This is a genomic window from Rosenbergiella metrosideri (assembly GCF_022602565.1).
Lineage (GTDB): Bacteria > Pseudomonadota > Gammaproteobacteria > Enterobacterales > Enterobacteriaceae > Rosenbergiella > Rosenbergiella metrosideri.
Genome location: NZ_JALBCV010000005.1, coordinates 115344 through 173014, shown reverse-complemented (window position 1 = coordinate 173014; position 57671 = coordinate 115344). Strand labels below are relative to the sequence as shown.

Below are 57671 nucleotides of genomic sequence, written 5' to 3'. Positions count from 1 at the left end.
CAAACGGTAATAAATTGAATGTCATAGAAATTATTTTATAACGTTCCTTATGACCAGATATCACACTGGATATGCCGTATGTATCAAAAACATAAAGGTTTTCACCCTCTACCTCATAATTACTATACAGATATATATTATCTGGTCTGATTTTTCTAAACACATCTCTCCATTCAAGTGTTACCAAGGACCACCAAAAAAAGTAACAAGCCTCCTCATCATTCTTTATCCATGCAATAACACTTTCCGGGAAAATATTATTTTCAAGATCACTGATTATTTTATCTATCTTAGACAATGACATATTTCTTTTATCAGAGAAAACATCACTAACAATAAAATCAATTAATTTATATTTTATATTTGCCACCCTCGGGAAGGTGGAGTTTGCCAATGTGTTATTACGTGAAATAAATATCCGCTGAAGCAACGACAATGAAAAACCTGTGAGGTATTCCTTTATAACTGCCACATCGCCATCAGAAAGCGCCAAAGCAGCATTAATTTTAATCCTTTCTCTCACATTATCACTTTCATCACTCATATCAACACCCTCATATAAAATATCCTTAGAGTAACTAAAACCCAGTTTTCTGTGTAGACTTTTAGAGTAAAAAAAGCTGATTTATCGTGGATTAAATGAGGAAAAAACGTTCCTAATTAACTTCATAAACCCCATTGGACACTGGCGTAAAATGAAAATTTCAAGAGCATTACATGTACTTTCATATGAAGTTAACTCCAGAGTAATTTTACTATTTCAAAAGAAAACATTTAAGGTACATACACCGTTTGTACTAGAGAATTAAATGAGGCTCGTTGTCGGATTGGTAATATATGTAGCTTACCCTACTCCTCTTTTAGTTAAATCTAATACTAGAGATACCATCTGCAGAGTCTCTCTGTAATAAGACATGAGTTAACCTCTACAGCATGAAATATCACTTCACTGTATTCATCATCTTAACAACCATTTCCTGTGTATTTATTTACGGCTTCAGTAATTGATGTGAACCATAATTACTGGAGGTCCTAACAATGAATTACACCGTTAACCCTTTCTGGCAACAGCGTATTGCTGACACATTCACAAACGCCCTAGGTGCCTATCCGCGAGTATTAATGCTACGGGTTGACCTGCGACTACCTAATACGCCAGCCGCTACAGATGCGGCTGTGATCTCACGCTTTATTGATTCCCTGAAAGTAAAGATCTCAGCGTACCTGTTACGTAAACACCGTGAGGGTAATCGAAAACGGATGACCGACCTACGTTATATCTGGGCAAGGGAATACGGGGAGCTTAACGGTAAAAAACATTACCATGTCGTGTTATTACTCAATCGTGAAGTCTGGTGTTCTGCCGGTAACTATAATGATTCAACGTCTCTGGCAGGATTAATTAAACAGGCATGGTGTAGCGCTCTGCGTGTGGATAATGGCGAGTACGCAACACTGGCACATTTTCCACAAAATCCTGCGTGCTGGATTGACTTGGGGAATAACGAGCAACTACAGGAGGCATTAGTACGGGCTTCATATCTTGCAAAAAATCATACCAAAGTCACCTGTGATGGAGAGCGTAACTTTGGATGCAGTCAGCACTAAATTCTTAGCTGGGTTTCATCCAGCCTATAGAGGCAGATAAATCGCTCAGGTATTTTTTTACTGGCAATCCCTATCCTCTGAAGGAGTACCGATGAGTAATAGAACTCAACTACGTCGGACTCCTCCCATCATTTACTTTCAGAGGGAGAGACTCCATGTCCACTAATAATCCTATCCTTAATACTGAAGACCCGCTTATCGATATGACCTTTATCACCACGTACACCGGCATGACGGACAAATGGTTCTACAAACTGATTAGCGACGGTCTGTTTCCCAAGCCCATAAAGCTGGGTCGCAGTTCCCGCTGGTTCAAAAGTGAAGTGGAAAACTGGATGCGGCAGCGTATTGCATATTCCCGTGGTGTCTGAGCAGAATGGAAACAATACCGTACTAAACGACAGAACATTCCAGAGCGCTGGGAGTGTCCCCATTGTCAGCGACAGTATTGTGGTACCAGGCCCTGCCCCGTTTGTTTTCACATCCCTGTTGTATCTGCACAACCATAATCCTAGTGGTCTGCAGAGACTGAATACCACGAATCATTTTCCGATAACGCATAACTGATCCGCCATTCATCCCCTGCCACGATGTACGCCAAATTTTTCATGGCCCTTGACGATAATGGCCGCCTCACCGGTACGAGTACCACACAGATTTCCTCTTACGACCGCTATACCTGCCACATCTGCGGCAGTACGCTGCGATACCATCCGGAATACGACACGGTTCGCCCGTGGTTTGAACACACTGTGGAAGAACTCACGAAGAACGGTCAGCAGCACTGCCCGTATGTCAAACCAGATCGGAAAGAGAAACTACTGATACGGCAATTGCAATCTTATGTACCGGATGCCTACCCGCTGGTTTTCCAGTCTGACTGGCACTGCAATGATTGCAACAGAGATTACCACGGTGAATGTTACTGTCTGGCCTGCCAAACCGGTGAATACAGCCCGGCACTCTCTGATACTGAAAACTGGACAGAGGGGGTAACGGCATGCGCGTACTGAAATGTTACCTGGCAAATGACCGCGAAGGCCACTTTGTGGCGGCCAGCGAGGCCATGAACGCTCCAGGGCAGGTATGGCGCTGTGCCTCCTGTGGCTGTCGTCTGGTGTTACATGCCGGCTCTGTCGGTGACCCTGCCTAGTTTGAACACGATGCGCAAACCGTGGCGCGGCATGTGCTGATGAACTGTGCCCACTTGGACCCGGAAGTGAAAGCCGAGACTCGTCACAGAAAGTTACGCAGCATCATCAACGGGCTGGATGCAACGGTGATAACACTGTCCTGGTACTGTGTGTGGTGCGGTAATCATTACCAAGGCACGAAGTACTGTTACCGGTGCCAGACCGGTATCTACAGCATCGAGGAAGCAAACTGGCAGAATAATTACACCTGAATTGCCCTGCCTGTTGAGGAGATGCCAAACTACAGCTTCACTTGATCTGTCACATGAGCAACCATGATTTTAAAAAGCGAATGGTGCACGAAAGTAGCAATGCTTTGGCAAGATTAAGTTGCAACATTTCTAAATCCTTTTCGCAATTCACCTGGACGGCAGCGCTCAGATCAGGCTAGGCAGTGAATTACCGGGACATACGTTGCTTAATTACTCCGAAAAACATCTCCCAAAGATGCTCTGACATCCCTTCGTTCGTCAGCAGCTCTTCTCGTGAGTTACCACTGCGAAATCCTCCCATCAAAGCACGGAAACCAAGTGTTTGTCTGCGGAGCTACAGCGTGCACACTCTGCTGCGGCTTTTTCGTTTCCAAATTGGCAATGGCTCGGGAGACAGCATCGACGACCTGAACATAGCCTTCATCGTGGCTGGAAAATCGGGTAATCGGCTTACCATCGATTGTCGCCGCCATAATGCTGCCGAATGGCAACTGATGCCAAGCGAAATCTCTTAAGATTACCGGAATAACCGCCGCCTCACCCCGATTGTGCCGCTCAAGCGCATTAGACATTTCAACCTGATAGCAGTAATCAGAATTGATGAAATCACTACTGATCAATAGCAAGATAATATCTGCTTGGGAAAAGTACAGATCTATCTGGTGTTCAAACTCTTGACCTGGAACGATACGGCGATCGTGCCATGTAGTAATTTTACCCATACCGTTAGCGGCGGCTAGTGCCCGAAGAGTGGCATTTGAAAAGCCATATAGGAATATAAAGTACTAAGCGAATCATTACCTGGCGGAAATTTCTCTACAGAAGTGCATTAGCTTTTATACAGGCTTGTACGGGCTTATCGGGAGCTGCCGTCTGAACGGTATCGATCCAGAGCGTTATTTTCGTCACGTGCTGTCGGTGATCGCAGACTGGCCAGTCAATCGCGTCGGTGAGTTACTGCCGTGGCGCGCCACCCTACCCGGGGAGTAATCTCCGGATTATCCTGTCAATACGGTGCTGGCTGGACACTTACCTTTCTTGTGCCGATCAATAACATTATCTTACTGAAGGTTAAGTTGATAAATATAGAGCCCGACTACTGATGATTCGGGTTCTATATTTCACCTATAAGCTATATCGTTCCAAATTAGTCTTTTTCGATTAAGGGCAGTGGTGGTAGTCCTAGTTCTTCGAGGAACGCGTTATGAGTGAAAGTTGCACTCTTAATACTTTCTTCTAATGACACTAGCTTACTGTGGATATCTTTCAGATCTATTCTTTTTTCTGCCTGCGCTGTACTGACATAACGTGAGATATTCAGATTGAAGCCGTTTTTCTCAATCTCTTCCATAGACACACGACGAGAATATCGCTCTTCTTCCTTTCGGAATTGGTAGGTATCGATAATTTTTTCTATATCACCCAACTCTCCATTAGGCATTTCATCAGTTCTTCGAAGGTAATTCTGACGTTTTCCTTTCCCGGAGTGTTCTGCGGCGTTGATAAACAATACATCGTCTGACTTCTTACAGCGTTTGAGCACCAGAATGCAAACAGGGATGCCGGTTGAGAAGAACAGATTGGCAGGAAGGCCAATGATGGTATCTATATGCCCATCTTTTAACAACTTGGTACGTATCCGTTCTTCTGCACCGCCACGGAATAAAACACCGTGCGGGAGAATAATCGCCATAACCCCGTCCTCGCTGAGGAAGTGAAAGCCGTGCAAAAGAAAGGCGAAATCAGCGGCTGATTTAGGTGCAAGACCATAGTTCTTGAAGCGGAAATCTTCACCTAATGCCTCGGTTGGCTCCCAACGCAAACTGAAAGGTGGGTTAGCGACGATGGCGTCGAACTGCATTTTCTTCGCAGGATTCATCTCATTAAGAATATCCCAGTCATTCTCTAACGTATCACCGTGATGAATTTCAAACTCAGTATCTTTTACTCCATGCAACAGCATGTTCATGCGCGCAAGGTTATAGGTAGTGATATTTTTCTCTTGGCCAAATATTTTACCTATAGAACCCCCTTCATCACTTAACCTGTTTCGTACATTTAATAGCAACGAGCCTGAGCCACAGGCAAAATCCATTACTTGTTTAATTTTTTTCTTTGGGCCTGTCGTCGGGTCTTGACTATCTAATGTGACGATTTCTGACAAGATAGTAGAAACTTGTTGAGGTGTATAAAACTCACCAGCTTTTTTTCCTGAACCTGCTGCAAACTGGCCAATCAAATATTCATAAGCATCACCCAGATCGTCCCTGGCATTGCTAAAACCAGAAATACCTTCGGCAATCTTTTGGATAATGGCACAAAGCTTGGCATTACGATCTGCAGGCTTTTTGCCTAGCTTTTCAGAGTGTAGGTTGATTTCCGAGAACAAGCCCTGAAATGTGCTGTTGAATGACTTCTCTTCAATATATTTGAACCCCTTCCATAGTGTATCCAGCAAATCCGCATGCTGGGTACGTGCCATTTCGGCCACACTGCTCCACAGAAACTCAGGCTCAATAACATAATGGGTTTTAAGACGCATCTGTTTTTCAAAATCGGCAACATCAGCTTGGTTGTTCTGATACCAGATTGCTAGTGGTGCGCGACGATCATAATTGCCCGGTTCGGGGTAATCACTGCCCAATTCCTTCTTAGCGGCTTGCTCGTAGTTATCAGACAGATAACGCAAGAATAGAAAGGACAGCATGTAGTCGCGAAAGTCATCAGCATTCATCGCGCCGCGTAATTGATCAGCGATATCCCAGAGGGTTTTACCTAGCTGATTAAATTGTTCTTTGGTCATTCTGTTGTCTCTTCCTGCTCTTCTGGAAACAATTCGGGGTTAAATCCATAGTCTTTCATGAAATTATTTAATATATTCTTAAAGTGACGTTTGTTTTCTTCAATCATCTCTTGTGGCTCAAAATGAGAATAGCCGCCATGATTCAACAACTGAATAATACGATGATGTAGTACACCATCATGATCATCCTTGTCGCGTTTTACAAAATCAGACAGGCCGTTAAAACCATGGAAGCTCGCGGAACGTTCAAGGATGTTACGCAAGATGCTGAAGTGATAAGTGTAAAGCTCATTACGCTTAGCTGCTTTTGCCAACCTCTTTAAAGACGCCACATGATGAAAAAACGGAGTATCTGACGTGTCTTTCAGGGAATACTTCACTCGTCCTTCATGGCTGCAAAGCATGTATCTCAATCCACTTTTTAACTCATTACATATCACATTGAAAAACAGTGCGTGGTGCGAAGAAATAACCGTTTTAATTCCGTTGTTGCTCAATTTTAATAATTGAGCCAAGTGATTTGCCACTTGAATTGCATTATTATCATCGAGGGAAGATATTGGGTCATCAATGTAAATATACTGAACCCAGGCATATGGCGATCCCTCCTCTTTATCGAGCACAAGCTGAACAATGGCAAGGAAGAAGCACCAAACAAAGAGATTTTCTTCGCCTCGTGAAATCTTAATGTTTTCGACCAACTCCGTTTTGCCATCAACCAAAGTTTCACGCTCGAACGATACATATGTTATAGATTGTTTATAAACCGTATCCCCCTCTGTAATTTCGATTTCTTTTTCTTTGATTTTGAAATCAAAATCCGCATAGGATTGCAATAGAGGACGAATTCTATTATCCATCTCTAATGCGAACAGCCCCTCAAAAAATCGTGAGTGAGTATTTAATCGAAGTTCTCTACTTACATCAGCTTCTAGGTCATTATCCCAATTGAACAGATCTTCAGTAAACGCATTAAAGTAAAGGGTATCCCGTTCATCGCTGTTTTTTCCTTGCTTTTTAAACTCCATTGATAGCCGAGTTTTTCCTGTACCGTTATAGGCAAATAAGAGAACATACTTTTTAGTGTCTAGTATTTCCCGAAGATAAGCTGCGACCTCGCTTATCTCTTGAAAAGTAGCCAAGTTTTTTGCCATCACACCACCTCATCCATGACGGGGAAGAGCTTTTGCATCAAACCATTTTTGTGGGCCCTGAGAGCTCCAACTCTTAGAGTTTGAGAGGCAAGTAGCTCATCGATAGAACAGAGAAAATTAGCGATCCTATATTGTTCGTCGGGGGCCGGAAGCGAAGCGATATAGGCCATCACCGCTTCACGATTAACCTTAGGTATCTTGCCTCGATCAGAGTGTTTTTTCGCGTGATCCAAAAACTTCTTGGATAGAAGTATATAATTAAGAAAAACCAGAAGAAGTTCATCAGTCGCTGGGCGAATCGGATAAATATCAGCGCTACAAATGCCTTTGAAATTCGGTCTCGCGACTTTATTCAGTGCAGGTCGGATCTTCGAGTAAAGGATGTAACTTTCATCGAAAGCATACTTTCCACTAATAAGATTAAGGTCTTTTGCTGTGCTGACTTTTAAGATTTTCCCAGAGTCGCTTTCAATATTCTCGCCGCCGATATGAGGCATGTCGCAGTATGGTGACTTTGTGGGGTCAACCTGGCCAGACGCAATTTCTATAACTCGTTCGAACGGTTTCTTCACCCACTCCCCCTTATCCTGAAACTCAGGAAATCGGAGCTTGGGTACAGTTTCACCTTCGACAGGAAAGAGTTGTTGCATCAAACCTTTTTTATGGTCTTTGAGGGATTTGAGCTTTTGAGTATGTAGCGCGATCAGCTCATCAATAGAGGCAAGGCAATCGGCGATTTTTTGTTGTTCCAACTCAGATGGATTTGGAACAGGCATGGCCATAAACTCACCACTAGTAATACTCATACGGTCATGACGAGCGCCACTATTTGATACAATTTGCAAATAGGCATACCATTTAGACGACTTGAAAAACTGCTCGAAGAAATCATTTGTCTTGCTATTAAACCTAAAGACAGTGTACAGCGGAGACATTACCCCTTTGCCAACCTTATTCTTCGAGATTGGCCCTACTGGTGCCGTGGATGATATCCTCGGGTTATAGACGTAATCGCCTTTATCAACGATGTAGTAGCTTTCAAGATTCCCTTTAACAGCAATATCCTTGTCGAAATAATCTCGCTGGTCTACGACTCCATCAACCGCAGAATTAGTCAGTACACGAGTGATTTTTTCTCCCTTGTTCTTACTTGTTGACCTTTTTGCCACGGCATTCAATCGCACACACGGCCAGTTAGGCTCCTTCTCAAAATCAGGAAACCGTAGCTCAGGAACCAAATCTTTCTTTTGCTTACTCATACGCATCTAATCCCGAAATTTCACGCCCCTCGGCCTGTTTTTGTAAGTAAGGTACCAAATCGTCCATCAAGGCCAGCTCTGCCACGCGACGCGCTTTCCAACCCAACTCCAAGGGGGCAAGTAGGTCTGTTAATTGTTCGCCATCAAAAATCATGCGTTCTAAAATGCTGTCCACAAACATCTGAAGCGATTGCGGTTGCAAGCTATGTTTCTCAGCAATTTGCGTTAAAACCTGCACAGCTTTCTGCGCTTTAAATGTTTGATAACCTTCGCGGATTTGCTTTTCATTAAGTGCTTCACCCGCCTTGAGGCTATTGATGTAGGCAATAATATCTTCACGCTCTTCCATCAAGTTAGCATTGGCGCTGATCAGGTCGATCAGCTCTTGGCGCGTCATCTTTTGCTTGCCAGTTTTTTGCGTGGATTTGGCAATCAGCCCCATGATGTAGTCATAATCAATAATGCTGGAAGCAAAAAGCACTAGATCAAACTCAAGCTGCTCCACCGATTCTTCAATGTCATCACTTTTACCTTGTTTACGCTTTAGCTCCATAGCCGTGTCGAGGTAAATCGCTTTAAAGCCCCGCAGGGTATCCATCGGCAGTTTTTGTTCGATAGCGGCTTTGCTTTCTTCGTCCAGATCAGTGTATTGCTCTAGCTGGGTTTTCAGCTTCTGCACTTCTTTAAAGTGGTTGATAAACTCGGCCTTGGCCGTATCGCCTTTCAGGTTGTGCACCTCAGATGGCTCACAGCTTAAGCCTTTGGACTCCATAAAGGTTTGCAATTCGTCCACTTTTTTCTGGAATGCCTCAACCACTTTGGGCGCGGGATCGACCAGCCAGATTTCTCGGGCTTTATCTTTCGCCCCGCCAGAAAATAACTCAATTGCTGCGTTTACCTCGCTTTCCTGATAGCGGAAGTCCAGAACGTTGCCCCAGGGTTTTGTATCGTTCAGAACACGATTTGTGCGCGAGAATGCCTGGATAAGGCCATGATGCTTCAGGTTTTTATCCACATACAGAGTATTGAGGTATTTTGAATCAAAACCGGTTAATAGCATGTCCACCACAATGGTGATGTCGATTTTGTTTTTACGAGGGTAATCAGCATTGCTATACTTTTGGTCTTTAATGCGCTGCTGCACATCCTGATAGTAAAGGTCGAATTCGTTAATGGTGTGATTAGTGCCGTATTGCACATTGTAGTCGGCAATAATCGCCATCAGGGCAGCCTTTTTCTTTTCGGGCTCTACCTGGTTGTCAGCACTTTCTTGGGGCAGATCTTCCTGAAACTGCTTAATGTCTGCCGCATTCTTATTGCCGTTTACATTACCATTGCCGTTACCATCGTTCTCTTTAGCAATCTGGGCCGGAGGTGAGAATACACAGGTGATATTTAGTGGCTCGAAATTTTCGTCTTCAGACTGCTTTTGTGCTTGAAGCGTTTTAAACAGCTCAAAGTACTCGATGGCGTGATTGATCGATCCTGTTGCTAATATGGCATTAAAGCGGCGCTGATTTGTGACGCTATCGTGTTTGTCGAGAATGGCTTTTATTACTGCTTCAGGTGGTGGCAGTTCTTTTTTCTTAAGCTTGGTTTGAGCATCTTTACCATCGTTTTTCCCATAATAGTCAATGTGGAAACTCAGTACGTTTTTGTCCTCAATGGCGTGGGTGATGGTATAGGCGTGTAGCTCTTTTTCGAAAATATCTTCCGTGGTTTTGAAAGAGGCCAAGTTGCCATCTACTTGCTGATAGCTTGAATTTTCGTCAAAGATAGGTGTGCCGGTAAAACCAAATAACTGAGCTTTGGGGAAAAATTCTTTAATGGCTTTATGGTTCTCACCAAATTGAGAGCGGTGACATTCGTCGAAGATAAATACCACGCGCTTATCACGCAGCGGCTCCAAACGCTCTTTATAGGTCTGTTTGCCATTTTTCTGCTGAGCCTTGTTGCGTTTGCTATTTTCATCCAAGGCCAGACCAAGCTTTTGAATGGTAGTGACAATCACTTTATCGGCATAATCTTCTGATAACATGCGGCGTACAAGTGTTTCGGTGTTGGTGTTTTGCTCTACACATCCTTCCTGGAATTTGTTGAATTCCTCTCGCGTTTGGCGATCGAGATCTTTGCGATCGACCACAAATAAGCATTTTTCAATATCAGGATTATCTTTCAATAGCGTAGAGGCTTTGAAGGACGTAAGTGTTTTACCAGAGCCTGTGGTATGCCAGATATAACCATTACCACGGTTCTGATGAATAGCATCCACAATGGCTTTAACGGCATAGATTTGATACGGGCGCATGATGAGCATTTTTTGCTCGCTCTGCACCAGTACCATATAGCGGCTGATCAACTGACCCAAGGTACACTTTGACAAGAAGTCATCAGCAAATTCATGCAAATGAGCAATTTTCTTGTTGTTCTTATCTGCGTGCTGATAAATGGGCAGGAAACGCTCATCGGCATTAAAACTGAAGTGTTCTTTGCGATTATTGGCGAAATAGCGCGTATCGTTACCATTACTGACAATAAATAACTGCATAAAGCAGAGTAGAGTATTGGTATAACCGTTGCCAGTGTCGTTTTTATACTCAACAATTTGCTCCATCGCTCTGCGAGGACTGATCTGGAGTGACTTCAACTCAATCTGTACCAGTGGTAGGCCATTGAGCAATAGAATCACGTCATAGCGATGGTGACTGTTATCTGTGTTGATACGAAACTGGTTAATTACTTCAAAGTCGTTTTTACACCAGTCCTTAAGATTAACCAGCATGTATTCCAACGGGGTGCCATCTTCACGGGTAAATTTCCCTTTTTCACGCAGCGCTTGGGCAGCCAAAAAGACATCCGCTGTGATGATCTCTTCACGGAGGCGGTTGAATTCTACATCGGATAGGTTGACTCGGTTCAAAGCTTCGAACTTCTTACGGAAGTTCTGTTCCAAGCTAGCCTTGTCGCGAATGTCGCTGCGGTAGGTGTATTTGAGGTCTTGTAGCCTGGCGATTAAACCTTGCTCAATTTGTTGTTCTTTAGTCATGGGTTACACCTAATGATTTTGATACGTCGCGGGCATAGGGTGTCTCTACACGTGTTACGCTATTCATCTGTGAATTCCAGTATATCCGCCACTTCACAAGCAAAGAGCTGGCAGAGCTTATCCAATGCCTCGATATCTATCTTTTGAGCTGTTTCCTTGTACATCAGGGTCACTGTATTGCGGCTAAGCCCTGTCTCTCGTAAAACGTCTGAGATCTTCATTTTCCGCTCCCCCATTAGGCGGGCGAGATGGCAACGTATCATTTCTTTGCTCTGGGTTGGCCCTGTTTAAACTGATTTTAGCCTTATTAACAATAAAAATTCAATTTAACCTTGAATTTTTATTGTTAAGGATGATTTTTTAGACAGAAACTGGTAGAGGATGAGCTTTCACATGTGAAAGTAGGAATATCACAGCTTGAAACCGTGGCTTGGGCCGTCTGGTAGTTCAACATGAACTTGGATTTTTCCTCCACATGATTCAACAATTTGTTTGAACTGCCGTAGACTATCGACCGTACAGCTATCAATTTGGTAACTTGCATCAGCAAAGCAGAATTTTCAAAATCGCCAAATGGCGTATCAACAACAGAGCCCCGATTAACCGTAGCGACATCACTTTCTGGCTGGGTGATGAGGCCGTTCAGGGCTGGTATTTGTCAGCAACGCCTTCTTCACGGGGACGACCTCAGCGCTACTCGCTCTGGCATAGATACCTCGCGGTACGTTTTAGTTCTTACGTCCGCTCCTAGCTGTGAGTTCAATGGGTCGATGCAACGCTATCCTTGATCAAGGGGCGTTGCCATGAAACGAAGAACTCGCATTTACTACACGTCTGAACAAAAGGCGATTATCTGGGACAGATACAAGCAAGGTGATTCCCTGCATGATATCGCCAGAATGTTCGACAGATTTCACTCTTCTATTATGCCTACAATCCACCAAACAGGTGGCTATCGTCCCCCCGTGCGAAAACGGCACCGTTTAGCGCTTTCGCTTGATGAAAGAGAGGAGATATCCAGAGGATTGGTAGCAAAATGCAGCATCAGGGACATCGCTGCCAAATTATCAAGAGTCCCTTCAACGATTAGCCGCGAGATCAGGAGGCACGGCGGTGCAAAAAAATACCGGGCAGCAAAAGCCGATACTGCTGCGTGGGAAAATGCTCTGAGACCAAAACTTTGCAAGCTAATTGAAAGCCCCGCATTGTGTAACATCATTGCAGAGAAGATGCATCAGAACTGGTCGCCGGAGCAGATCGCTGGCTGGCTGAAACGCTGTTATCCGGATAATCAGGAAATGCATGTGTCACACGAAACGATATATAAAACGCTTTTTATACAAACCCGGGGTGCATTAAAAAAAGAACTGCAGCAATGCCTCAGAAGCAGAAGAGTCGTGCGTAGATCCAGACATCATCGCTTAAATGGAAAGGATTAGGGAAAATTCCGAATTCGATACCTATCAGCGAAAGGCCACCAGAAGTCGCAGACAGAGCCATACTTGGTCACTGGGAAGGTGATCTGATCCAAGGCTCGAAAAACTCCTATATCGTCACCCTCGTAGAGCGTCATTACCGTTTTGTTATACTGGCCAAAGTCAGGGACAACAAGACCATAACTGTTATATCTGCACTCATCAAACAAGTACGAGAGTTACCTGTTGAGCTTTATAAAACACTAACATGGGATCGAGGCGCTGAAATAACCAGCCACACCCGGTTTACTATAACGACAGACATACAGATTTATTTCTGCGCTCCTCAATCCCCCTGGCAACGCGGCTCAAATGAAAATACAAACAGATTACTCAGACAGTATTTTCCGAAAGGAACTGACTTATCGGTTCACAGCCAGCAAAGACTAAACAGTGTTGCCAGACAGCTCAACGAAAGGCCGAGAATAACGCTAGACTATGAATCACCCGCAGAGCGGTTTAATAAGTGTGTTGCATCCATCAGTTGAACTCACAGCATAGAACGGCCTTTCAGATTAGGTTTAGCTGTATTAGCTCTGTGCAATACATGTGTCAGGTAAAATCTGAGCTAATACAGCTGAATAGTTTGGATACCACACGCAAAATAACTGCCCTACCCCAGATCAATATTCTCTTCTGAACACCTCTTCCCTATGCCACTCTACAAACCGCTCGCCCGGATAATTTTCTTTAATCGGTGGCAACGCAATCGCCTTTCCCGCAAAATCCCAGAACAGACTCTGTACCACCCCACCACCATTTACCGCGTCGGAAACCATCACACGCATATTTTCATCCAAACCAATTGAACCACGATCAAACGCTTTATGATGGATCGCACACAGCGCTAGACCATTAGGTACTTCACAAGGGCCATGATGCTGCTTCCATCTGATATGGGCAGCTTCCAGAGCAATCGGCGCATTGTCGTGGCGCATGTTGAAACCGCAGATCGCGCACTGATAATTGTAAGCACGTAGAACCATCTGGCGGAACTTCGGATCGCGTTGACGGAGAGAGGTGCGAATATCAAAACCCATCTCGTCAGCGATGTCTTCCTGAATACTGGCCGGGAAATGCGCCTCTAGGAGCTGTTGCGCCAGCGTATCAATTAACCTGTGATTTTTTGCCACCAACGCAAAATTGTCGGTATCAAATCCACCTGCGACATTATATTCAGTGAGTTCACGTCGAGGCGGCTGGCGACTACCGTTGGTTGAGCACAGTTCCGCGTTTTGTAGTTCCCAAAAGCCATCGCCCTTTAGACGCCAGAACGGCATGTCCGGGCGCAGGTCACGGCGCTGCGGTCCATAACGTTCCAGGAGATCCAACAGGGGCTCGTAGATTTCAGAACCATAGTTAAACAGGCGATCGTGACCCTGACGATAGTGTGAGAGGACGTGCAGCAGCAATAATGGTTTATGTGGCGCACGCTGTTCGCCTTTGCGCCAGATAGTAATATTTGATATCGCTTGCTTTAGGGTTTTGTCAGAGGTCATTGCGTTGAAGAATCCATGAGCACATGTTTGCGATGATGCTCGCAACTATATGTACATTCAAGGCATTATTGCAGACATCCTTTTTGTCTGGAGGATCTGTACTTGGCAGATGGAATTCTGATAACAACGGTAAAAAATACAGCGACCAACCAGTCCTAAGCGGGCTGGTTGGTCATTTTAATTTAAACATTAACCGAGAAATAAAGGCATTCAACTCACACGCCATTACCCCGATTGATCTTCGCATAGTCAAAAGGCGTAATCGCTCTCTCCCGATTCGCATCCAGAAAATCCGCCCACCACTGCAACATCAGCTTGCGTTCATCCAGATGTTCCGCTTTATGAATATACGCTGCTCGCACCGAATTGCGTTCCATATGACTCATCTGCCGTTCTACCGCATCCTTCGACCATAACCCTGACTCAATCAACGAACTACAGGCCATAGTACGAAAACCGTGACCGCAAACCTCAACCTTAGTATCATATCCCATCACCCGTAGCGCACTGTTTACGGTGTTTTCACTCATTGGCTTACGCGGATCGTGATCGCCAATAAAAATCAGCTCATGCTTATCACCACAAAACTGTTTTATCTGCTTCAGAATCGCCAGTGCCTGATTTGAAAGCGGCACCAGATGAGGTGTACGCATCTTTGATCCTCGCTGAGAATGTTTCACGCCAGGAATAGGCTCTCGCTCAGGCGGGATAGTCCACATCGACGTTTCAAAATCGATCTCTGACCAGCGAGCAAAACGCAGCTCACTGGAACGAATGAAAATAAGTAGAGTAAGTTCCGTTGCCCAGCGGGTTAGCGGCCTGCCGGTATAGCCGTCTATTTTCTCAAGTAACTCAGGGATACGCTTTAACTCCAACGCAGGACGATGCTGCCGATTACTGGAAGCTACCGCCCCCGCCATCTCTTGCGCTGGGTTGTAATCAATTAAACCACTTTGCACTGCATAACGCATGATAGCCGTGGTGCGCTGTTGAAGACGGGAAGCCACTTCAAGACGTCCAGATGTCTCTACGGCTTTAATGGGAATTAACAGATCGCGGGTACCCAGTTCAGCGATGTTGCGAGTACCAATTGCCGGGAAGATGTTATCCTCCAGGCTCTTTTTTACGCGATTAGCATGATCTTCCGACCATTTTTGGTTGGTCACGAGCCACTCTCTGGCAACCTTCTCGAAAGTAATAATCTCTTTCGCCTGCTCTTCTTTCACAGCACGTTTATGCTCACGAGGATCGATACCAGCAGCTACTAGCTTTCTGGCCTCTTCCCTTTTCTTCCTGGCATCCGCCAGCGAAACATCCGGGTAAACGCCGAACGCCATCAAATGCTGTTTACCACCTAAGCGAAAGCGGAAACGCCAATATTTTGAGCCATTGGGGTGAATCAGCAAAAACATGCCATCACCATCAACAAGTGAATACTCTTTTTCCTCAGATTTAGCAGAACGAACCTTAGTATCTGTCAGTGCCATAGCGGCTATCCTTCCATAGTACTGCCGTGAGTATATAAGCAATATCGAACCAGCATATATACTCGGTTCTATACTCACAAGCATGTTGATGTGGGGTAACTCAGATTGACTTCAGTTGAGGTGAAAATCGTGGAAAGCCTTGCGGTGACTTGATTTCAGACACAAAAAAAGACGTCCGTTGACGTCTATTGATGTTCCGATGGTGCCGAAGGCCGGACTTGAACCGGCACACCCAAAGGGCGGTTGATTTTGAATCAACTGCGTCTACCGATTTCGCCACTTCGGCACTGAAGGGGATGTGTAAACGTGGCCGATTATACCTACCTGACCGATGCGCGCAAGGGGATTAACGTCAAGTTGTGTTCGATTGCTGAAAAAAACGGCGACTCGTTTTTCTTGGCCGCTGCAGAAAGGCTAGTTAGACAGATGATTCCGATAGGGCTAGGCTTAGGTTAGAAATTCTGAACTTAATTTGCTACAACGTCCTTAATCACTATTGGACTTCCTATCTACTGCAATGAGGCAACATTATGCGTTCTCCATCTAAAACTCTTCTTGCGATTGGCTTCGCTACCGCCGCTTTCACCTCTTTCGCCCACGCCGCAAGCTGGCAGGATAAACTAAGCAGCACTGCTTCTGACTTGATGAATAATTCAGGGAATAGCCAAACCAGCACATCAGGCACCGCAGCCAATGGTGGTTTATCCCTCGGCTCGATCACTCAGCTGCTAGGCGGTGGCAATAGCGCGGTCAGTGCTAATAGCATGTCGAACGTTACGGGTATTCTGCAATATTGTGCGAAAAACAATATCGTTGATAACAACGTCAGCTCAGTGGCGGATCAGTTAAAAAGTAAATTAGGGTTAACGGACACTGCCAGCCAATCAACTCAATCCACACAAACGTCTGGTACTCAGCAAGAAAATGGTTATCTTCAAGGGTTGCAGGGGCTACTCACCACAAGTAATAATCAGAAAATCGATCTCAAATCCCTGAGTAATACGCAAATGGGGAAAAAGTTAAAAACTAAAGCCTGTAACGTTGTGTTAGACCAAGGTAAAAAATACCTCGGTATGTAATCGCCTTATAGGGTGAGCGCCTGCTCGCCCTAGTGAACTGCCGTTTTGTGCCTAATTTTTTTACCGCTTATTGCAACTCCCCTCCCCGCACTCTAGGCTGACTAAACCTGTTCACTCGTTAAGGATTGACTATGATGACGCTGCTTAACGCGATCGGTTGGGGACTTCTAATCCTTTTGCCTCTCGCTAACCCGTTGACTGCAGTAGCGATGTTCCTCAGCCTCGCCGATGATATGAATTTTCAACAACGTAATCGTCAGGCCTTACAGTCGGCGATCTATGTTTTCCTCATTATGCTTATCACCTGGTTTGCGGGAAGCGCGGTGTTGAACACCTTTGGGATCTCCATTCCCGGATTACGTATTGCGGGCGGGATGATTGTAGCCTTCGTTGGTTTTCGTATGCTATTTCCGGTGCAGCAGGTACACGAAGCACCGGAGGTTCAGCATAAACAAGACGAGATGGATGCCACCCCGCATAGCCCCCAGACCGTCAATATCGCCTTTGTGCCAATCGCCATGCCGGGGACTGCTGGCCCAGGAACCCTAGCGGTCATTATCAGTACTGCGGCGTCGGTAAAATCGGGGGTCGACTATCCCGCTTGGATCCTGATGGTGGCGCCCGTTATCTGTTTCGTCCTAGTGGCTATTATGCTCTGGTTAGCGCTGCGCTGTTCCGGTTCGATCATGCGACTTATCGGTAAAGGCGGGATTGAAGCGCTCTCCCGTTTAATGGGATTCTTGTTGGTCTGTATGGGGATTCAGTTTGTGATCAACGGCATCGTCGAGGTTGCCACCCATTTACATTGATAAGTCTAGATTACAGATCCTGCCGATTGACACCTTACAGGGGATCATTGCATTCTTAGGATTTTTCCATGGATGAGACCCTGATTATGACAGAACCGCTACGTATTGCATGCACCAAGGCATTATCACTCGATTTACTGCCTGCCCTTGCTAACCGCCATGGACTGATTACTGGCGCGACGGGGACAGGCAAAACCGTTACCCTGCAAAAATTAGCTGAGTCCTTTTCATCAATTGGTGTTCCCGTCTTTATGGCTGATGTGAAAGGCGATTTAAGTGGTGTCGCGACAGCCGGTGAAGCATCAGAAAAACTGATCAAACGGTTAGAAGCGATCGGAGTGACAGACTGGCAACCCGTCAATAATCCGGCCGTTTTCTGGGATATCTTCGGTGAAAAGGGGCACCCCGTTCGTGCAACGGTGACCGACTTGGGGCCTTTACTCCTCGCTCGCTTGCTGAACCTTAACGAGATCCAAACCGGTGTTCTTAATATCATCTTTCGTATTGCCGACGAACAAGGGCTATTACTGCTCGATTTTAAAGACCTGCGCGCACTGACACAGTATGTTGGGGATAATGCGAAAACGTTCACGACCGAATACGGCAATATCAATAGTGCCTCGGTAGGCGCTATCCAGCGAGGGTTATTAAGTCTCGAGCAACAAGGCGCTGAGTACTTTTTTGGCGAGCCGATGCTAGATATTAAAGATTGGATGCGTACCGACGATCAAGGTAAAGGCGTCATCAATATCCTTGCGTCAGAAAAGCTTTATCAGATGCCAAAACTCTACGCCACCAGCTTACTGTGGATGCTCTCTGAGCTCTACGAGCAGTTGCCAGAAGTAGGGGATGTCGAGAAACCGAAACTGGTATTCTTCTTCGATGAGGCACACCTGCTCTTTAACGGCGCGCCCGATGTCCTGCTTGAGAAGATCGAGCAAGTGATGCGTCTGATCCGCTCGAAAGGTGTCGGCGTCTACTTTGTTAGCCAAAGTCCTTCCGATATTCCCGATAATATCTTGGGGCAACTCGGAAATCGGGTGCAGCATGCCTTACGTGCTTTTACCCCTCGCGATCAAAAAGCGGTGAAAGCGGCGGCCAATACCATGCGTGCTAATCCGGAGTTCGACACCGAAGAGGCAATTCAGTCTCTCGGCACAGGTGAAGCCCTAATCTCCTTCCTTGATGAAAAAGGCAGCCCAAGCGTGGTACAGCGTGCCATGGTGATCGCGCCAGGTTCCCGTATGGGCCCCTTAACAACTGATGAACGTAATGGCCTGATTAATCATTCACCGCTGTACGGTAAATATGATGAGGCAGTCGATCGCGAGTCAGCCTTTGAAATGCTGCAAAAAGGGGTAGCGAATAGTGATGCTCAACAGTCATCTAGCGCATCGGTGCCACGGGCTGAAGCCAAAGAAGAAGGCGGCATCATGGATGAGGTGAAAAAAGTCCTGTTCGGTTACACCGGGCCTCGTGGAGGACGCCATGACGGTGTCGTTCAAGGAATGGCAAAAAGTGCAGGCCGACAAGTCGCGAACCAGATCCTTCGCGGCGTATTAGGGAGCCTGTTCGGAGGTCGTAAGTAGGTCATTTTTCAGGTGGTAGCCATCTGGTTGCCACCGCACATTGACTAAGCAGGTGCTATGCAAAAATCTCATGCACTCCGTCGTACCAAGCGAATCGCGCTATCTCTGCTGCTTTGTGCGACCGGACTCTTTATTCTCAGTCTATTTCTTCCCCCCACGTTGGGTGCACAAGCCCTTAAGTCCGTCGCCGAAGCGGCCATGGTGGGTGGCTTAGCCGACTGGTTTGCAGTTAGTGCGCTCTTTCGCCGCATCCCTATTCCGTTTATTAGTCGGCACACCGCGATTGTGCCACGTAATAAACAGCGTATTGCCGATAATTTAGGTGTATTTGTTGAGGAACGCTTCCTTAATGCAGAAGCGCTTTCTCGCTTAGTGAAACAGCACGACCTTTCACAAAAGATGGCCGAGTGGCTGACATCGCCTGTAAACCAGCAACGCTTTGCACGTGCCTTAAAAACGGTGCTGCGCGGATTACTGACTGCAAGCAATGACGAGGCAATTAACCGCTTTATTCGTCAAGCAGTGAATCGCGCTATTGATCAGGTCGATTTTCGTCATAGTGCAATAATCTTATTGGAGAGCCTTACTCGTGAGAATCGCCATCAAGCCGTCCTTGATACCGTTATCAGACAGGTGGTTAAGCTGCTTGAAAAACCCAAGACCCGCCAATTTGTTGCTAGCCAGATAGCCGCTTGGTTTCAACGAGAATACCCAACTATTTCGCGAGTGGTCTCGAGCGAATGGTTAGGCGAAAAAGGAGCCGTCAAGGTCGCCAAACTCACCGATCAGATTTTACTCGACGTAGCCAGTGATCCCGATCACCAGCTACGTAGAACATTTAATCGGGCCGTACAGCTGTTTATTCACAATCTGCAGCATGATCCTAAAATGACCGAGCGTATGGTACGTATGAAGACATGGTTGAAAGAAGATGAGCACTTCGCCCTTTATATTGGTCAGATTTGGCAAGATCTCCGCGGCTGGTTAACTAACGATTTAGATCATGAAGATTCACGTATCGGTGTACAACTACAACGCGCTGCTGGCTGGATGGGGGAAACGCTCAGCCGTGATCCGCAACTGCGTGAAGCCTTCAATCAACATATCGAGCAAACTGTGCGAACGGTCGGCCCCGAAAGCGCCCGTTTCTTAACCCGCCATATCAGCGACACGATTAAAAGCTGGGACGATAAATTATTAGTGGAACAGATCGAGATGAATATCGGTAAAGATCTACAGTTTATTCGTATCAATGGGACGGTGGTAGGCGGGTTAATTGGATTAGTACTTTTTGCTTTATCGCAGTTACCTTGGTTAATTCAACAACTTTAGCGGCTTATCCCCTAATCTAAAAAGCCCCGTTATCACGGGGCTTTTTTTCTATTTCCGTTTAATCAGTAACACTAGGCTTAAGGCGAGAAAAACGGCACTCGGTACAATCGCGCCAAGCACCGGCGGTAAGCCTTTCACTAAGCTTAACTGGCCAAAGATTTTATCCAATACATAGAAGACAAAACCAAAGCTTATGCCGGTAACCACTCGCTGGCCCATCGAGACACTGCGTAACGGCCCGAAGATAAAGGACAGCGCCATCAGCATCATTACGGCAACCGATAGGGGTTGGACAATCTTACTCCACATATTCAGACGATAGATATCTGACTTCTGTCCGGTCTGATCGAGGTATTGAATGTAATCGTGTAATCCACGAATGGAGAGCGAGTCCGGATCGAGCGCGACAACCTGTAACTTATCCGGGGTAAGCGCGGTTTTCCAAATACTACTGACTTGCTGGCTCCCTGTGATTTGCTCGGGATTTGAGAGGTTCGACTCATCGATTTGCGACAAATTCCACTCTTTACGATGCTTATCCCACTGAGCACTGGCCGCATAACGTACGCTCTCAAGTCGACGTTGATCGTTAAAATGGTAGACTGTCACGCCATTTAAATGGCGCTCATCTTGTAATTTTTGAATAAAAATAAAGTCATTACCATCCTTCGCCCATAAACCACCTTGGGCCGCGAGGAGCGAACTACCATCGATCTGTTCTGAACGGTAATTGTGCGCCAGTTGGTCGCCTGCCGGGGCTAAGAACTCACCAATAGCCATTGATAAAAAGACTAAGGGGATAGCGGTTTTCATCACCGATGCCGCAACTTGTAAACGCGTAAATCCTGCCGCTTGCATCACAACAAGCTCACTGCGCTGGGCTAAGTTACCAAGGCCTAACAACGCCCCGAGTAATGCTGCCATCGGAAAAAATAGCTCTAAGTCAGTCGGTACGCTGAGAATCGTAAAGTAACCCGCATCCCAGACGCTGTAAGCCCCCTTCCCCGTTTTTCTTAACTGCTCAACGAATTTAATAATGCCGGATAACGACACGAGTAAAAACAGTGTCGTCATGATGGTATTAAAGATGGTTTTACCAATATAGCGGTCTAATACGCCAAACATTACGCGACTCCTTTGCGGCTAATCTTCGCGCGTAGCCGACGGACAGGTAAGGTATCCCATGCGTTTAAGACTACCGCTAAGCCCAGATAGAGAATATTCACACTCCACATCCATACCGCTGGATCTAACCTTCCTTTACTCGCATTGGTTCTAAACGAGCTCTGAATCAGGAAGAAAATCAGGTAGAGGAAAATCGCCGGTAACATGGAGAGAACTCGGCCTTGCCGAGGATTCACTTCGCTAAGCGGTACAACCATTAATGCCATGGCTAATACCGAGAAGATTAACGTTAAACGCCAATGTAATTCAGATCTGAACTGCGGCGTATTACTGTGCCATAGGGTGGTAAAAGTGGCTTCATCGGCATCATTAGGATCGAGTACCGACTCTTTGTAACCCACGTAAGCACGATATTGCGTAAAGTCCGTAATTCTAAAATCGCGCAGCATGGCGGTACCTTCGAAACGAGTACCGTTATCGAGTGTGATAACTTGGCTACCGTCTTTTTGCTGCGACATATGACCGCGGTCAGCCACCACGACTGAAGGGCGAGTATTGTTACGCGGATGCAGTTGCGCCAAGAACACATCGCTAAAATGGTTACCTCGTGCATTATCGATAAATAGCACGAAGCTCCCATCACTGGAGGGGCGGAATTGCCCTGCCGCCAACGCCGCGCTTCCTGGGTTAGCTTGCGCATTCTGCATAATTTGATCTTGATAACGCGCCGACCAAGGACCAGCCCAAATCACGTTCACTGCGGCAACCGCCGACGTAATCAGTATCAAGACCAGTGCCGCTTTCACCAACACGCTCTTTCCTAACCCACAGGCGTGCATCACGGCGATTTCACTGTCCGTGTATAATTTGCCTAAGGTCATTAAGATGGCAAGGAAAAGGCTTAACGGTAGAATGAGCTGCGCCATTTCTGGCACACCCAAACCTAAAAGCGTTAGAATCAAGTTTGCAGGGGTATCACCGTCGACGGCAGCCCCTAAAATACGTACTAACTTCTGACAAAAGAAGATTAGTAACAGGATAAAGAGAATCGCTAGTTGACTCTTAAGCGTCTCACGAACCAAATATCTGATTATTATCACGCTAAATACGCCTGTGAAAACTTGTCTTTTTGCAGGAAAGTCGATAATTTCAACGCTTATTTGCTGGTTTTCTTCATCAACACATTTTTGCTGTTACAGTGTATCATATACCCTATGCATGAGTGGTGAGGGCTTTTGCTCAATCACCCTTCAATATAAACGACAATAGCATAAAGTTGAGTATTGACGGTCATTATACACTTAAGCCGTTATGTATGTTAATTAAGTGTCAAGGTCGTTGTCTTTAAGATTCAGGAGAATACATGGAGTTCAGTGTAAAAAGCGGTAGCCCAGAAAAACAACGTAGTGCCTGCATCGTCGTTGGGGTATTCGAACCTCGTCGATTATCCCCGATCGCGGAACAACTGGATAAAATCAGCGACGGATACATCAGCGCCCTACTGCGTCGCGGCGAGCTAGAAGGCAAAGTCGGTCAAACGCTGCTACTTCATCACGTTCCAAATGTACTTTCCGAACGCATCTTATTGATCGGTTGCGGTAAAGAACGTGAACTTGACGAGCGTCAATACAAGCAAATTATTCAAAAAACTATTAGCACGTTGAATGAAACCGGCTCAATGGAAGCCGTGTGCTTCTTAACCGAACTGCATGTTAAAGGCCGGAATAATTACTGGAAAGTCCGCCAAGCAGTCGAGACGGCAAAAGAATCACTTTACTCCTTTGACCAGCTAAAAAGTAACCGTATCGAGCCACGTCGACCACTGCGTAAACTGGTGTTTAACGTGCCGACTCGCCGTGAGTTAACCAGTGGCGAGCGTGCCATCCAGCATGGATTGGCAATTGCTGCCGGTGTACAAGCTGCGAAAGATCTCGGCAATATGCCACCCAATATCTGTAACCCGGCCTATCTTGCCTCGCAAGCCCGTCAATTGGCGGACGCAAATAGCACCCACATTACTACCCGGGTGATTGGCGAACAGCAGATGAAAGAGCTAGGCATGAATGCCTACTTGGCCGTTGGTGCGGGATCGCATTTTGAATCCTTAATGTCGGTCATTGAGTATAAAGGCCACCCAGACGCAGATAGCCGCCCTATTGTATTAGTCGGCAAAGGATTAACCTTTGACTCCGGCGGTATCTCTATCAAGCCTGGCGAAGCCATGGACGAAATGAAATACGACATGTGTGGCGCGGCAACAGTTTATGGCGTAATGCGCATGGTCGCTGAGCTCAAACTTCCTCTAAACGTAGTGGGGATTCTGGCAGGATGTGAAAACATGCCTGACGGACGTTCACTGCGCCCGGGAGATATCCTCACCACTATGTCTGGCCAAACCGTGGAGGTGTTGAACACCGATGCTGAAGGCCGTTTAGTACTCTGTGATGCCCTCACCTACGTCGAACGTTTCGATCCCGAACTGGTTATTGATGTTGCGACCTTAACCGGCGCGTGCGTCGTCGCTCTGGGCCATCATATCAGTGGTTTACTCTCTAACCATAACCCACTGGCACATGAGTTAGTCAGCGCCTCGGAACAAGCCGGCGACCGCGCGTGGCGTTTACCCTTGGCCGATGAGTATCAAGAACAGCTTGAATCTAATTTCGCCGATATCGCGAATATTGGTGGGCGAGCTGGCGGCGCAATTACCGCGGGCTGTTATCTGTCGCGCTTCACCCGTAAATATAATTGGGCGCACCTGGACATTGCGGGTACGGCATGGCGTTCAGGTAAAGCGAAAGGCGCGACCGGGCGACCGGTTCCGCTTCTTTCTCAGTTCTTGCTGAATCGCGCAGGGTTGACCCCAGAAGAGTAATCGCCCCCACAACACTAAGGAGCCCTTCATTGGGTTCCTTTCCTTATTCTTAGGGTTTACAGGCTAACATGAAAAATGCGACGTTTTACCTGCTTCCTGCAGACGCTGCTGATCAGCCGCTTAGCGCAGCTGAAATCGCGGCCTGCGACCTCGCCGCGCACTTTTGGCGTGAAGGTAAACGTATCCTTATTGCCTGTCATGACGAAGCGCAAGCATTACGACTGGATGAAGCACTCTGGCAACGTCCCGCCGACGCTTTCGTTCCGCATAATTTAGCAGGTGAAGGACCTCGACAAGGTGCGCCGGTCGAACTGGCCTGGCCACAGAAGCGTGGAAGCAGCGCACGTGACCTACTGATTAGTTTACTTCCCCACTTCGCAGACTTTGCTACGGGATTCTATGAAGTGGTAGACTTCGTCCCTGAAGATAATAACTTAAAACAACTGGCCCGTGATCGTTATAAAGCGTATCGCAGTGCTGGATTTCAATTGAATACTGTAACGGCAGCATCGGCATAATTCCTATGGAAAAAACATATAACCCGCAAGAGATCGAACAGCCGCTTTATGAGCACTGGGAAAAGCAAGGCTACTTCAAACCACATGGCGATCTAAGTAAAGAGAGCTACTGCATCATGATCCCACCGCCGAATGTTACCGGCAGCTTACATATGGGACATGCTTTCCAACAGACCATCATGGATACCTTGGTGCGTTACCAACGCATGCAAGGCAAAAATACCCTATGGCAAGCAGGTACTGACCATGCTGGTATCGCCACTCAGATGGTTGTTGAGCGCAAGATCGCTGCGGAAGAGGGTAAAACCCGCCAAGATTATGGCCGTGATGCATTCATTGATAAAATTTGGCAATGGAAAGCGGAATCAGGAGGCAACATTACCAATCAGATGCGCCGTCTCGGTAACTCTGTTGATTGGGAACGTGAACGCTTCACCATGGATGATGGGCTTTCCAATGCAGTAAAAGAAGTCTTTGTCCGCTTATACAACGAGAACCTGATCTACCGCGGTAAGCGCCTCGTTAACTGGGATCCTAAACTGCGTACCGCGATTTCCGATCTGGAAGTCGAAAACCGTGAGTCGAAAGGATCGATGTGGCACATCCGCTATCCGCTTGCTGATGGCGTTAAGACGGCTGACGGTAAAGATTATATCATCGTCGCCACGACCCGCCCTGAAACCCTACTAGGGGATACTGGTGTTGCGGTTAACCCTGAAGATCCTCGCTATGCTGACTTAATTGGCAAAGAACTGATCCTGCCTCTGATCAACCGTCGCATCCCTATTCTTGGGGATGAGCACGCAGACATGACCAAAGGCACCGGTTGCGTAAAAATCACGCCAGCGCATGACTTCAATGACTATGAAGTTGGACGCCGTCATAAACTGCCAATGATCAATATCTTGACTTTTGATGGCGATATTCGCCAACAGGCACAAGTGTTCGATACTAACGGTGAAGAGTCTGATGCCTACTCAAGTGAAATGCCTGCCGCCTTTGCGGGACTAGAGCGTTTCGCTGCGCGTAAAGCCATCGTTGCGGCAGTAGAAGAGTTAGGGTTATTAGAAGAAATTAAGCCACACGACTTAACCGTTCCTTACGGTGACCGGGGTGGCGTCGTTATTGAACCAATGCTGACTGACCAATGGTATGTCCGTACAGCACCGCTGGCTAAAGTTGCGGTAGAAGCGGTTGAAAATGGCGATATCCAGTTCGTCCCTAAGCAGTACGAAAATATGTACTACTCATGGATGCGCGATATTCAAGACTGGTGTATTTCACGTCAACTATGGTGGGGACACCGTATCCCTGCGTGGTACGACGAAAATGGCCAAGTCTATGTCGGACGCACTGAAGAAGAAGTTCGCCGCGAGCATAACCTTGCCGATACTGTTGTCCTAAACCAAGACGAAGACGTTCTCGATACCTGGTTCTCTTCTGGACTGTGGACCTTCTCAACACTAGGCTGGCCAGAAAATACCGACGCACTGCGTACGTTCCACCCGACCAACGTCATCGTCAGTGGCTTTGATATCATCTTCTTCTGGATTGCTCGCATGATCATGCTGACAATGCATTTCATGAAAGATGAGCAAGGTAAGCCACAAGTTCCCTTCAAAACTGTCTACATGACTGGCCTTATCCGTGATGAAGAAGGGCAAAAAATGTCGAAGTCTAAAGGGAATGTTATCGATCCTTTAGATATGGTGGACGGGATTTCCTTAGAAGCACTGCTTGAGAAGCGTACCGGCAATATGATGCAGCCACAACTGGCTGAGAAAATCCGTAAACGTACTGAAAAGCAATTCCCGAATGGTATTGAACCTTCAGGAACGGATGCTCTGCGCTTTACCTTAGCGGCACTCGCTTCGACCGGTCGCGACATCAACTGGGATATGAAACGACTCGAAGGCTACCGTAACTTCTGTAATAAGTTATGGAATGCCAGCCGCTTTGTACTGATGAACACCGAAGAGCAAGATTGTGGTTTCCAAGGCGGCGAACAGGTGCTCTCTCTTGCCGATCGCTGGATCCGCAGTGAGTTCAACCGTACGGTAAAAGCTTACCGCGAAGCCTTAGATACTTATCGTTTCGATATCGCCGCTAACTTGCTGTACGATTTCACTTGGAACCAATTCTGTGACTGGTATTTAGAATTAACCAAACCTGTCATGAACAATGGCAGTGAAGCGGAACTGCGCGGTACTCGTAACACCCTAGTGACCGTACTGGAAGCATTATTACGCTTGGCGCACCCGATTATTCCATTTATCACAGAGACCATCTGGCAGCGCGTCAAAGTGTTGAAAGGGATTACCGACGATACGCTAATGCTGCAAGCCTTCCCAGAATGGGCGGCAGAGAAAGAAGATGCACAGGCGCAGAGTGATATTGAGTGGATCAAGCAAGCGATCATTGCGGTACGTAATATCCGTGCTGAAATGAATATCTCGCCGAGCAAGCCTCTGGAGTTATCACTGCGTGGTGCGACCTCGGAAGTCGAGCGTCGTGTCTCGGCAAACTTGACCTTCCTGAAGCGTCTCGCGAAGCTGGAAACCATCACTCTACTTACCGCAGAAGAGAAAGCTCCCGTCTCGGTCACTAAACTGGTCGACGGTGCTGAGCTCCTTATCCCGATGGCGGGCTTGATCAACAAAGATGTTGAGTTAGAGCGTCTGGCGAAAGAGTTAGGTAAGGTCGATATCGAGATTGAAAAAATCGCGACTAAGCTGGGTAACGAAGGGTTTGTCGCGCGAGCGCCAGAAGCCGTTGTGGCCAAAGAGCGCGAACGTCTTGCCGACTTAGAACACTCTAAAGCAAAAATTATTGAGCAACAGGGCGTCATTGCCGCACTCTAATCAATAATTTATAAATAAATAGCCGGGCATCGTCCCGGCTTTTCTTTGCTCGACCGCGATTCTACCGAGGCTTATCTATGGACCTTCGCAAACTCATCATTGATCATTACCCTACCCTAACACCTGAACTGCAACGTGCGGCGGCTTTTGTTTTGGAAAATATCAATGATGTCGCGTTGATCTCAATGCGGACCATTGCGCACAATGCCGATCTTAAACCTGCTACACTTTCGCGATTAGCTAAAAAACTCGGTTATGAGGGATGGGAAGCCTTAAAAGCAGAATTTATCTATTCGTTGAAATTAACACGTAGCAGCTACGCAAGCCGAGCGGTACGCTTACAGCAAAACTTGCAACAAGAGTCAGCGTATGACGCGGTATTCTCGACCTTGAGCAATTCGCTCGAAGATACGCAATCGTTGAATCAAGACTCTTTGCAGCGCGCGGTGGATTTGTTGGACGATGCTCAGCAAGTTTATGTCTGCGGTTTTCGCGCAAGTTTCTCGATTGCCTGGTCAATTTATTATGTTTATCGACTCTTTCAACAACGAGTAACCTTGATCGATAACCTTGCAAACAGCCAGCAAATCTTTACCCGTGAATTGACCGATCAAGATAGTGTGTTACTGGTGAGTTTCTCACCTTATTCACGCGAAACCCTACAGATCCTAGAGACCGCTCAGCAGGTGGGAGCAAAAATTGTCGCCATCACAGACTCTCCCTCCTCGCCGTTGGCGCAAGTGGCCGACTGTACGCTTCTCTTTTCGATCGACAGTGCATCGTTTTTCCCCTCTGTTGTTTCAGGTATGGCCATTGCCGAGGCATTGCTCGCAAGTTTAGTCGCCAAACATGGCGAACCTGCCGTACAAAGTATTGAGAAGTCTGAAAAGTATCTGTTTGAGTCAGGAAGCTATATTGCTAATCGCTAACTTGGCGTTTATAAGGCGTAGGGCGTTACCGCATAACATATCTGTAGCAGGTAGCGTTCCGCTTAACGCTCGCCTGTGTTAACCATCACTTGCCCTACAATCATGAAACGGTATTCAGGGTCTGCACCACTATGACGTGACCTTCGATTAGCGGTGTTTTCCTTGGATGAAAAAAGCACCACTCAGCGACTCTTCTTCCCCTATTTAGGGCGCTAGTAGGTGAATAAATAGTGCTAAATACCGCTCCTCTCGCCAGATCTAGCTGTAAAGGGTATTTCTTTATATTTACCGTGACTTCCATACTATTTTCTTACTTTGGCATAGTTTTTGCTTTAAAAGGTTAGCTTTCGTTAACACCTTAAAGGAAATAAACATGTTCACGACCATCAAGAAAATAACTGTAGGCTTCACATTACTTTCAACATTATTCAGTGCCAGTGTGTTAGCGAAGGAGACCCTCAATGTCGGCGTCGATACCGCATTTGTCCCTTTCGAATTTAAACAAGCTGATAAATATGTAGGCTTTGATGTCGACCTTTGGGATGCCATTGCTAAAAAAATGGGCGTCGATTACCAATTACAACCGATGGACTTTTCAGGGCTAATTCCCGGCCTTCAGTCACGTAATTTAGATGTCGCCATGGCAGGGATCACTATCACTCCTGTGCGCGCTCAAGCCGTTGACTTTAGTGCGCCTTATTATGATGCAGATTTACTGATGGCGGTTAAAAGCAGTGCATCCGGTATTACCAAATTCAGCGATTTAGCAGGGAAAAAAGTGGGACTGAAACAGGGAACCTCCGGGGCGACCTATATGAAAGCTCACGTGAAAGCGGATTACGTTGAATTCCCAAATATCGATAACGCCTATTTAGATCTCCAAGCAGGAAATATCGATGCCGTGGTTCATGACTCCCCTAACGTCATGTATTACATCAAGGTTTCCGGTAATGGGAAAATTAAAGCTACCGGTCAAAATGATAGCGTACTACCTCAACAATATGGTTTCGCCTTACAGAAAAATAGCCCTTATACCGCGCAGGTTAATAAAGCGCTCGCAGCGCTAAAAGCGGATGGGACTTACGCAAAAATTTATAAAAAATGGTTCGATAAAGCGCCTAAGTAGTCTTGTTGGCCAGCCTCGCTGGCCAACCTTTTTTGTATTGTTGACGGACACCGCTTATGAATTTCGATTTTACCTACGTGTGGCAAGCTTTCCCTATATTGTTACAGGGACTTAAACTCACGCTTTTTATCTCTTTGCTGGGCTTGTGTGGTGGCTTTATTATCGGTTTGATTGCCGGAGTGGCACGTGCATTAGGTGGCCGTATCAGTAAAACGCTTTCACTTATTTTTGTCGAGTTGATCCGCGGTACCCCAATCATGGTGCAAGTCATGTTTATCTATTTCGCCCTGCCACTGTTGCTGCCCATTCGAATTGAACCCATTACCGCCGCGGTCGTGACTATTATGATTAACTCAGGAGCCTATATTGCCGAAATAACCCGTGGCGCTATCCTTTCGATTAATAAAGGCTTTAAAGAAGCAGGCTTAGCCATGGGACTTTCCTCCCGCGCGACACTATGGCATATCATCATGCCGCTGGCACTTCGGAGAATGATTCCGGCGTTAGGTAACCAATGGATTATTAGTATCAAAGATACATCACTCTTTATTGTGATTGGCGTGGCAGAACTGACCCGAGAAGGGCAAGAGATCATCGCCGGTAACTTTAGGGCCTTAGAAGTGTGGACAGCCGTCGCCGCGCTCTATTTAGTGGTCACACTCTGCTTAAGCTTCTTACTGAAAAAATTAGAGAAAAGGATGCATATCTTATGAATATGGTGGAATTTCAAAACGTCTCTAAAAATTTCGGTAAAACAGAAGTGTTGCACGATATCTCCCTACAGATTGAAAGTGGTGAGGTTGTCGTCATCATTGGCCCTTCTGGCTCCGGTAAGTCAACGCTGCTACGCTGTATCAATAAACTAGAAGAGATCAGTTCAGGAACGCTTATCGTCGCTGGGATGCATATGACCGACCCACACCTCAACGAGTGCGATATTCGCCGTGAAGCAGGGATGGTCTTTCAGCAATTTCATTTATTCCCACATCTGACCGCGCTTGAAAATGTCATGTTTGGCCCGTTACGCGTCCGCCATAGCAGTAAAAGTGAAGCCAAGCGCTTAGCATTAGAATTACTTGACCGCGTGGGGTTAAGTAGCCGCGCGGACCATTACCCTTCCGAACTATCAGGCGGACAACAGCAACGTGTCGCTATTGCGCGAGCCTTAGCGATAAAACCTAAAATGATGTTGTTTGATGAGCCAACCTCTGCGCTCGATCCAGAATTACGGCATGAAGTGTTGCAAGTCATGCAGTCTCTTGCCGAAGAAGGGATGACCATGGTCATTGTGACTCATGAGATTGGCTTTGCGCGCGATATAGCTTCCCGCTTAATTTTTATTGACGGCGGAACCATTGCCGAAGATGGCTCCCCTCAGCAGTTATTAAGTGAAGGCCAAGGTTGTGAACGGCTACAGACGTTTTTGAAACATGTCTCTTAATCTTGATCGCCACGATGCTGATATATCGTGGACGTCTCTTTACTACAAATGGATAGGGCATCCACTGTGAAAACGTAATTCCGGATCGGGAGACCTAATTAATATCGCCTCGGCTCGGCCTATCGCTTGCACCCGTGCGGAGATATCGAAATCAGCGATCTGCTGAGCCAAGTTAAGGTAGTCTTGATAATGACGCGCCTCAGACCGGAGTAGCGAAATATAGAATTTTTCTAGCTCAGGGTCTAAATAAGGCGCCAACGCTGCAAAACGTTCGCATGACCGCGCCTCAATGTATGCACCACAAATAAGTTTATCCACCAGCGTCATCGGCTCGTGAGTCGTCACCTCGCGCATAAGCGATTTGGCATAGCGACTGGCGGTCATTTTTTTGTAGGCGATTCCTCGCTGCTGCATAATTTCCCATACTTGATAAAAATGATGCAGCTCTTCTTTAATCAATAACATCATCTTTTCCACCAGCTCGCCTGCCCACGCATAGTCGCTGACGGTAGTAACTGGGCGACTCAATCCCTTATGGGCGCGGATAAAATCGGGGTCAGGCATCTCACGGTAAACAAAGGCTTCATAAGGTTTGAGCCATTCGAGGATAGCTTCGCCGCTGGGTTTATCTGCCACATATTTACGAATAAGCCATGTCGCCGTGAGTGCTGCCTTGAGTTCACAGACTAAATGATCCGTTAAGAGAAGTGGGAGGTTTTCCGGTTTACGCGCTTCGATAATCCAAGCATCTGGGGTCTGGCAATGGAGGAAATGTTGAATGGGTTGCAGTAAGGTTTGGGTGTTCATAGCATCTTGTTGGCTGAGAAAAACACAGCAGACTTTGCTGCTGTGTACGAGAGATTAATGGCGAACGCCGTTATCGTCTTCGTCGATAGCGTCGTCTTCGTCATCTTCGTCGTCTTGCGCGTCTGGGTCTTCAAAGTAAGTCCCCCAGCCGTCGTAATCCACATTGTGTTTACCGGCGATAGAGACAAGTTGTACAACTTGCGCATCGATCAGTTCAGGGCTGAGAGCAGATTCACTAATGATGTCGACGCACATCACGGTGGTCCCATCTTCAAGTTCTAACTCTTCTGGCTCCGTGACTTCGTAACCAGCTTTAAAGGCATCGACTGCGGCTTTTTCGAGTGCGTCGAAGCTGTCACAAGAAAAATGGTGTTCAATGGTGTAAAGCGCATCTGGATCGCTGCCGTCTTCCAGTAACTCTTCGATAATCGCTAACGTTTCTTCACGTTGCTCGGCTAATAATTCTTCACTGGACATACAAAACCTCTTTCGCTTCACACAGGATAATAGCGCTATTTTCCCACACACCGGGCTTTGGCACTACTCCCTAAATCGATAATCATCGAAATAAGTTGAAAGTGAATTCTTAGTCATATAAATTGAATATCAATTCAATATTAGGGAGTTCGTCATGTCTTCACTGTACCAGCGGTCGATTCTACGATTACTCGATTGTTCCCAGCAAGAGTTATCCCATCTACTGACCCTTGCCGCCGACTTAAAACGCGCAAAAAAACAGGGAACCGAGCAGCGTTATCTCGAAGGTAAAAATATCGCGCTGATATTCGAAAAAGACTCGACGCGTACCCGCTGTTCTTTTGAGGTCGCGGCCTATGATCAAGGCGCTGGCGTTACCTATCTCGGGGCGAGCGGTAGCCAAATTGGGCATAAAGAATCAATCAAAGATTCGGCGCGGGTGCTGGGCAGAATGTATGACGGTATTCAGTATCGAGGATATGGCCAAGCGATTGTCGACACCTTGGCAAAGTATGCGCAAGTTCCGGTATGGAATGGGTTAACCACCGAATTTCACCCGACTCAACTGCTGGCCGATTTATTAACTATGCAAGAACACCTACCTAATACGCCGTGGAATAGCATTAAACTGGCCTATTTGGGCGATGCTCAAAATAATATGGGTAATACCCTATTAGAAGCCGCAGCACTGACCGGATTACAGCTAGTGATGGTTGCCCCACAGGCCTGCTGGCCGACAGCCGAGTTAGTCGCGGAGTGTCAAACACTGGCTGCACAACACGGCGGTACTATTACCTTAACCGAAAATGTTGAGGAAGGCGTTAAGGGGGCTGATTTCCTCTATACCGATGTATGGGTGTCGATGGGTGAGCCGAAAGAAGTATGGGAAGAGCGTATCGCATTATTACGCGATTACCAGGTCAATCAACAGGTGATCACGGCAACAGCTAATCCGCAGGTGAAGTTCCTTCACTGCCTACCCGCCTTCCATGATACCGAAACTGTTGTCGGTAAGCAGATCGCGGAACAATATAATTTACCGCAAGGTATCGAAGTCACGGATGAGGTTTTCGAATCGTCACACAGTATTGTCTTTGACCAAGCCGAAAACCGGATGCACAGTATTAAGGCCTTAATGGTGGCAACCTTAAGCGACCAAGTCTAAAGAGTAGTACTGAGTAAGAATGGCCTCGTTGATGGGGCGGTTCTTACTCCTATAGAATAGTCTCTTCCTTTCTTCAAATCGCAATGATATCAAATCAGCCATCGACCTTAGTGAGTTGTTTCATCAACATATTATTTGTCGCTAGGCTAAGTTGCCGTGATTAAAGTTACCCACTTTTCGCGTGACGATTCGATTCGCTCTAAGACGAAAGAAAAATTAAAGATTAGCTATTTTCCAACCTCGCCTCTCTGCGTATAATGCCGAGCATTACGCTTAGAGAACTTTGTTATGCCAACCGCGATTCGAACACAGCCTATGCTAAACCTGCCAGTCAGCGGGAATACGTGCCGTGGTTTTCTAAGCCCCATTTTTCAGAAGAAAAGCTCCTATAGTAGGGGCTTTTTTTTTGCCATCATCACCCCCTGTTGAGGAGATCTCCCGTGGCAAACCCCCTATATGGAAAACATATCATTTCAATCAATGATTTCAGTCGTAGCGAGTTAGAGCTAGTTGTAGAAACGGCAGCCTATCTAAAAGCCAATCCACAGCCAGAGCAATTGAAGCATAAAGTGATTGGAAGCTGTTTTTTTGAGGCCTCAACCCGCACTCGTCTCTCCTTCGAGACGGCAATTCAGCGGTTAGGCGCTTCAGCCGTAGGCTTTGCAGATGGTGGCAATACTTCCTTAGGTAAGAAAGGCGAGACACTCGCAGATACCATCTCGGTGATCAGTCACTATGTTGATGCTATCGTAATGCGTCACCCGCAGGAAGGTGCCGCACGGTTAGCGACCGAGTTTTCAAACAAGGTTCCTATCTTAAATGCCGGTGACGGTGCTAACCAACACCCGACACAAACCTTATTGGATCTCTTTACCATTCAAGAGACCCAACAGAGCCTTGATAACCTGCATATTGCGATGGTAGGTGATTTAAAATATGGCCGAACCGTTCACTCTTTAGCGCAAGCCTTATCTAAATTCACAGGCAACCATTTCTATTTTATCTCCCCAAATGCCCTCGCTATGCCAACGTACATTACTGACATGTTAGACGAAAGTGGTTGTCCTTGGTCCCAGCATGACAGTATTGAAGATATTATCCCGCAAGTTGATATCCTCTATATGACCCGGGTTCAAAAAGAGCGCTTAGATCCCTCCGAATACGCGAACATGAAGGCTCAATTTATTTTACAGGCCTCGCACCTAGCCGCCGCGAAACCAAATATGAAAGTCCTCCACCCTCTACCCAGAGTCGATGAAATCGCGACAGATGTCGATGAGACTTCTCACGCATGGTACTTCCAACAAGCGGGGAACGGGATCTATGCTCGACAAGCCCTATTGTCTTTAGTGTTAAATAAAACGTTAGTAGGAGAGGCGTCATGAATCAGGATAAATTACAGGTTGAAGCAATCAATAACGGCAGTGTGATCGACCATATTCCTGCCCGGCTTGGCTTTCGATTACTCACACTATTTCGCCTCACCGAAACTGACCAACGCGTCACCATCGGTTTAAATCTCCCTTCCGGCGAAGGCCGTACCAAAGATCTAATCAAGATTGAAAATACGTTCCTAACGGCGGATCAGATCAACCAACTCGCGATCTATGCCCCTAATGCGACGATCAATAATATTGAGAATTTTAAAGTCGTGGCTAAGCTACGCCCAACGCTACCGGATGAGATTCGTACCGTATTGGTCTGCCCAAATGCTAACTGTATTAGCCATAATGAACCGGTAAATTCACGCTTTGCAGTGAAAACTCGACGAGATGATCTGTATCTACGTTGCCATTATTGCGAGAAAGAGTTTTCCCGCCAGGCGGTGATTGGGCACTGGTAATCAACAACCCACCCCCTATAATGAAATTTACGCTATTCGTTACCGTCATGAGGAAGAAGTATGTCACGTGAAATTAATACCCACCATGCACCTGCCGCCATTGGCCCTTACGTCCAAGCGGTAGACCTCGGTCAGCTTGTTCTGACGTCAGGCCAAATCCCTGTAGATCCTAAAACGGGCGAAGTTCCTGCTGATATTGCGGCACAGACTCGCCAATCGTTGAACAACGTTAAAGCGATTATTGAACAAGCGGGTTTAAGCGTGAAAAATATCGTCAAAACCACGGTCTTCGTGAAAGACCTCAATGACTTTGCGACCGTTAACGCCACTTACGAGCAATTTTTTACTGAGCACGAAGCGCCTTTCCCTGCTCGCTCTTGTGTAGAAGTGGCCCGTTTACCCAAAGATGTCGGCATCGAAATCGAAGCCATTGCACTGCGCGGTTAATGAAATTTAGGCGGAGGCGCTGTTATGGCCTCTGCCACAGTAGTTTCGTGCCAAACCCCAATGGGTTGTCAGTCATTTTTAAGCGATTTATCTGTAGCTGCCATAACGGCGCAGATTTTTGTTTGGCGATGGGAAAACGTTGTTGATAGGCCTCAAGGCCTCGTTGACCTATATCCCCCTCCGCAAGAGCAATGACTCCCTCAAACTGAACACCCTGTAACTGAGAAACCGATTCGGTTTGCGTACTGACTGTACCGACCACCGACGGGGAAGCGACCATCAACCGCCCATGCTGGGTACTCGGTTCTGTCATGAGCCAAAAGCTGATATGCTCGTTATCTAATACATAGAAACAGTTGGCCGCCCAAAACTCATCACCGTGTCGGGCACAAAGCGTCAGCACATGCTGGCCAGCTAAGTAGTTTAGGCAGTGTGCTAATTCGTCCACAAGGATCTCCTGACCATGCATCAAGACAGGGCTGAAGAACAAGCCGACTGCCAATGGTATTTATATCTGATTCAAACCGCAAACGGGACACTTTACACCGGTATTACCACCGATGTCGCTCGCCGTTTAGCAGAACATTGCTGTGGCCGCGGTGCGAAAGCACTACGAGGGCGAGGCCCGCTAACCGTTGTCTTTCAGAGTCCCGCAGGCGATCGTGCTAATGCACTCCGCCTCGAATACCGGGTTAAGCAGCTTAGCCGCTTAAAAAAATTGGCTATCGTCAATCAACAGCCGTCCAGTATCAATGATTGGTTAATTCAGTCAGTTCAACGCTAGGTAAAGTTAACACTGCTTGGTGTTGTGCGGCGCCTTGCTCTTCAAGGGGATAGACGACGATCTCTTGTTCACCCAACGTCTCCAGCGTCAATCTTGGTGCGGAGGTAAAACCCTGCTCTTGTAGCCAAGCCAGTGCTTGATAGCCAACCACCGCGCGATAACTAAATTCATTTAAGCTGTCTAATCCTTCGAACAGTAAATCCTTCGCTAGCGACGTTGAGCGGTACTGCGGATCAATGACCGCGGCACTAATAACCACCCAATTGAGGTCTTCACCATTTAGTTGAATTGGACTAAAGGCCTGATAGCCTAGCACTTTTCCTTCATCATCTGTCGCCACAACACCAAGCGTGATTAACCCCGCTTCACGGAGTGCCTGAATACGCTCCGCCAATTGCGGATCTTGAGCACCCTGTCGAATAAGCGTATCAATCCCTGCTGCGTCGAGACCAATTTCAGTACGAAGAAGCATAGTTTTTCCTCTGCAAAGCGTGAAAATGTAGGCAAGGGGTAAAAGCAAAGGCTCGAACAGACTTCGATTTACCTTGATGAAAGTCAGCATAGCACACTCCCTGCCATCTCGGTAACTGCGCACAACATCGCTATGCGACCTAACGAAACCTGCGCCATATCAACACAACAGAACCTCCCTTCGCACAAACTGCGTGTCACATTATACTGGCAGTGCGTAGAGTGTAGTTATGTCAGCCCCCCTTTATATGAAGGTATCCTATGTCTGAAAATCGCCCATTTAAACTATCGGTGTTAGATCTCGCTCCTATTCCGCAATCCTGTGTCGCGAGAGATGCTTTCAAACGTTCCTTAGCCTTAGCGCGCTTCGCTGAGCAAACGGGATATCATCGTTATTGGTTAGCCGAACACCACAACATGCCGGGGATTGCTAGCGCAGCAACCAGTGTACTTATCGGTTATTTGGCTGCTAATACCCAGCATTTACGATTAGGTTCAGGGGGGGTCATGCTACCCAATCACTCCCCCTTAGTCATTGCTGAACAATTTGGGACCTTAGAATCGCTCTATCCGGGACGAATCGATTTAGGTATTGGTCGTGCACCAGGCAGCGACCCCACTACGATGCAGGCTTTACGCCGCCATAGTACGCCACAGAGTGAGGAGCGTTTCCCAGAAGACGTCAAGCAGCTGATCACATGGTTTGATACGCAAGATGATAACGCTTTCACAGTCCGACCAGTACCAGGGGTTGGGTTAAATGTACCCATCTGGTTGCTGGGTTCGAGCATGTACAGTGCCCAGCTTGCGGCGAAATTGGGGCTCCCCTTCGCTTTCGCCTCGCACTTTGCCCCAGATGTGATTAAGCAGGCAATAGAACTTTATCGACGAGAGTTCGTACCGTCAGCTCGATTATCGCATCCCTATGTGATGATAGGGGTGAATATTATCGCGGCAGAAAGTCGGGCACGGGCACGATTCCTCTTTACCTCGCAACAACAGCAATTTATTCATCTACGTCGCGGTGTACCGGGAAAACTTCCCGAACCAGTGGAAACTATGGATAAAATTTGGACCCCTGCCGAAAGATTTGGCGTGGAGCGAGCATTAAGCCTCTCTTTAGTCGGCGATCTTGCGGCAGTAACGCATGGACTGCGTACGATTCAGCAGCAGTATCAAGTCGATGAAGTGATGGTCAACGGTCAGATTTATGATAATGATGCCCGGATCTATTCTTACCAACTTGCAATGGAAGCGCATCAGACCATTCATTCACTTTCAGCATAAAAAAGGGAGCCAATAGGCTCCCTTAATCATTATCATAGCGTTAATTAACGGCGTGATTCTTCACGGCGTCCACGATGACCTTCACCGCGGTTACCTTCATTACGGTTACCGCCGCCAAAACGACGTCCACCTTCACGACCACCACGACCAGCACCGTCACGGCCACCGCCATCACGACCACCACGTCCACGGCGTGGTTCACCTGGCTGTGCATCACCCATTAACTGCATATTCATCGGTTTATTCAGGATGCGAGTTTTAGTGAAGTGTTGTAATACTTCACCTGGCATACCTTTTGGTAACTCAATGGTTGAGTGACCATCAAACAATTTGATGTTACCGATGTAACGGCTGCTGATATCACCTTCGTTAGCGATTGCACCAACGATATGGCGAACTTCAACGCCATCATTGCGGCCAACTTCGATACGGTACAGCTGCATATCACCCACATCACGACGCTCACGGCGTGGACGATCTTCACGGTTACCACGACGGTCATCACCGCGACGCTCGTCACGACGATCATCACGCTCGCGGAATTCACGACGTGGAGGACGTGGTGCTTCAGCAGGAACGATTAATGAACGCTCACCTTGTGCCATCTTCAGCAGAGCTGCGGCCAGTGTTTCCATATCAAGATCTTCTTGAGGAGACAGCTTGGTCAACAGACCACGGTAGAGATCAAGATCACTGCTTTCCAGTTGTTGTTGGACACGCGCAGCAAATTTCTCTTGGCGACGAGTGCTTAACAGTTCTGCATTGGGAAGCTCAACTTCTGGAATCGTCAGCTTCATAGTGCGTTCGATGTTACGCAGTAAACGACGCTCACGGTTTTCAACAAACAGTAAAGCGCGGCCCGCACGTCCTGCACGGCCAGTACGACCGATACGGTGAACGTAAGACTCTGCGTCTAATGGAATATCGTAGTTAACGACTAAGCTAATACGCTCAACGTCTAATCCACGCGCCGCAACATCAGTCGCGATCAGGATATCAAGACGGCCATCTTTTAAACGCTCGAGGGTTTGCTCACGTAACGCTTGGTTCATGTCGCCGTTTAAGGCTGCGCTGTTGTACCCATTGCGTTCTAAGGTTTCTGCCACTTCTAAGGTTGCATTTTTGGTACGTACGAAAATAATCGCCGCGTCAAAATCTTCCGCTTCTAAGAAACGAACTAATGCATCACTTTTACGGCCGTAAGCAGTCCAATAAGATTGGCTGATGTCTGGACGCGTAGTTAAGCTCGATTGGATACGAACTTCTTGTGGATTGTTCATAAAACGACGAGTAATACGACGAATCGCTTCTGGCATCGTTGCTGAGAACAGCGCTGTCTGATGACCTTCTGGGATTTGCGCCATAATGGTTTCAACGTCTTCGATGAAGCCCATGCGAAGCATTTCGTCTGCTTCGTCCAGCACTAAGCCACGCAGGTTTGACAGGTCAAGGGTGCCGCGTTTTAAGTGATCTAGTAAACGTCCTGGGGTTCCCACAACAATTTGTGGACCTTGACGTAATGCGCGCAGTTGCACGTCATAACGTTGACCACCATAAAGTGCCAGAACGTTAACGCCACGCATATGTTTAGAGAATTCGTTACATGCTTCACCTACCTGAACCGCCAACTCACGCGTTGGAGCAAGCACCAGAATTTGAGGCGCTTTTAAAGTAGGATCGATGTTGTTTAATAATGGCAGTGAGAAGGCTGCCGTTTTACCACTTCCGGTTTGGGCCATACCCAGTACATCACGGCCAGCTAGCAGATGTGGAATACACTCTGCTTGAATAGGTGATGGTTTTACGTAACCCAGATCGTTCAGTGCAGAAAGAATGGATTCGTTAAGGCCTAGATCGGAAAAAGTGGTTTGAATATCAGTCATGTAGTACAAGTGCCTCGTAGATTGCGGCGGCCAGTCTACATAACTCGTCATGAAAACTTTCAGGTCTTTTCATTGATAAGTGTGAACCGGCTCAAATTAGAAGTTTTTGACAAAAAAGACACCCTCATCCCATAAGGATGATGGAAAGTTAATTCCTAGATGAAAAGTTTTTGTCAGCTATTGCTGGTCAGATTCTGATAAGTCGTCTTGTGCTTGGCCGAGTAGCGCCAGCTCCAACAATGCATATCGGTGCTCAACAAAGTTATTCACATTGTTAGCGACCGTCAGTTTGAATAACGCTTCTGCGTTATCCTTCTCCCCCAGACTTAGGTAATGTTTACCTAAATAGAAGTTGGTTTCACTGAGATGTTCAGCGAGCGAGGTGTTATCCGTAGCATCTTCCTGGAGACTCTGCATCAGCTGCTTTTCGCTGATTTTTCCCAGGTAGAATTCGACTATTTTCCATCCCCATTGATCTCTTTTCGCTGCATTATAGCGTTGCTGCAATGCAAAAGTTGCTTTGTCGGCATCGATGTTCTCTTCCGCCAAGTAAAGCCATAAACTCCGAAAAGGGTCATTAGGATCGTCGTGATAAAACGCCAGCAGATCATCTTGCGCTAGCTTGAACCGGCCACCATAGTAGAACGCGATGCCACGGTTAAGATGCGCATAATTGTAAGTTGGATCAAGTTCCAGTACAGAATCAAACGCTTCATAGGCAGCATCATAGTTGCCTGCCTGCGTAAGATAAATACCTAAATAATTGAAGACTTCAGGCATATCTGGTCTTATGGACAATGCTTGGGAAAAATCGTTCCGTGCCAATGCCCGCAAACCTAGACTATCATACAACACTCCGCGCTCATATAACAACTGCGCGCGTTCATCTTCTGTCAGTGAGCGACTGGCAAGTATTTGTTCCATACGTGCAAGCATCACTTCTTGTTGCAAAGTTGGCTGTAAAGGCACGGCTAATACCTCGTCCTTACGCCAATTTGCGTTGCTACATCCAGCGAGCAACAAAGCTGTCGCAATAAAACCCCAGCGTAAATAAGGCTTCATTCTTCCACTCCCAGGTACCAGCATGCGGATGCAGTCAACAATGAGGTGTCTCATTACTTTGACACCTCAAAAAATAAATCCTGCTTCAGTATTGAAGCAGGAAAGAGTCATGACGATTACTCAGCGTCAGTCGCTGGTGCGTCGGTCGCTTCAGAGACTTCAGCTTGCGGTTTTTCCACAGCTTCTTTCATACTTAAGCGTACGCGGCCTTGGCGGTCAATCTCTAGTACCTTAACCGGTACTTCTTGCGCCATTTGCAGGTAATCGGAAACTTTCTCTACACGCTTGTCGGCGATTTGAGAAATATGCACCAGACCTTCTTTACCGCCACCGATCGAGACGAATGCACCGAAGTCAACGATACGGGTCACTTTACCATTGTAGATACGACCCACTTCGATGTCTGCGGTAATCTCTTCGATACGACGAATCGCTTCTTTCGCTTTATCGCCATCTGTCGCCGCAATTTTTACCGTACCATCATCTTCGATTTCGATAGTGGTGCCCGTTTCTTCCGTTAACGCACGGATAACTGAACCACCTTTACCGATGACGTCCTTGATTTTATCAGGACTGATACGGATGGTATGGATGCGTGGAGCGAACTCAGAGATATCACCACGGTGAGTACCGATCGCTTCTTCCATCACACTCAGAATATGTAAACGAGCGCCTTTCGCTTGGCTAAGGGCCGCTTGCATAATTTCGCGCGTGATACCTTCAATTTTGATATCCATTTGCAGTGCAGTGATACCTTCGCGGCTTCCGGCAACTTTAAAATCCATATCACCAAGGTGGTCTTCATCACCTAAGATGTCAGACAGCACGACAAAACGTTCGTCTTCTTTTACGAGCCCCATAGCAATACCGGCTACCGCTGCTTTGATCGGTACACCTGCATCCATCAGCGCCAGTGAAGCACCACATACAGAAGCCATTGATGAAGAACCGTTTGATTCAGTAATCTCTGACACCACACGAACGGTGTACGGGAATTCATCTTGCTTAGGCATAACGGCTAATACGCCACGTTTCGCTAAACGACCGTGACCAATTTCACGACGCTTAGGTGAACCGACCATACCCGTCTCACCAACAGAATACGGAGGGAAGTTGTAGTGGAACAAGAATGAATCTGATTTTTCGCCCATCAGCTCATCCAGGCTCTGCGCATCACGTGCTGTACCTAAGGTCGCAGTCACTAACGCCTGAGTTTCACCACGAGTGAACAGCGATGAACCATGGGTACGCGGCAGAACACCGGTACGGACATCGAGGCCACGAACCATGTCTTTCTCACGACCATCGATACGTGGTTCACCGTTTAAGACACGGCTACGTACCACGTTTTTCTCGATCGCATGCAGAATATCGCTGATTTCACCTTCGTCTAGGCTTTCATCTTCTGCTAATAACGTCGCGGTTGTTTCGCTTTTGATCACATCAACTTGAGCATAACGCTCTTGTTTTTCAGTAATACGGTAAGCTTCGCTTAAACGGCTTTCTGCCAGTGCCGCAATACGGCTGTTAAGGCTTTCGTTAACGGCTTCTGGCTGCCAATCCCAACGAGGTTTGCCCGCTTTCTCAACCAGTTGTTTGATGTTCTCAATAACAACTTGTTGTTGATCGTGACCGAAGACAACCGCACCAAGCATTTGGTCTTCTGACAGAATCTCAGCTTCAGATTCAACCATCAATACTGCATTTTCAGTACCCGCTACTACTAAATCTAAGCGGCTTGTCGCCAGCTCTTCAGCCGTTGGGTTTAAAACATATTGATCGTTGATGTAACCTACGCGCGCCGCACCAATTGGACCGTTGAACGGGATACCTGACAGCGATAACGCGGCAGAGGCACCGATCATCGCAACGATGTCAGGGTGGACTTGTGGGTTTACAGAAACAACGGTCGCGATAACCTGCACTTCGTTAACGAAACCTTCTGGGAATAATGGGCGTACTGGACGGTCGATAAGACGAGCGATTAACGTTTCGCCTTCGCTTGGACGACCTTCACGACGGAAGAAGCTTCCTGGAATACGGCCCGCTGCGTAAGTACGCTCTTGATAGTTAACGGTAAGCGGGAAGAAGTCTTGACCAGCTTTCGCTTTTTTCTGGCCTACAACAGTAACGAATACACAAGTATCGTCCATGCTTACCATGACCGCTGCGGTCGCTTGACGCGCCATCATACCGGTTTCGATGGTAACAGTGTGTTGACCGTATTGGAATTTTTGAATTGTCGGATTAAGCAAAATCGTTTCCTTTATTGAGGAGTGTAACGCAATAAGTCATCATTAATGTGAATAGTTTGCATCCTCGCGACTAATGGTAAGACTCAATAAACAGCTTAAGCCCTGTCATTAGCCGCGCGAATCGTGCAACTTTCTTTCACTGAACAACAGTATAACACTGTAGTGCCTGTTACAAAATGGACAACTAATATTCAAAAAAAGGGGCCTTGTAGGCCCCTTACACACATAGTGCGCTGTAATCTTAACATTGATTCTGCAATTTGTATAAATACAAGGCAGTTTCGCGTAAAGATTTTTTAACTTAGCGACGCAGACCTAGGCTTGCGATCAGGTCAGTGTAACGCTTAACATCTTTACGCTTCAGGTAATCCAGTAGCTTACGACGTTGTGAAACCATACGCAGCAGACCACGACGGCTGTGGTGATCTTTCTTGTGCTCAGAGAAGTGACCTTGCAGGTGAGTGATTTGAGCAGTTAACAGTGCAACTTGAACTTCAGTTGAACCACTGTCGTTAGCATCACGACCATATTTAGCAACGATCTCAGCTTTAGCTTCTACGCTTAGAGACATAATATACTCCAATAAATTTAAATGAATTCGAGCCGCCGATCTCTAATTCAGCGACTCACTTTTAGCGCAGACATTCTACTCTGCGCTAGGCCAGAGTGCAAACGCCTCAGAGAGGAAATTCCACCACTAAACGTTTCGGGGCGACACGACCTTGGTCATCGATTTGCGCCATACCGAGAAACTTATCCGTTTCCATTTCAAACACCCGTACCAGCCCATCACTCGGAGCGCCAGAGGCCTGCACGGCTTGCCCTAATTTAAACCAGTGGCTGCTGGCTTGCGGTAGGCTAACCATTGGGTAGGCCGCAGCGGGCGTATCCATAGGTAAAAGTAATGGATCGAGTTGCTCAGCGGCAGAAGTCCCTGCAGCATCAGCGTCCGCTACCCACTGTTGCAGTTGAGCCAGCGTAACCATTTTCTCCGCTGGATAACGATCGACTTGAAGGCGACGTAGCATACTGACATGCGCTCCACAGCCTAACCGCTCACCTAAATCATCAATGATGGTACGAATGTAGGTGCCTTTCGAGCAGTGAATTTCGAGCTCTACCTCTTCTCCCTCCCAGCGAATGAATAAGAGTTCATACACCGTGATAGGACGCGCTTCGCGAGGTACGGTGATCCCTTGACGAGCATAGTCGTAGAGGGGGCGACCTTGATATTTTAGCGCAGAAAACATCGTCGGCACTTGCTGAGTATCACCTCGGAAATGTTCCAAGGCTTGCTCGAGCTGCTGCGGCGTAAACTGGATAGGCCGCTCTTCGACAATGTTCCCATCGGCATCGGAGGTATCGGTGCGCTGCCCTAAGCGCGCGATGACCCGATAACGCTTATCCGCATCGAGCAGATATTGCGAGAATTTTGTCGCTTCACCCAAGCAAATGGGTAACATGCCAGTTGCCAAAGGATCTAAGGCGCCGGTATGACCCGCTTTGTTTGCGTTGTAGAGTCTTTTTACTTTTTGAAGGACATCATTCGATGACATGCCTTGCGGTTTATCCAGCAACAGCACGCCATGAATATCGCGTCCGCGACGACGTGGACGACCCATTAGTCTTCCTTATCCTCGCTCTTCTCATCCACGTGACGTTCGTTGTCTTTGTTCACAACGCTGGTCACCAGATTCGACATACGCATCCCCTCAACCAGAGAGTTGTCGTAGAAGAATGTCAGTTCAGGAACGATACGCAGACGCATCGCTTTACCCAGTAAAGTACGGATAAAACCTGAAGCATCTTGTAGTGCTTTGACGCCTTGCTTCACGGCATCTTCATCTTTGTCGTTTAAGAATGTCACGAATACTTTTGCATAGGCGAGATCACGAGAAACCTCGACACCGGATACAGTCACCATCATGCCCACGCGCGGGTCTTTAATTTCACGTTGGATGATAACTGCCAGCTCTTTTTGTAATTCTTGAGCGACGCGCTGGGAGCGTCCGAATTCTTTAGCCATTTTTTCTTCCTTTCAAACAATTCGGGAGGCCAAAGGCCTCCCAAATACTGCTAGCTTCGCTAACAATTAATCGATAGTACGTTTGATTTCAATGATTTCAAACACTTCGATTTGGTCGCCTGCACGGACGTCGTTGTAGTTCTTCACGCCAACACCACACTCCATGCCGTTACGCACTTCATTGACGTCATCTTTGAAGCGACGTAATGATTCGAGTTCGCCTTCATAGATAACGATGTTATCACGAAGAACACGGATAGGGTTGTGACGCTTGATGATCCCTTCGGTCACCATACAACCGGCAATCGCACCGAATTTCGGTGATTTGAAGACATCACGAACTTGCGCCAGACCGATGATCTGTTGCTTGTACTCAGGCGCCAACATACCGCTCATTGCCGCTTTCACTTCGTCGATCAGGTTATAGATGACCGAGTAGTAACGGAGGTCTAAGCTTTCAGTATCGATCACGCGACGCGCTGAGGCATCCGCACGAACGTTAAATCCGACCAGAATCGCGTTAGAAGCTGCCGCTAAAGTAGCATCTGTTTCGGTAATTCCACCGACACCTGACCCAACGATTTTCACTTTAACTTCATCAGTAGACAGCTTCAGTAGTGAATCGCTGATTGCTTCAACGGAACCTTGAACGTCTGCTTTCAGAACAATGTTCAGTTCAGAGACATCGCCTTCAGTCATGTTAGCAAACATATTTTCCAGCTTAGATTTCTGCTGGCGAGCTAACTTAACTTCACGGAATTTACCTTGGCGATATAACGCAACTTCACGTGCTTTTTTCTCATCACGAACAACAGTCGCTTCGTCACCTGCAGCCGGAACCCCTGACATACCCAGGATTTCCACAGGAATAGAAGGTCCTGCAGTCATCACTTCGCGGCCGAGTTCATCACGCATTGCACGAACACGTCCGTATTCGAAGCCACACAGTACGATATCCCCTTTGTTCAAGGTTCCCGCACGGACCAGTACGGTTGCAACGGGGCCACGACCTTTGTCTAGGAAAGATTCGATTACCACACCGCTTGCCATGCCGTTATGGTTAGCCGTCAGCTCAAGAACTTCGGCTTGTAATAGGATTGCTTGCAGTAAATCGTCGATCCCGGTACCCGCTTTCGCCGAAACGTTAACGAACATATTTTCGCCGCCCCACTCTTCCGGCACGATACCGAATTGAGTCAGTTCGTTCTTAACACGGTCTGGATCAGCTTCTGGCTTATCACACTTGTTGACCGCAACGATAACCGGAACGTTCGCCGCTTTTGCATGCTGAACCGCTTCAATCGTTTGTGGCATCACGCCATCGTCCGCTGCAACAACAAGAATAACAATATCAGTCGCTTGAGCACCCCGTGCACGCATTGCGGTAAACGCGGCGTGTCCCGGAGTATCTAAGAAGGTGACCATACCGTTATCTGTTTCAACGTGGTAAGCACCGATATGCTGGGTGATCCCGCCGGCTTCACCCGAAGCAACACGCGTTGAACGAATGTAGTCCAGTAACGAGGTTTTACCGTGGTCGACGTGACCCATGATGGTGACAACAGGTGCACGCGGTTCTAATTCAGCCGTTGTACCGGTGTCACGGTCGCTCATTACCGCTTCTTCCAATTCGTTCTCACGACGTAAGATAACTTTGTGGCCCATCTCTTCCGCCACAAGTTGTGCAGTCTCTTGGTCGATAACTTGGTTAATGGTTGCCATCGCACCCATTTTCATCATCACTTTGATCACTTGCGAGCCTTTAACGGCCATTTTGTTCGCCAGCTCTGCAACAGTGATGGTTTCACCGATTTGCACGTCACGGTTTACAACTTGCGCTGGCTTGTTAAAGCCCTGCTGCAGTGAACTCTTACCGCGATGCTTACCTTTACCACCGCGTCCTGCTGCACGGGCTTCTTCACGATCGGTCTTCGCTTCAGAGTGCTTGTTGCCTTTTTTAGCACGAGGGGCTTTAGCCGTACGGCTGCGTCCACGACCGCCTTCTACTTCACGATCATTCTCGTCTTCAGCTTGACGAGCGTGTTGTGAGGTCGTTACGTGGTAGTCAGTTTCCTCTTCGGTTTTCTGACTCGCTTTTTCCCACTCTTCGCCTTTCTCTTCAGCAAGACGACGTGCTTCTTCAGCTACACGTTGCGCTTCCGCTTCAATTTTACGGCGCGCTTCTTCTTCAGCTTTACGCTTCAGCTCAGCATTTTCAGCTTCGCGGCGTGCTTTTTCTGACTGTGCGTCTTTATTCATAGTTTGATTCTGTTGGGTCACTTTATTTGATTCCACCGCCTGACGCTTAGCGGCTTCTTCCGCCTCACGTTTAGCTTTTTCTTCCGCTTTACGCTTCGCTTCTTCAGCCGCCTGCTTCGCTTCTTCTGCTGCCTGCTTAGCTTTTTCTTCCGCTTCACGCTGTGCTTGCGCTTCGGCTTCGGCTTGAGCTTTACGCTCCGCTTCAGCGTCTTCTTTCACATAGGTACGTTTTTTGCGGACTTCAATCTGCACCGATTTACTTTTTCCACCAGTGCTTGGAACGTTAAGCGTACTACGAGTTTTACGTTGAAGCGTCAATTTACTCGACGCTGTATTTTTCTGATGAGCACGCAAGGTCTCTTGCTCTGCTTGCGTCACAGAATCGTTATCGGATTTACGAATACCCGCATCAGCCAATTGCTGAACTAAGCGATCGACCGGAGTATTCAGTTGTGTTGCCAGCGCTTTTACTGTTACATCAGTCATGCTTTTCCTTCCTGTGTGTTATGCGTCGTCGCCAAACCAGCAGATATTACGAGCCGCCATAATCAGCGTACCGGCTTTTTCTTCGTCCAATTGTTCGATATCTGCTAGATCGTCAACACCTTGCTCCGCAAGATCTTCCAGGGTGGAAACACCAATAGCCGCTAAACGATTTGCTAACTCGGGAGTCATGCCTTCTACGCCCAGCAGGTCTTCTGCAGGGGGTTTAATGGCTCCGCCAGTAGCAGAATTTTGGGCTAGGGTGGTCAACGCAGTCTTAGCGCGTTCACGCAAAGCTTCTACCATCTCTTCATCAAGGCCATCAATTTCCAGTAATTCATCGACTGGAACATAAGCCAACTCCTCGAGAGAAGAGAACCCTTCTTCAACTAGCACAGTAGCGAACTCTTCATCAATATCAAGATATTGGGTAAAGGTCGCAATCGCGGCATGTGCCTCCGCTTGGTGCTTAGCTTGTAAATCTTCAACCGTCATCACGTTCAGATCCCAACCACTTAGTTGAGAGGCTAAACGGACATTTTGACCATTACGGCCAATAGCTTGCGCTAAAGTACTCGCTTCTACAGCGATGTCCATGGTGTGATTATCTTCATCCACTACGATTGAAGAAACATCCGCTGGAGCCATTGCATTGATGACGAACTGCGCAGGGTTATCATCCCACAGCACGATATCAATACGCTCACCGCCTAATTCGCTTGAAACGGCTTGTACACGCGCACCGCGCATCCCTACGCAAGCACCGACCGGGTCGATACGCTTATCGTTTGTTTTCACCGCGATCTTCGCACGCGAGCCTGGGTCACGTGCCGCGCCTTTGATTTCGATGACTTCTTCACCGATTTCTGGCACTTCAATACGGAACAGTTCGACCAACATTTCTGGTTTAGAACGTGTGACGAACAGTTGAGCACCACGCGCTTCCGGACGCACTGCATACAGCACACCGCGGATTCTATCACCAGCACGGAAGTTCTCACGTGGCAGCATGTCTTCACGCAGGATCACCGCTTCAGCGTTATTCCCGAGATCAAGAATGATGTTATCGCGGTTCACTTTCTTGACGATAGCCGTAATAATTTCGCCTTGCTGCTCGCGGAATTGGTCAACCACTAGCGCGCGCTCTGCTTCACGAACTTTTTGAACGATAACTTGCTTCGCCGTTTGTGTCGTGATGCGGTCAAAGGTCACTGATTCGATCTGATCTTCAACATATTCACCCAGTTGCAGGCTTTCGTCTTCGAAACGCGCCGCGTCCAGCGTGATTTCACGAGTTGGCATCGTCACTTCATCAACGATCATCCAACGACGGAACGTATCGAAGTCACCGCTTCTACGATCGATCTCTACACGAACTTCGATTTCTTGTTCGTACTTTTTCTTGGTCGCCGTTGCCAGCGCGCTCTCTAACGCTTCAAAAATTTTCTCACGCGGCAGGGCTTTTTCATTCGAAACGGCTTCAACAACCGCTAAAATTTCTTTATTCATCCTGGTTAGCCTCAATCAGAACGTTTAAAAACGAGGGATAATGTTTGCTTTCTGAATATTGCTCAGAGCAAACACTTCGTCTTTGCCATCAACGGACAATGTGACCATCTCACCTTCAACGGATTTGATAGTCCCCTGCCATTTGCGACGATTTTGTACAGCGATACGTAATACCACACTGACATCTTGGCCAGCGAAACGTTCATAATGCGCTGCGGTAAATAATGGTCGATCAAGCCCTGGGGAAGACACTTCAAGGTGATACGCCACAGTAATAGGATCTTCTACATCCATGACAGCACTGACTTGATGGCTGACATCGGCACAGTCATCAACATTGATACCATTTTCGCTATCAATATAGATACGAAGCGTAGAGGTGCGAGCCCGCACAAACTCTATCCCCACTAATTCATAACCCAGTGCTTCAACTGGCGCTGTAATCAACTCTGTTAACTTCTGTTCTAACGTGGACAAAGCCACCCCCAAGACATAAAAAAAGGGCTAACGCCCAGTATGACAACGCTTTTCTGATAATAAAAAACCCCGAAAAGTCGGGGTTTTGATCAGAATCCTGTATGGGCCTGTCAAAGGACAGGAGCCATTTTCAATAGACATTTTTCTAAAACCCGTCGTCTTACCGACGTCGATTTGGAAAAAGAACTAGGAAAATGGTTGCGGGGGCCGGATTTGAACCGACGACCTTCGGGTTATGAGCCCGACGAGCTACCAGGCTGCTCCACCCCGCGTCCGAAAAACAGCTCAATATTACGCCTAGGCGAGCACAAAAGCAAATTTAACTGTGAATAACCAATCAAGACTAGTTAGGCAATAGCCGATAGATTGCCAAAGAACAATAGTTTCAGAGTTATAGGATGCTCTCGCCCAAACTTTCCTACAGGTGACGAGTGATACACTATTTAAGAAAAATATATTTTACAAAGCGCTGGAGAAGACGACCTAAGGGGGAATCCCTGTAAACAGTCAAACCTTCACATTAACCGGTAACGGTAAGGTACTAAGCACCTTTATCGCAGGCAAGGGATTCAATGAACAGGATGACAATGTTTGCTTTATCGGTTGGTCCGTACAAAACACAGTGGTTAAGACGATTATCCCACGATGGGCTATGATGACTGGCAATCAGAGAGTTGTAGAGAAACGAAAGTAGTAGGTATTATTTCTTCAGCTAAGGAGAAATAAATCAACATCGCGGTAATCTATCAAGCGGCTTCACCCAACACCCTTACAGATGAAACGATAGTATTTTCTGTAGAGAGCGCTAATCGTACTCTCCATATCGATCGTACATTAACGAAAAAGCCAAGTACTTCTGGCGTAACAACCCTCGCAGAGGTAAAAAAAGCACTCACTCAATAGTAAAATTTGCAAAGGGTATTTTTAAAATAGTAACCAAACAAAAAAAGACGCTATTAAGCGTCTTTTTTCTCAATATTGGTACCGAGGACGGGACTTGAACCCGTAAGCCCTATTGGGCACTACCACCTCAAGGTAGCGTGTCTACCAATTCCACCACCACGGCACTGCTGATACTTGCAATCAGTTGGCGTTACTGCGGGATATCACTGGCTGGCGAAGAGGTTTTCGCTGGCTGTTGAGTTTGCTCAGACTTTACTGGAGCACTCAGATTATCCCACTCACTGCCTTTATGTGTTTTATTACTGTTTAGATTACCAAGCACCAGGCTAATAATGAAAAACAGCGCAGCAAGAATACCGGTCATACGTGTCAGGAAGTTTCCTGAACCGCTTGAACCAAATAATGTTCCAGAGGCACCTGCACCGAAAGATGCTCCCATATCAGCGCCTTTACCTTGCTGTAACATCACCATCGCGATTAACGCAACAGCAACTAGCAGGAAAATAACTAAAAGAGCTTCGTACATAATTAACCTGTTTCCTTGTACGTAATCGTACATTTAAAACGCATCTACCTTCACGAGGAAAGAACTCCCCTGAAGAGGATGTGAATACTAACCAAAGGCAACGCACTCTGCAAGTGCAATTTACGTTGCCGGTTTTGATCGCGGAAAAAAGCAGCAACACTAGCTAAAGGCTGTTTATCCCCAATGTGGGAAAAGCCTTTCTCATAGCGAATCACCTGATCACAGACACCTTTACGCGATTATAAACGCTTGACGATCTCCGCAATAGATTGGGCCAGTTCTGTTACTTCCTCTTTATTTTCCCCTTCAACCATCACGCGAATTAACGGTTCAGTACCCGACTTACGTAGCAAGACCCGACCTCGGCCAGCCAGTTGCTGTTCAGCCTGGTGTAACGCCGCTAATACATCAGAATGTTGAAGCGGATCACTCCCCGCAGAGAAGCGCACATTAACTAGGACTTGTGGCAACATCTTCATGCCGCTGCATAAATCGTGAAGGGATAGCTTGTTCCCCACTACGGCCGTTAACACTTGTAAACCGGCGATAATGCCATCACCGGTTGTGGTTTTATCAAGTAAAATAACATGTCCGGAATTTTCGGCACCGACAAACCATCCGCGTTCCTTCAGCTTTTCCAATACATAGCGGTCGCCGACTTTCGCACGCTCAAAGGGAATGCCTAACTGCTTCAGGGCTAACTCTAGCCCCATATTGCTCATCAGTGTGCCAACAACCCCACCGCGCAGATTTCCTTGTCGTAGACGTTCACGCGCGATGATATAGAGAATTTGATCGCCATCGACCGCCTGACCAAGATGGTCGACCATCATGATACGATCGCCGTCACCATCAAGCGCAATACCAAGATCGGCTTTTTCGGCTAGCACGCGTTTTTGAAGTTGGCCTAAATCCGTCGCACCACACTCTTTATTGATATTCATTCCGTTGGGCGAAGCGCCGATCGTAATCACCTCAGCCCCCAGCTCACGAAGAACATTCGGTGCAATATGGTAAGTCGCACCGTTTGCACAATCGACGACGATTTTTAGCTGATTTAAGCTGAGTTCGCTGGGAAAAGTCCCCTTGCAGAATTCAATATACCGTCCGGCTGCATCAACGATGCGGCTAGCGCGTCCTAGTTCTGCTGAGGGTACACAGGTAATCTCTTTCTCGAGTTCCGCTTCAATGGCAGCTTCGACATCGTCAGGAAGCTTAGTACCCTCGGTGGAGAAGAATTTTATTCCATTGTCATCGAATGGGTTATGAGACGCGGATATCACCACACCGGCTTCCGCGCGGAATGTACGCGTTAAATAGGCAATCGCTGGGGTTGGCATAGGCCCAGTGAACGCCGCCGATAATCCTGCAGCGGCCAAGCCCGCTTCTAATGCCGATTCCAACATATATCCCGATATACGGGTATCTTTCCCGATAATGACTTTTTTGGAACCTTGTCCAGCAAGTACTTTGCCGGCGGCCCAGCCTAATTTTAAGACAAAATCAGGCGTTATTGGCGATTCGCCAACCTTTCCGCGAATACCATCGGTACCAAAATATTTACGTTCGCTCATGAATTATCCTTTTGCTCTGAGAGTCGCTTCAACCACGCGTATCGCTTCAACGCTTTCTTTAACATCATGCACTCGAATGATTTGTGCTCCCTGCATCGCGGCGATAACTGCACAGGCTAGACTACCACTCAATCGCTGAGTTGGCCCGACATTAAGGAGTTGGCCAATCATGGACTTTCGAGACATGCCCACTAATAACGGCAGATCGAAATGATGGAAATGGCTTAGATTAGCCAGTAGCTCATAATTATGTTGCAGATTTTTGCCAAATCCAAAACCGGGATCGATCAGAATATTTTCTCGACGTATCCCTGAAGCCATACAGTGCTGAATTTCGGTGGCTAAGAAGCTGTCCACTTCGGTAATAATCTGCTGATAGCTCGGGCTGTGCTGCATCGATTTCGGCTCACCCTGCATATGCATCAAGCAGACCGGCAGGTCGACGTCAGCTGCTGCCTCACGCGCGCCAGGTTCATTTAATGAGCGGATATCGTTGATCAAGTGGGCGCCTGCGGCAGCAGCAGCACGAATCACTTCAGGTTTAGAGGTGTCGACCGAAATCCACACTTCGAATCGTTGAGATAATGCTTCGACGACTGGGATAACTCTCGCCAGTTCGTCTTCTACTGAAACGTTATCAGCACCAGGGCGAGTCGACTCGCCGCCAATATCGAGAATAGTCGCTCCGGCAATCACCATTTCATTAGCATGAGTAATCGCATCGATCAGCGTTTTATGGCGGCCACCGTCAGAAAAGGAGTCTGGAGTCATATTTAAAATTCCCATAATATGGGGAAAAGAGAGATCTAACTCACTCCCTCGGGCACGCAATTTCATTCAGTATCCTCTTTAACGCTCTATCGATGTGATGCAAAAAAAAAGCCCCGCATAAGCGGGGCTTTATTGTAGCGCGAACTGGCACTATTTATCGAATGATTCAGACATTACATCGGATTGCCGGGATCATTATTCTCAGGTGCGTCGACAGGACGAGCTGCTTGCGGTGGCGCGACAGACTCTTCTTCTTTCACTGCCAGTTCAGTCCAACCAGCTGGAGCACGAACCTCTCTGCGTGCCATCAAATCATCAATTTGCGGAGCATCAATAGTTTCGTACTTCATCAGAGCATCTTTCATCGTATGCAGGATGTCGATGTTCTCATTCAACAGCTGGCGAGCGCGTTGATAGTTACTGTCGATCAAGTGTTTGATTTCTTGGTCGATAATACGCGCGGTTTCGTCGGACATATGTTTCGCTTTAGCAACGGAACGTCCTAAGAAAACTTCACCTTCTTCTTCCGCATACAGAAGAGGACCTAATTTCTCGGAGAAGCCCCACTGGGTAACCATATTACGTGCGAGGTTTGTCGCCACCTTAATATCGTTGGAAGCGCCGGTAGAGACTTTTTCTGGACCGTAGATGATCTCTTCAGCTAAACGTCCGCCGTAAAGGGTCGAAATTTGGCTCTCTAATTTCTGACGGCTTGCACTGATTGCATCACCTTCAGGTAAGAAGAATGTCACCCCTAACGCACGTCCACGTGGGATAATTGTCACCTTATGTACAGGATCATGTTCCGGTACTAGACGACCAATAATCGCGTGTCCTGCTTCGTGGTAAGCCGTTGACTCTTTTTGTGCTTCAGTCATGACCATTGAACGGCGCTCTGCACCCATCATGATCTTATCTTTCGCTTTCTCGAACTCAACCATCGAGACAACACGTTGGTTGCTACGGGCAGCGAAAAGTGCCGCTTCGTTGACGAGGTTTGCTAAGTCTGCACCGGAGAAACCTGGTGTACCACGAGCAATGATCGCGGCATCAATATCCGTTGCTAATGGAACGCGACGCATATGGACTTTCAAGATTTGCTCACGGCCACGAACATCAGGTAATCCAACAACGACTTGACGGTCAAAACGACCTGGACGAAGGAGCGCAGGGTCAAGGACGTCAGGGCGGTTAGTTGCCGCTATAACGATGATCCCTTCATTACCTTCAAAGCCATCCATCTCAACCAGCATTTGGTTCAACGTCTGTTCACGCTCGTCGTGACCACCGCCTAAACCAGCACCGCGTTGGCGACCCACTGCATCGATCTCATCGATAAAGATGATACAAGGCGCGGATTTCTTCGCTTGCTCGAACATATCACGGACACGTGATGCGCCGACACCGACAAACATTTCAACGAAGTCTGAGCCAGAGATAGTAAAGAACGGCACTTTCGCTTCACCGGCAATGGCCTTAGCCAATAACGTTTTACCGGTACCTGGAGGGCCTACCATCAGTACGCCTTTAGGAATTTTTCCGCCCAGCTTTTGGAAACGTGAAGGTTCACGAAGATATTCCACCAGCTCGCTGACTTCTTCTTTCGCTTCGTCACAACCGGCAACATCGGCAAAAGTGGTTTTAATCTGATCTTCGGTCAACATGCGAGCTTTGCTCTTACCGAAAGACATGGCACCTTTGCCACCGCCTCCCTGCATTTGACGCATAAAGAAGATCCATACACCAATTAGCAGCAACATCGGGAACCAAGAAATAAAGATAGAGGTCAGTAGACTTTGACCTTCCGGTGGTTCACCAACCACTTTTACCTTTTTAGATAAAAGATTCTGCAGTAATTGCGGGTCGTTGACAGGAATATACGTAGTGTATTTATTGCTATCGTTAGTGGTTACGTTAATCTCACGCCCATTAATACGCGCCTCGCGAATCTGATTTTGATTCACTTCTGTCACGAAAGTTGAGTAATCGACTTTCTTGCCATTTGACTCGCTGGGCCCAAAGCTTTGGAACACAGTCATTAGCACTACGGCAATGACTAACCAAAGAATTAGGTTTTTCGCCATGTCACTCAAGGGATTAACCTCTTATTTACAACGATGTTAACAGAAAGCGTAGGGAGCTATAGTTTGCGCCCAGTCGCTACAATGTACACTTCGCGAGAACGCGAACGCGAAGCGTCTGGCTTACGAACTTTTACTTTCGTAAATAAGGAGCGGATTTCGCGTAAGTAATCATCAAAACCATCTCCCTGGAACACCTTTACTACAAAACTACCACCTGGTGCCAATACATCGCGACACATTTCAAGTGCGAGTTCTACGAGATACATCGCGCGAGGAATATCCACAGCGGGAGTGCCACTCATATTTGGTGCCATATCGGACATTACTACCTGCACCTTACCGTCACCGACACGATCGAGCAACGCTTTTAGTACAGCTTCTTCTCGGAAATCACCTTGAAGAAAGTCTACACCAACAATTGGATCCATTGGCAAGATATCACATGCGATAATACGGCCACTTGCTCCGATCTGTTCAACCACATACTGTGACCAACCCCCCGGGGCAGCACCTAAGTCTACGACTGTCATGCCGGGTTTAAAGAGACGATCACCTTGTTGGATCTCATCTAGTTTAAACCATGCTCGCGAACGTAGACCTTTCTTTTGTGCTTGTTGCACATATTTATCGCTAAAGTGTTCCTGTAACCAGCGACTTGAGCTGGCTGAACGCTTCTTTCCCGTCATACTTTTTCCAACATTTTTGTATCGCAGCGATAAATCATTACGCAAAATGCTGCGTTGATTTGGCGATATACTAGAGATGGCGGTACAATGACCTGTTTTCAATCCCTGAGTAAGTAAATAATACGATGAATCTAAGTACTAAACAAAAACAGCACCTAAAAGGTCTCGCTCATCCGCTGAAGCCAGTCGTGATGTTAGGCAACAATGGATTAACCGAAGGTGTTCTCGCTGAACTTGATCAAGCTCTTGAGCATCATGAACTGATCAAAGTCAAAATCGCGACTGAAGACCGTGAAACCAAAGCGTTGATTGTAGCAGCCATTGTTCGTGAAACCTCAGCGGCTGAAGTCCAGGTCATCGGTAAAACGCTGGTGCTTTATCGCCCTTCAAAAGAAAAGAAAATTTCTTTACCACGTTAATTCTGGAAAAAAATATCACTATTTTACCTCCAGTTAAAAGGCTGTTTTACAGC

General features: G+C 47.1%; 53 protein-coding genes, 3 tRNA genes and 4 pseudogenes (1 of these 60 only partly in view). 27 read left to right on the top strand and 33 right to left on the bottom strand.

Annotated elements, in window-relative coordinates:
- On the bottom strand, nt 1-544 hold the 5' portion of the coding sequence (locus tag MKR94_RS07445) for a hypothetical protein (protein ID WP_241646355.1). It extends 452 nt beyond the left edge of the window; 544 of the gene's 996 nt are visible here — the first part of the coding sequence; it begins with the start codon at nt 542-544; the stop codon falls past the left edge of the window.
- 494 nt (nt 545-1038) lie between these two features.
- On the opposite strand from MKR94_RS07445, the gene MKR94_RS07440 reads away from it, so the two are divergent.
- From MKR94_RS07440 to MKR94_RS17430, 5 genes and pseudogenes are all read left to right on the top strand, one after another.
- On the top strand, nt 1039-1608 hold the full coding sequence (locus MKR94_RS07440) for an inovirus Gp2 family protein (RefSeq protein WP_241646354.1): 570 nt from the start codon (nt 1039-1041) through the stop codon (nt 1606-1608).
- Between the two features lie 155 nt (nt 1609-1763).
- A complete protein-coding gene (locus tag MKR94_RS07435) occupies nt 1764-1979 on the top strand; it encodes a helix-turn-helix transcriptional regulator (protein WP_241646353.1) in 216 nt (71 codons plus the stop codon).
- A gap of 219 nt (nt 1980-2198) precedes the next feature.
- Entirely contained in the window at nt 2199-2621 is a 423-nt protein-coding gene (locus tag MKR94_RS07430; RefSeq protein ID WP_241646352.1) for a putative zinc ribbon protein, read from the top strand.
- Nucleotides 2609-2812, top strand: a pseudogene (locus MKR94_RS17435) (DUF7828 domain-containing protein); the annotation flags it as partial. The gene MKR94_RS07430 and the pseudogene MKR94_RS17435, both read left to right, overlap by 13 nt.
- Complete coding sequence (locus tag MKR94_RS17430) at nt 2801-3013, top strand: putative zinc ribbon protein (RefSeq protein ID WP_479681376.1); 213 nt, start codon at nt 2801-2803, stop codon at nt 3011-3013. The pseudogene MKR94_RS17435 and the gene MKR94_RS17430, both read left to right, overlap by 12 nt.
- 278 nt (nt 3014-3291) lie before the next feature.
- On the opposite strand, the gene MKR94_RS07420 is transcribed toward MKR94_RS17430, so the two are convergent.
- Nucleotides 3292-3735, bottom strand: a complete 444-nt coding sequence (locus MKR94_RS07420; protein ID WP_422047512.1) for a toll/interleukin-1 receptor domain-containing protein — start codon at nt 3733-3735, stop codon at nt 3292-3294.
- A 124-nt stretch (nt 3736-3859) separates the two neighbouring features.
- Between MKR94_RS07420 and MKR94_RS07415 the strand changes: the two are divergent.
- A pseudogene (locus tag MKR94_RS07415) lies at nt 3860-4003 on the top strand (transposase domain-containing protein); the annotation flags it as partial.
- A 157-nt stretch (nt 4004-4160) separates the two neighbouring features.
- On the opposite strand, the gene MKR94_RS07410 reads toward MKR94_RS07415, so the two are convergent.
- The 5 genes from MKR94_RS07410 to MKR94_RS07390 are packed head-to-tail and all read right to left on the bottom strand — an operon-like array spanning nt 4161 to nt 11538.
- Complete coding sequence (locus MKR94_RS07410; protein ID WP_241646351.1) at nt 4161-5816, bottom strand: type I restriction-modification system subunit M; 1656 nt, start codon at nt 5814-5816, stop codon at nt 4161-4163.
- Nucleotides 5813-6970, bottom strand: coding sequence for an AAA family ATPase (locus MKR94_RS07405; RefSeq protein ID WP_241646350.1), 1158 nt, complete (start codon nt 6968-6970; stop codon nt 5813-5815). The genes MKR94_RS07410 and MKR94_RS07405 overlap by 4 nt, the downstream gene beginning before the upstream one ends.
- Entirely contained in the window at nt 6970-8229 is a 1260-nt protein-coding gene (locus MKR94_RS07400; RefSeq protein ID WP_241646349.1) for a restriction endonuclease subunit S, read from the bottom strand. Before MKR94_RS07400 ends, MKR94_RS07405 begins: the two co-directional genes overlap by 1 nt.
- Entirely contained in the window at nt 8222-11275 is a 3054-nt protein-coding gene (locus MKR94_RS07395; protein ID WP_241646348.1) for a type I restriction endonuclease subunit R, read from the bottom strand. Before MKR94_RS07395 ends, MKR94_RS07400 begins: the two co-directional genes overlap by 8 nt.
- A gap of 59 nt (nt 11276-11334) precedes the next feature.
- Nucleotides 11335-11538 carry a helix-turn-helix domain-containing protein gene (locus tag MKR94_RS07390; RefSeq protein ID WP_057090061.1) on the bottom strand — a complete coding sequence of 68 codons (204 nt, stop codon included), beginning with the start codon at nt 11536-11538 and terminating at the stop codon, nt 11335-11337.
- A 275-nt stretch (nt 11539-11813) separates the two neighbouring features.
- Between MKR94_RS07390 and MKR94_RS07385 the strand changes: the two are divergent.
- Together MKR94_RS07385 and MKR94_RS07380 are read left to right on the top strand one after the other, a co-directional pair.
- A pseudogene (locus tag MKR94_RS07385) lies at nt 11814-11975 on the top strand (hypothetical protein); the annotation flags it as partial.
- A gap of 103 nt (nt 11976-12078) precedes the next feature.
- Nucleotides 12079-13238: pseudogene (locus MKR94_RS07380) on the top strand (IS30 family transposase).
- A 135-nt stretch (nt 13239-13373) separates the two neighbouring features.
- On the opposite strand, the gene MKR94_RS07375 reads toward MKR94_RS07380, so the two are convergent.
- From MKR94_RS07375 to MKR94_RS07365, 3 genes are all read right to left on the bottom strand, one after another.
- Complete coding sequence (locus MKR94_RS07375; protein WP_241646347.1) at nt 13374-14249, bottom strand: phosphorothioated DNA-binding restriction endonuclease; 876 nt, start codon at nt 14247-14249, stop codon at nt 13374-13376.
- A 215-nt stretch (nt 14250-14464) separates the two neighbouring features.
- Nucleotides 14465-15736: a tyrosine-type recombinase/integrase gene (locus MKR94_RS07370; RefSeq protein WP_241646346.1), complete on the bottom strand. Its 1272-nt coding sequence runs from the start codon at nt 15734-15736 to the stop codon at nt 14465-14467.
- Between the two features lie 200 nt (nt 15737-15936).
- Nucleotides 15937-16022: transfer RNA gene (locus MKR94_RS07365), tRNA-Leu, on the bottom strand.
- A 20-nt stretch (nt 16023-16042) separates the two neighbouring features.
- Between MKR94_RS07365 and MKR94_RS07360 the strand changes: the two genes are divergently transcribed.
- The 5 genes from MKR94_RS07360 to MKR94_RS07340 all read left to right on the top strand — a co-directional run bounded on the left by MKR94_RS07360 (nt 16043) and on the right by MKR94_RS07340 (nt 20545).
- Nucleotides 16043-16192, top strand: coding sequence for a hypothetical protein (locus MKR94_RS07360; protein ID WP_241646345.1), 150 nt, complete (start codon nt 16043-16045; stop codon nt 16190-16192).
- 74 nt (nt 16193-16266) lie between these two features.
- Nucleotides 16267-16815 (top strand): YjjA family protein, encoded by a 549-nt coding sequence (locus MKR94_RS07355; protein WP_241646344.1) that lies wholly within the window; start codon nt 16267-16269, stop codon nt 16813-16815.
- Nucleotides 16816-16946: 131 nt separating this feature from the next.
- Nucleotides 16947-17624, top strand: coding sequence for a MarC family NAAT transporter (locus MKR94_RS07350; protein WP_241646343.1), 678 nt, complete (start codon nt 16947-16949; stop codon nt 17622-17624).
- Between the two features lie 86 nt (nt 17625-17710).
- Nucleotides 17711-19213, top strand: a complete 1503-nt coding sequence (locus MKR94_RS07345; RefSeq protein ID WP_241646373.1) for a helicase HerA-like C-terminal domain-containing protein — start codon at nt 17711-17713, stop codon at nt 19211-19213.
- Nucleotides 19214-19270: 57 nt separating this feature from the next.
- The gene (locus MKR94_RS07340) at nt 19271-20545 is read left to right on the top strand and encodes a DUF445 domain-containing protein (protein ID WP_241618092.1); all 1275 of its coding nucleotides are present in this window, start codon (nt 19271-19273) and stop codon (nt 20543-20545) included.
- Between the two features lie 48 nt (nt 20546-20593).
- Here MKR94_RS07340 and lptG read toward each other — a convergent pair whose 3' ends face one another.
- Nucleotides 20594-21670, bottom strand: a complete 1077-nt coding sequence (lptG, locus tag MKR94_RS07335; RefSeq protein ID WP_241639693.1) for an LPS export ABC transporter permease LptG — start codon at nt 21668-21670, stop codon at nt 20594-20596.
- Nucleotides 21670-22770 carry an LPS export ABC transporter permease LptF gene (gene lptF, locus MKR94_RS07330; protein ID WP_241646342.1) on the bottom strand — a complete coding sequence of 367 codons (1101 nt, stop codon included), beginning with the start codon at nt 22768-22770 and terminating at the stop codon, nt 21670-21672. The genes lptG and lptF overlap by 1 nt, the downstream gene beginning before the upstream one ends.
- A gap of 263 nt (nt 22771-23033) precedes the next feature.
- Between lptF and pepA the strand changes: the two genes are divergently transcribed.
- The 7 genes from pepA to glnQ all read left to right on the top strand — a co-directional run bounded on the left by pepA (nt 23034) and on the right by glnQ (nt 31420).
- The gene (pepA, locus tag MKR94_RS07325; protein WP_099822890.1) at nt 23034-24545 is read left to right on the top strand and encodes a leucyl aminopeptidase; all 1512 of its coding nucleotides are present in this window, start codon (nt 23034-23036) and stop codon (nt 24543-24545) included.
- Nucleotides 24546-24613: 68 nt separating this feature from the next.
- Nucleotides 24614-25063: a DNA polymerase III subunit chi gene (locus MKR94_RS07320; RefSeq protein WP_048911426.1), complete on the top strand. Its 450-nt coding sequence runs from the start codon at nt 24614-24616 to the stop codon at nt 25061-25063.
- A gap of 5 nt (nt 25064-25068) precedes the next feature.
- Entirely contained in the window at nt 25069-27924 is a 2856-nt protein-coding gene (locus tag MKR94_RS07315; RefSeq protein ID WP_241646341.1) for a valine--tRNA ligase, read from the top strand.
- A gap of 77 nt (nt 27925-28001) precedes the next feature.
- Entirely contained in the window at nt 28002-28853 is an 852-nt protein-coding gene (locus tag MKR94_RS07310; protein WP_241646340.1) for a MurR/RpiR family transcriptional regulator, read from the top strand.
- Between the two features lie 373 nt (nt 28854-29226).
- Nucleotides 29227-29979, top strand: a complete 753-nt coding sequence (gene glnH / locus MKR94_RS07305; protein ID WP_241646339.1) for a glutamine ABC transporter substrate-binding protein GlnH — start codon at nt 29227-29229, stop codon at nt 29977-29979.
- Nucleotides 29980-30035: 56 nt separating this feature from the next.
- Nucleotides 30036-30692, top strand: a complete 657-nt coding sequence (gene glnP / locus MKR94_RS07300) for a glutamine ABC transporter permease GlnP (protein ID WP_048911421.1) — start codon at nt 30036-30038, stop codon at nt 30690-30692.
- A 2-nt stretch (nt 30693-30694) separates the two neighbouring features.
- The gene (gene glnQ / locus MKR94_RS07295; protein WP_241646372.1) at nt 30695-31420 is read left to right on the top strand and encodes a glutamine ABC transporter ATP-binding protein GlnQ; all 726 of its coding nucleotides are present in this window, start codon (nt 30695-30697) and stop codon (nt 31418-31420) included.
- Between the two features lie 42 nt (nt 31421-31462).
- Here glnQ and miaE read toward each other — a convergent pair whose 3' ends face one another.
- Nucleotides 31463-32227, bottom strand: coding sequence for a tRNA isopentenyl-2-thiomethyl-A-37 hydroxylase MiaE (gene miaE / locus MKR94_RS07290; protein WP_241646338.1), 765 nt, complete (start codon nt 32225-32227; stop codon nt 31463-31465).
- Between the two features lie 54 nt (nt 32228-32281).
- Nucleotides 32282-32704 (bottom strand): ribonuclease E inhibitor RraB, encoded by a 423-nt coding sequence (gene rraB / locus MKR94_RS07285; RefSeq protein ID WP_241646337.1) that lies wholly within the window; start codon nt 32702-32704, stop codon nt 32282-32284.
- A gap of 154 nt (nt 32705-32858) precedes the next feature.
- Between rraB and argF the strand changes: the two genes are divergently transcribed.
- From argF to MKR94_RS07265, 4 genes are all read left to right on the top strand, one after another.
- The gene (gene argF / locus MKR94_RS07280; protein ID WP_241646336.1) at nt 32859-33869 is read left to right on the top strand and encodes an ornithine carbamoyltransferase; all 1011 of its coding nucleotides are present in this window, start codon (nt 32859-32861) and stop codon (nt 33867-33869) included.
- Between the two features lie 440 nt (nt 33870-34309).
- Complete coding sequence (gene pyrB, locus MKR94_RS07275) at nt 34310-35254, top strand: aspartate carbamoyltransferase (RefSeq protein ID WP_241646335.1); 945 nt, start codon at nt 34310-34312, stop codon at nt 35252-35254.
- The gene (pyrI, locus tag MKR94_RS07270; RefSeq protein WP_241606082.1) at nt 35251-35712 is read left to right on the top strand and encodes an aspartate carbamoyltransferase regulatory subunit; all 462 of its coding nucleotides are present in this window, start codon (nt 35251-35253) and stop codon (nt 35710-35712) included. Before pyrB ends, pyrI begins: the two co-directional genes overlap by 4 nt.
- Before the next feature lie 60 nt (nt 35713-35772).
- The gene (locus MKR94_RS07265; RefSeq protein WP_048911414.1) at nt 35773-36159 is read left to right on the top strand and encodes a RidA family protein; all 387 of its coding nucleotides are present in this window, start codon (nt 35773-35775) and stop codon (nt 36157-36159) included.
- Between the two features lie 22 nt (nt 36160-36181).
- Here MKR94_RS07265 and MKR94_RS07260 read toward each other — a convergent pair whose 3' ends face one another.
- Nucleotides 36182-36607 carry a YhbP family protein gene (locus MKR94_RS07260; RefSeq protein WP_241646334.1) on the bottom strand — a complete coding sequence of 142 codons (426 nt, stop codon included), beginning with the start codon at nt 36605-36607 and terminating at the stop codon, nt 36182-36184.
- A gap of 15 nt (nt 36608-36622) precedes the next feature.
- Here MKR94_RS07260 and MKR94_RS07255 point away from each other — a divergent pair, with 15 nt between their 5' ends.
- A complete protein-coding gene (locus tag MKR94_RS07255; protein WP_241646333.1) occupies nt 36623-36943 on the top strand; it encodes a GIY-YIG nuclease family protein in 321 nt (106 codons plus the stop codon).
- Here the strand turns inward: MKR94_RS07255 and MKR94_RS07250 are convergent.
- Nucleotides 36909-37415 carry a GNAT family N-acetyltransferase gene (locus MKR94_RS07250; protein WP_241646332.1) on the bottom strand — a complete coding sequence of 169 codons (507 nt, stop codon included), beginning with the start codon at nt 37413-37415 and terminating at the stop codon, nt 36909-36911. The two genes, MKR94_RS07255 and MKR94_RS07250, sit on opposite strands and share 35 nt — an antisense overlap.
- A gap of 260 nt (nt 37416-37675) precedes the next feature.
- Between MKR94_RS07250 and MKR94_RS07245 the strand changes: the two genes are divergently transcribed.
- Nucleotides 37676-38701 (top strand): luciferase-like monooxygenase, encoded by a 1026-nt coding sequence (locus MKR94_RS07245; RefSeq protein ID WP_241646331.1) that lies wholly within the window; start codon nt 37676-37678, stop codon nt 38699-38701.
- A 44-nt stretch (nt 38702-38745) separates the two neighbouring features.
- On the opposite strand, the gene MKR94_RS07240 is transcribed toward MKR94_RS07245, so the two are convergent.
- The 17 genes from MKR94_RS07240 to rlmE all read right to left on the bottom strand — a co-directional run bounded on the left by MKR94_RS07240 (nt 38746) and on the right by rlmE (nt 57199).
- Nucleotides 38746-40584, bottom strand: coding sequence for a DEAD/DEAH family ATP-dependent RNA helicase (locus MKR94_RS07240; protein ID WP_241646330.1), 1839 nt, complete (start codon nt 40582-40584; stop codon nt 38746-38748).
- Nucleotides 40577-40657, bottom strand: a complete 81-nt coding sequence (gene yrbN / locus MKR94_RS17165) for a protein YrbN (RefSeq protein WP_099822905.1) — start codon at nt 40655-40657, stop codon at nt 40577-40579. Before yrbN ends, MKR94_RS07240 begins: the two co-directional genes overlap by 8 nt.
- A 104-nt stretch (nt 40658-40761) precedes the next feature.
- The gene (gene nlpI, locus MKR94_RS07235) at nt 40762-41646 is read right to left on the bottom strand and encodes a lipoprotein NlpI (protein WP_241646329.1); all 885 of its coding nucleotides are present in this window, start codon (nt 41644-41646) and stop codon (nt 40762-40764) included.
- A gap of 116 nt (nt 41647-41762) precedes the next feature.
- A complete protein-coding gene (gene pnp / locus MKR94_RS07230; protein WP_241646328.1) occupies nt 41763-43901 on the bottom strand; it encodes a polyribonucleotide nucleotidyltransferase in 2139 nt (712 codons plus the stop codon).
- 301 nt (nt 43902-44202) lie between these two features.
- Nucleotides 44203-44472 (bottom strand): 30S ribosomal protein S15, encoded by a 270-nt coding sequence (rpsO, locus tag MKR94_RS07225; RefSeq protein ID WP_048911407.1) that lies wholly within the window; start codon nt 44470-44472, stop codon nt 44203-44205.
- A gap of 106 nt (nt 44473-44578) precedes the next feature.
- Complete coding sequence (truB, locus tag MKR94_RS07220; protein ID WP_241646327.1) at nt 44579-45523, bottom strand: tRNA pseudouridine(55) synthase TruB; 945 nt, start codon at nt 45521-45523, stop codon at nt 44579-44581.
- Nucleotides 45523-45927 carry a 30S ribosome-binding factor RbfA gene (gene rbfA / locus MKR94_RS07215; RefSeq protein WP_048911405.1) on the bottom strand — a complete coding sequence of 135 codons (405 nt, stop codon included), beginning with the start codon at nt 45925-45927 and terminating at the stop codon, nt 45523-45525. The genes truB and rbfA overlap by 1 nt, the downstream gene beginning before the upstream one ends.
- Before the next feature lie 66 nt (nt 45928-45993).
- Nucleotides 45994-48672 (bottom strand): translation initiation factor IF-2, encoded by a 2679-nt coding sequence (infB, locus tag MKR94_RS07210; protein WP_241646326.1) that lies wholly within the window; start codon nt 48670-48672, stop codon nt 45994-45996.
- 18 nt (nt 48673-48690) lie between these two features.
- Nucleotides 48691-50178: a transcription termination factor NusA gene (nusA, locus tag MKR94_RS07205; RefSeq protein ID WP_214216837.1), complete on the bottom strand. Its 1488-nt coding sequence runs from the start codon at nt 50176-50178 to the stop codon at nt 48691-48693.
- 24 nt (nt 50179-50202) lie between these two features.
- Nucleotides 50203-50655: a ribosome maturation factor RimP gene (gene rimP, locus MKR94_RS07200; RefSeq protein ID WP_048911402.1), complete on the bottom strand. Its 453-nt coding sequence runs from the start codon at nt 50653-50655 to the stop codon at nt 50203-50205.
- A gap of 195 nt (nt 50656-50850) precedes the next feature.
- Nucleotides 50851-50927, bottom strand: a tRNA-Met gene (locus MKR94_RS07195).
- Nucleotides 50928-51634: 707 nt separating this feature from the next.
- Nucleotides 51635-51721, bottom strand: a tRNA-Leu gene (locus MKR94_RS07190).
- A gap of 27 nt (nt 51722-51748) precedes the next feature.
- Nucleotides 51749-52084 carry a preprotein translocase subunit SecG gene (secG, locus tag MKR94_RS07185; RefSeq protein ID WP_241646325.1) on the bottom strand — a complete coding sequence of 112 codons (336 nt, stop codon included), beginning with the start codon at nt 52082-52084 and terminating at the stop codon, nt 51749-51751.
- A 239-nt stretch (nt 52085-52323) separates the two neighbouring features.
- Nucleotides 52324-53658 (bottom strand): phosphoglucosamine mutase, encoded by a 1335-nt coding sequence (glmM, locus tag MKR94_RS07180; RefSeq protein WP_241606069.1) that lies wholly within the window; start codon nt 53656-53658, stop codon nt 52324-52326.
- Between the two features lie 3 nt (nt 53659-53661).
- Entirely contained in the window at nt 53662-54495 is an 834-nt protein-coding gene (gene folP, locus MKR94_RS07175; RefSeq protein ID WP_241646324.1) for a dihydropteroate synthase, read from the bottom strand.
- Between the two features lie 107 nt (nt 54496-54602).
- Nucleotides 54603-56513, bottom strand: a complete 1911-nt coding sequence (gene ftsH / locus MKR94_RS07170; protein ID WP_241646323.1) for an ATP-dependent zinc metalloprotease FtsH — start codon at nt 56511-56513, stop codon at nt 54603-54605.
- Between the two features lie 56 nt (nt 56514-56569).
- A complete protein-coding gene (gene rlmE, locus MKR94_RS07165; protein ID WP_241646322.1) occupies nt 56570-57199 on the bottom strand; it encodes a 23S rRNA (uridine(2552)-2'-O)-methyltransferase RlmE in 630 nt (209 codons plus the stop codon).
- 125 nt (nt 57200-57324) lie between these two features.
- On the opposite strand from rlmE, the gene yhbY reads away from it, so the two are divergent.
- Nucleotides 57325-57618, top strand: a complete 294-nt coding sequence (gene yhbY, locus MKR94_RS07160; protein ID WP_062812063.1) for a ribosome assembly RNA-binding protein YhbY — start codon at nt 57325-57327, stop codon at nt 57616-57618.
- The last annotated feature ends 53 nt before the right edge of the window (nt 57619-57671 follow it).

What these genes read in the sequence shown, in the direction of transcription:
- MKR94_RS07440 (WP_241646354.1), top strand. Translation starts at nt 1,039, where the DNA reads ATGAATTACACCGTTAACCCTTTCTGGCAACAGCGTATTGCTGACACA.
- MKR94_RS07435 (WP_241646353.1), top strand. Translation starts at nt 1,764, where the DNA reads ATGTCCACTAATAATCCTATCCTTAATACTGAAGACCCGCTTATCGAT.
- MKR94_RS07430 (WP_241646352.1), top strand. Translation starts at nt 2,199, where the DNA reads ATGTACGCCAAATTTTTCATGGCCCTTGACGATAATGGCCGCCTCACC.
- MKR94_RS17430 (WP_479681376.1), top strand. Translation starts at nt 2,801, where the DNA reads ATGAACTGTGCCCACTTGGACCCGGAAGTGAAAGCCGAGACTCGTCAC.
- MKR94_RS07420 (WP_422047512.1), bottom strand. Translation starts at nt 3,735, where the DNA reads ATGGGTAAAATTACTACATGGCACGATCGCCGTATCGTTCCAGGTCAA.
- MKR94_RS07410 (WP_241646351.1), bottom strand. Translation starts at nt 5,816, where the DNA reads ATGACCAAAGAACAATTTAATCAGCTAGGTAAAACCCTCTGGGATATC.
- MKR94_RS07405 (WP_241646350.1), bottom strand. Translation starts at nt 6,970, where the DNA reads ATGGCAAAAAACTTGGCTACTTTTCAAGAGATAAGCGAGGTCGCAGCT.
- MKR94_RS07400 (WP_241646349.1), bottom strand. Translation starts at nt 8,229, where the DNA reads ATGAGTAAGCAAAAGAAAGATTTGGTTCCTGAGCTACGGTTTCCTGAT.
- MKR94_RS07395 (WP_241646348.1), bottom strand. Translation starts at nt 11,275, where the DNA reads ATGACTAAAGAACAACAAATTGAGCAAGGTTTAATCGCCAGGCTACAA.
- MKR94_RS07390 (WP_057090061.1), bottom strand. Translation starts at nt 11,538, where the DNA reads ATGATACGTTGCCATCTCGCCCGCCTAATGGGGGAGCGGAAAATGAAG.
- MKR94_RS07375 (WP_241646347.1), bottom strand. Translation starts at nt 14,249, where the DNA reads ATGACCTCTGACAAAACCCTAAAGCAAGCGATATCAAATATTACTATC.
- MKR94_RS07370 (WP_241646346.1), bottom strand. Translation starts at nt 15,736, where the DNA reads ATGGCACTGACAGATACTAAGGTTCGTTCTGCTAAATCTGAGGAAAAA.
- MKR94_RS07355 (WP_241646344.1), top strand. Translation starts at nt 16,267, where the DNA reads ATGCGTTCTCCATCTAAAACTCTTCTTGCGATTGGCTTCGCTACCGCC.
- MKR94_RS07350 (WP_241646343.1), top strand. Translation starts at nt 16,947, where the DNA reads ATGATGACGCTGCTTAACGCGATCGGTTGGGGACTTCTAATCCTTTTG.
- MKR94_RS07345 (WP_241646373.1), top strand. Translation starts at nt 17,711, where the DNA reads ATGACAGAACCGCTACGTATTGCATGCACCAAGGCATTATCACTCGAT.
- MKR94_RS07340 (WP_241618092.1), top strand. Translation starts at nt 19,271, where the DNA reads ATGCAAAAATCTCATGCACTCCGTCGTACCAAGCGAATCGCGCTATCT.
- lptG (WP_241639693.1), bottom strand. Translation starts at nt 21,670, where the DNA reads ATGTTTGGCGTATTAGACCGCTATATTGGTAAAACCATCTTTAATACC.
- pepA (WP_099822890.1), top strand. Translation starts at nt 23,034, where the DNA reads ATGGAGTTCAGTGTAAAAAGCGGTAGCCCAGAAAAACAACGTAGTGCC.
- MKR94_RS07320 (WP_048911426.1), top strand. Translation starts at nt 24,614, where the DNA reads ATGAAAAATGCGACGTTTTACCTGCTTCCTGCAGACGCTGCTGATCAG.
- MKR94_RS07315 (WP_241646341.1), top strand. Translation starts at nt 25,069, where the DNA reads ATGGAAAAAACATATAACCCGCAAGAGATCGAACAGCCGCTTTATGAG.
- MKR94_RS07310 (WP_241646340.1), top strand. Translation starts at nt 28,002, where the DNA reads ATGGACCTTCGCAAACTCATCATTGATCATTACCCTACCCTAACACCT.
- glnH (WP_241646339.1), top strand. Translation starts at nt 29,227, where the DNA reads ATGTTCACGACCATCAAGAAAATAACTGTAGGCTTCACATTACTTTCA.
- glnP (WP_048911421.1), top strand. Translation starts at nt 30,036, where the DNA reads ATGAATTTCGATTTTACCTACGTGTGGCAAGCTTTCCCTATATTGTTA.
- glnQ (WP_241646372.1), top strand. Translation starts at nt 30,695, where the DNA reads ATGGTGGAATTTCAAAACGTCTCTAAAAATTTCGGTAAAACAGAAGTG.
- miaE (WP_241646338.1), bottom strand. Translation starts at nt 32,227, where the DNA reads ATGAACACCCAAACCTTACTGCAACCCATTCAACATTTCCTCCATTGC.
- rraB (WP_241646337.1), bottom strand. Translation starts at nt 32,704, where the DNA reads ATGTCCAGTGAAGAATTATTAGCCGAGCAACGTGAAGAAACGTTAGCG.
- argF (WP_241646336.1), top strand. Translation starts at nt 32,859, where the DNA reads ATGTCTTCACTGTACCAGCGGTCGATTCTACGATTACTCGATTGTTCC.
- pyrI (WP_241606082.1), top strand. Translation starts at nt 35,251, where the DNA reads ATGAATCAGGATAAATTACAGGTTGAAGCAATCAATAACGGCAGTGTG.
- MKR94_RS07265 (WP_048911414.1), top strand. Translation starts at nt 35,773, where the DNA reads ATGTCACGTGAAATTAATACCCACCATGCACCTGCCGCCATTGGCCCT.
- MKR94_RS07255 (WP_241646333.1), top strand. Translation starts at nt 36,623, where the DNA reads ATGCATCAAGACAGGGCTGAAGAACAAGCCGACTGCCAATGGTATTTA.
- MKR94_RS07250 (WP_241646332.1), bottom strand. Translation starts at nt 37,415, where the DNA reads ATGCTTCTTCGTACTGAAATTGGTCTCGACGCAGCAGGGATTGATACG.
- MKR94_RS07245 (WP_241646331.1), top strand. Translation starts at nt 37,676, where the DNA reads ATGTCTGAAAATCGCCCATTTAAACTATCGGTGTTAGATCTCGCTCCT.
- MKR94_RS07240 (WP_241646330.1), bottom strand. Translation starts at nt 40,584, where the DNA reads ATGACTGATATTCAAACCACTTTTTCCGATCTAGGCCTTAACGAATCC.
- yrbN (WP_099822905.1), bottom strand. Translation starts at nt 40,657, where the DNA reads ATGAAAAGACCTGAAAGTTTTCATGACGAGTTATGTAGACTGGCCGCC.
- nlpI (WP_241646329.1), bottom strand. Translation starts at nt 41,646, where the DNA reads ATGAAGCCTTATTTACGCTGGGGTTTTATTGCGACAGCTTTGTTGCTC.
- rpsO (WP_048911407.1), bottom strand. Translation starts at nt 44,472, where the DNA reads ATGTCTCTAAGCGTAGAAGCTAAAGCTGAGATCGTTGCTAAATATGGT.
- truB (WP_241646327.1), bottom strand. Translation starts at nt 45,523, where the DNA reads ATGGGTCGTCCACGTCGTCGCGGACGCGATATTCATGGCGTGCTGTTG.
- rbfA (WP_048911405.1), bottom strand. Translation starts at nt 45,927, where the DNA reads ATGGCTAAAGAATTCGGACGCTCCCAGCGCGTCGCTCAAGAATTACAA.
- infB (WP_241646326.1), bottom strand. Translation starts at nt 48,672, where the DNA reads ATGACTGATGTAACAGTAAAAGCGCTGGCAACACAACTGAATACTCCG.
- nusA (WP_214216837.1), bottom strand. Translation starts at nt 50,178, where the DNA reads ATGAATAAAGAAATTTTAGCGGTTGTTGAAGCCGTTTCGAATGAAAAA.
- secG (WP_241646325.1), bottom strand. Translation starts at nt 52,084, where the DNA reads ATGTACGAAGCTCTTTTAGTTATTTTCCTGCTAGTTGCTGTTGCGTTA.
- glmM (WP_241606069.1), bottom strand. Translation starts at nt 53,658, where the DNA reads ATGAGCGAACGTAAATATTTTGGTACCGATGGTATTCGCGGAAAGGTT.
- folP (WP_241646324.1), bottom strand. Translation starts at nt 54,495, where the DNA reads ATGAAATTGCGTGCCCGAGGGAGTGAGTTAGATCTCTCTTTTCCCCAT.
- ftsH (WP_241646323.1), bottom strand. Translation starts at nt 56,513, where the DNA reads ATGGCGAAAAACCTAATTCTTTGGTTAGTCATTGCCGTAGTGCTAATG.
- rlmE (WP_241646322.1), bottom strand. Translation starts at nt 57,199, where the DNA reads ATGACGGGAAAGAAGCGTTCAGCCAGCTCAAGTCGCTGGTTACAGGAA.
- yhbY (WP_062812063.1), top strand. Translation starts at nt 57,325, where the DNA reads ATGAATCTAAGTACTAAACAAAAACAGCACCTAAAAGGTCTCGCTCAT.